Source organism: Massilia sp. Root133, from assembly GCF_001426525.1.
Taxonomy (GTDB): Bacteria; Pseudomonadota; Gammaproteobacteria; order Burkholderiales; family Burkholderiaceae_D; genus Telluria; species Telluria orientalis.
This window is the reverse complement of sequence record NZ_LMEW01000005.1, coordinates 230,687-288,357: the sequence shown is the minus strand read 5'-3', so window position 1 is coordinate 288,357 and position 57,671 is coordinate 230,687. Positions and strand designations below refer to the sequence as shown.

The following is a 57,671-nucleotide window of genomic DNA, read 5'->3' as shown; positions in this document are numbered from 1 at the left end:
CTTTCCTGTGGCGTTTCCACGCCGTGCATCATTCGGCGAAAACGATGGATTGGCTGGCCGGCTCGCGCCAACACATGGTGGAACTGATCATCACCCGGGTGGGCGTGCTGGGCGCCCTGTACGTGCTCGGCTTCGAAAAGAGCGTCATGGACGTGTACATCGTCGTGGTCGGATTCCAGGCCGTCTTCAACCACGCCAATGTGCATTTGCCGTGGGGTCCGCTGAAATACGTGATCGTCACGCCGGATTTCCACCACTGGCACCATTCGTCGGACGACGTGGCCATCGACAAGAACTACGCCGCGCATTTCGCTTTCATCGACCACATCCTGGGTACGGCCGTCAAAGGCCAGACGGGCTTTCCCGAAAAATACGGCGTGGTCGGCGATTATGTACCGGACGGTTTCACCAGGCAGCTGATGTTTCCGTTCCGGTCCCGCAAGGACGACTGAACCGTCAATTTACCGCGGTCGTCACGGGCGCACGCCCGCGTTTGCGCGCCTCCGCCCGTTTCCTCGCGAGCCTGTTCCTGCCCCACATCCAGCCGCCGGACAGCGACATCAGCGCGAGCGACAGGCCGAACAGGACGTTCAGCACGCGAGTCGCCGTCCCGCCGTACGCGCCGGTATGCAGCGGATAGAACCAGGCATTGATGCGCGTGGCCAGGTTCGATTCGAGGACGTTGTCCGTCCGCAGCAGCCTGCCGTCGTACCGGTCGAAGTGGACGAACGTGCGGCCGATCTGGTGGATTTCTCCGGGCAGCCGCATGCGTACCGTCACCGCGCCGTTCGGCGTGGCGGGCATCATCAGGCGCGTGATCCGTCCCCCCGGGAACGCCGCTTCGGCGCGCCGGACCATCGCGTCGAGCGACGCGGGCGGCCCCGTGCGGGATGACGAGGCCGGCGCGGCCTGTTTCGCCCCCGCGCCGGTGAGGGCGACCAGCAACGGCTCCGTCAACACGCCGGGCAGCGCCAGCGCGGCGCCGCTCCCGGCGATCACGACGAGGAACACGCCCGTCACGATGCCCGCGACTTTATGGACGTCCAGCCAGACACGCGCGGCACCCGCATCCCATTTGACGGTCAATGCCTGGCGCCAGCGGCCGCGCCGGGGCCACCACAACCATACGCCCAGGACGATGAGCAGCACGGCGGCCAGGCCGAACCAGCCGACGACCGCCCTGCCCGTCTCGCCCGACAGCAGGTTCGTGTGCAGGTCGACGAGGATGCCCATCAGCGAATCGTGCGTGTCGCGCAGGCCGAGCACGTGGCCGTCGTGCGGATCGAGGTACGCCCGCATGCTGCTGCCCCGGTACCAGACCTCCACGGCATCCCCTGGCGACGCCGGCAGGACGAGCATGCGCACCGGGTCGCGCGGCCAGGCGTCACGGGCGCCGGCCGCCAGGGTGTCGACGCCGGCGCCGCCCGGCCGCGGCTCGACACGGCGCAACTCCGGGTGCGCCGCCCGGTCGAGCTCGCCATCGAAGGTAATCACGGCGCCCGTGATGCCGCTCATGACGAGCACGACGACCGCCGCCAGCCCGACATACCGGTGCAACCATGAGATGAATCTGCGCATACCCCCTCGTTGTTTCAATGCGAATCATTCTCATTATAATTTACAGTCCAATGTATGTGGGGTAAGATCCAACTTTTCTTTCTATCAACACTTGATGATGTTTTATCGTAAGAAGACGGTCGTCCTCGCCATCGGACTGTGTTTCGCGCTGTCGGCACGCGCGCAAGACACGGCAGACATCACCGCAGCGCCGGCGATGACGGTGGGTCTGGTCACGGTGGTCGGCAAGGCAACGGGACCGCTGGCCACGCGCAATGTCCTGACGTCGGTCGACGTCCTGGACGAGAGCAAGATCGCGACGCAGGCGGTCAGCCACAACTGGCAATTGTTCGGCCAGCTCCCCGGCGTGATGCTCACGCAATACGGCCAGGGCACCACGTCCGGCAAGATTTCGATCCGCGGCTTCACGGGCGAAGGCGAGATCAACGCCGTCAAGCTGCTGATCGACGGGATACCCAGCAACAGCAACGATGGGATGATGCCCTACCTCGACCTGGCGCCGCTGCTGGACATCCGCGCCGTCGAGCTCGTGCGCGGCACGAACGATCCCCGCTACGGCCTCCACAACATCGCCGGCAACGCGAACGTCGTGACAAAGATCGGCGGCAACTACGGCGCGGCGCGCCTCGGCTACGGCAGCTTCGACACGCGCGATGCGCAGGCGGCACTAGGCGTCGACCGCAACGGTTTTTCCCAGAACTACGCCGCGAGCTGGCAAAAGACGGACGGCTACCGCGCCCACTCGGATGCGGACAAGTCCACCTTCTCGGGTAAATGGTTTTATTCGCCCGACAACGGCACGAGCCGGTACGGCCTGATCGTGCGCCACCATGAAGTGCGCGCCGACGAACCGGGGTTCCTGACGGCTGCGCAAGCCCGCGCGGACTGGGAACAGTCGCTGCCGCACAACGCCACCGACCGCGGCACGCGCCGGATGGACCAGGTGGCCCTGCAGGCCGAGACGGCGCTCGGCCGCCAGCTGTTCTGGACGGCGCAGGTCTATCACAATGCCTTGAACGACCACCGCTACGTGACCTTCTCCGCCGGGGTGCGCCAGCAGGAACGCACGATCGAGGAAAACCACACCGGCGCCTCGACGACGTTGACGTGGCGCCCGACCGGCCGGCTGCGTGTCGTCGGCGGGCTGGACACGGAGCGCCAGGACAACGCCAGCCAGCGCTGGTTCACGGCGAGCGAGGTGCGGCAATCCCAGACCCGCGACCAGCAGTTCGACCTGAACACGGCAGGCGGCTTCGTCCAGGCCATCTACAAGCCGGTCGCCGACCTGACCATCACCCCGGCGCTGCGCGTCGACAGGCTCACCGGCAGCTACACGAACCTGCTGGACGGCCGCGTCTACGGCATCAACGACTATGGACTGATCCGGCAACCGAAGCTGTCCGCCGTGTACCAGGTCAACGACGCCTGGTCCGTGTACGGGAACGTCGGCCGCACGTTCCAGATCGGCATCGGCACCGCCACCTACAAGGTCAACCAGACCAGCGACCTGTCGCCGTCGATCAACGACGGCTGGGAGACCGGCGTCAAGTTCCGGCCCCTGCAAGGCGTGGAAGGCCGCCTCGCCGTGTGGGAGCAGTATGCGTCGAACGAAGCGCGGCGCAAGATGAACGACCCGGCCAACGATGCCGAGAACATCGGCGAGACGCGGCGCCGGGGCGTGGACCTGCAGCTGAACGTGCAGCCGACGGCGCGCCTGGGCGTGTGGGTGGGCGCCGCCGTACAACGGGCGCGCATCGTCAAGGCGGACGCCGCGTCGATCGCCACGCAGGGCAACGAGATCGATCACACGCCGCACCTGCTGTACAACGCGGGGGCGGACTACAACGTCAGCGACGTGCTGCGCCTGTCCGGTTCGATCAATGGCCAGAGCGATTACTTCCTCGACCGGACCAACACCACCGGCAAGTTCGGCGCGTATGCCATCGTCAACCTGTCGGCCGCATACCGCCTCGGGAACAACCTGGACGTGGAGCTCCAGGTCCGCAACGTGGCGGACCGCTACTACGACTACGTGTGGCACGACGGCGCGCAGTCGCTGCACGCGCCGGGCAGTCCGCGCAGCGTCACCCTGATGCTGACCAGCCGCTTCTAGTTGAGTCACATCAAACGAGCTTCAGCATCGTAGCGCATGCTTGACGGGTGCGCGCCAGCCACCCCGTCCCCGGACGGGGACTTCGGCGACCTTATTCATCCCGGAAATCTTGGTCCAGCCATGAAGAACAAGCGCTCTCCGTCGGGTTTCTCGATCTTGTTCTTCCTGGCGTTTCTCGTCGCGCTCTTCCTGTTATTCACGCCTTTCGAAGAATCCGGCACCCGCGCCACGATGCTGCCGAAGTATCTCGCGGCGGGCGTGGCCATGGTGGCCATGTCGCCTCTGGTGTTCCTCGGGAAGATCCGGATGAAACTGCCTTCCCTGCTCGTGGCGACGCTGCTGTTCACACTGGTTTTTCACGTGGTCGTCGTCAAACCGGTGCCACCGCAATTCGTCCTGCTGATCGCCGCCAACCTGGCGTTGGCCATCGCGATCTTCGAAGCGCGATTTTCGTACAGGAGGGAATTCGAGGCGGCGCTGGCATGCCTGATCGGGATAAACGTACTGACGCTGACCATCCAGGTGATCCTGTACTATTTCGTCACACATTCGATCTACGACGTTCATCAACTCGTGTTCGGAACGGAAAGCCGGGTCACCGAGGAATACTTCAACATCGCCCGCTTTGCGGGCCTGCATGTGGAGCCCGGCACTTACACCAACTACGTATCGTGCATGCTGGCCATTTACGCGTTTTCGGCCGAGTTCAGCAAAAAGCGCATCGTCCTGGCGGTCGGAACCATCATTTCCGTGCTGATGACGCATGCCGCATCCTCGATCTTTTTCGTTTCCGTGCTGTTGCTGCTACTCGGCTGGCTGTGGCGCAAGCGCATCGGCTTACTCGAGATCGTCATCGCACTGTCCGTCGTCGTTTTCTACATTTACGCCTCCAATTTCATCGACCACCTGATGACCCGCTTCGGCGGCCACGATCCCAGCCTGTCGTTCAAGATGCAGGGCATAAACACCTACCTGGATGCCGGCGTGGAAGAGAAGTTCACGGGGTTCGGCTATGGAGCCGATCCGTGCATCGGATGCCATTACCAGGACATCGGCGTCATCCTGAACCTGGTCAGCCGCGGCGGCATCATCGTGACGTTGCCGTTGGCGTTGATCCTGCTGCGCATATTCGCTCTGCACGGCCTCATCCTGGCGACGTTCATCGTCCTGATCCCCGCGTATTGCATCATGTATTTCTACGAGGCACCGATCTGGATATTCCTCCTGTTTGCGATCTCGAGCAGACAGATGCTGGACAAGCGCGTGCAACCCGGCGCGCGAAGTACCGTACCGGGGGCCATCGCGCCCGCAGGCATGGTCGCGCACCACTGAATCCGCTGCTTCGAGCTTCACGCCATGACACGCGCCAGAGTCAACGAGATCGATCTTTTGCGATTCCTGGCGGCGCTCGCCGTCGTCTTCTTTCACTACGCCTACCGCGGGCCGGCCGGCGGGTTCTCGGCGATGCCGTACCCGCTGCTGGCGCCCGTCGCCGAATACGGCTTCCTCGGGGTCGAACTGTTTTTCATGATCAGCGGGTTCGTCGTCCTGATGACCGCGGCCGCCAGCGCGCGCCTGCGCGACTTTTGCATCTCCCGCGTCGTACGGCTTTACCCCGCGTTCTGGACGTGCTGCACGATCACCTTTCTCGCCAGCATCGCACTGGCCGCGCGACCCGACGTCACGTTCGTCCAGTACGCCGTCAACATGACGATGGTCGCCGACCTGTTCAGGGTGCCGCTGCTGGAAGGAGCTTACTGGTCGTTGCTGGTCGAGATCCGGTTCTATGCGCTGGTCGCTGCGCTCCTGGTCATCGGGCAAATTCACCAGGCGCAGCGCTACCTCGCCATGTGGCTGCTGGCATGTATCGCGCTCGCACTCCTCTCGCTGTTCCCTGACGCGTCGGCGCCGGCAGGCGCGCTGCATGTCGTCCGTACCCTGCTGATCTTCGATTACGCGGCGTATTTCATCGCCGGCGCCACCTGCTTCCTGATCTGGAAAAAAGGTGCGGCCGTGAGCAGGTTGACGGTGCTCGCGGGCGCCTGGGGCCTCGCCCTCTTCCAGTCCGGGGTTATCGTGCGCAAGGTGCGCGCCGAGAACGCGATGTCGACCCTAAACGCCGGTATCGTCATCGGCATCCTGACCCTGTTCTTCGTGGTGATGCTGCTGATCGCACTGGGCCGGACGGGCTCGCTCGCCCGCTATCGCTGGCCGTTGGCCGGGGCGATCAGCTATCCGCTGTATCTGCTGCACCAGAACATCGGCTATCTCGTGTTCAACCGCTTTTATCCAGCTGTAAACGCCCATCTGCTGTTCTGGGGCATGATCGCCGCCGTGCTCGGCGCCGCGTACGGCGTGCACGTCCTGGTCGAGCGGCGGTTCGCCGCGCGCATGAAGACTTACCTGACGGGGGCGCTGATGAGCGTCCCGGCTCCTGCAGCCAAGAAATAAAACCACGACATTCTCGTCGTGACCATTCGTGAGAATTTTTATATCGTTCTCTTGCTATCCTGCATGCCGTGGCCACGCCGGCCAGGCTTGCGATAGAAAGAGATCGATCCGTGTTCAACATACCTGCCACCGTATCCGCACGCCGTGCCATCCTCGTCGCGGCAACCGCCACATTGCTGACGTCGTGCGGCGGTGGAGGCGGCTCACCGGATACGACGGCGCCGAGCACGCCGCCCGTGAATAACCAGGCCATCGTCCTGTTGGCCAACAACCCGACCGGCAATTACCTCAGGGGCGCCATCGCGGTCGGCCCTGACGACACATTGTTCGTGGCGAACGACGCCAACGCCACGATTTTCAAATTGACGCAGGACGGCGTCGTGTCCGGCTTTGTCGGCAAGGATGGCGTGCCCCCGGGGACGGATGGTACCGGCAGTGCGGCCGGCTTTACGAAGCAGATCGCGAAGCTTCTTTTCGATAAGAACAGCCAGGTGCTCTACGCCCTGGACGGCTGGGGCTTACAAACTTATGACGGGTCGCCTGCCATCGCCCTGCGCCGCATCACGCTGGACGGGGTCACCAGCACGATGTCGCTGTCGAGGTTCCCGACGCATGCGCCGGCCAACCGTCTCCTGCCGCAGAACCTGGGGGACAATCCGTCCACGCTGGCGCTTGGCCCCGACGGCACGTTGTACGCGACGACCGCGATCATGGCTGGAGGAGGCTCCAGCACTCCCGCCACCGGGAGCCACGAAGCGCAACATCGCGGCTGGCGGACCGTGGACAGCAACGGCGGCGGCCGCCTCCTGTTCGTCCAGGAGTCCGGCTCGTTCGTGCCGGGCTATTCCGACCCAAGCCCTCCTGTGAGCTATCAGTTTCCGGCCGATTTGAGCGCCACCGCCGGGATGCTGGGCGTGGCCTTGACGGGCCTTGCAGTGGACCGCGCCGGCAACGGCTATATCTCGGATTTGAAACGCCACATCATCGTCAAGGTCACCCCGGGCGGCTCGGCCAGCATCTTCGCGGGCACCGCCGACAAACCCGGCGCGGCCGACGGTACCGGCACGGCGGCGCAATTCAACGGGCCGGGAGAGATGGTGATCGACAAAGCGGACAACCTGTACGTCGTCGACGGCGGCAACCAGACGATCCGCAAGATCACGCCGGGCGGCGTGGTCACGACCGTGGCCGGCCAGGTCGGCCTGTGGCAGACGCGCCCCGGCCCCCTCCCCGGCGGCCTCAACAATCCAGGAGGCCTGGCGATCGACGACAAAGGCCGTCTCTATGTGACCGTCTCCGACGGCGTGGTCCGCGTGCAACTGCCCTGACGGGTCATTCCTGCGGCGCAGTCCAGACCAGGTTCCACAGATGGCCGTCGAGGTCCTCGAAGCCCTGGTCGTACATGAAGCCATGATCCTCGGGCGGGTGCGGAATCCGCGCACCCGCCGCCTGCGCCCGGGCGATCAGGCTGTCGACCTCGTCGCGGCTTTCGCAGCTCAGGCAGATGATCACCTCGTTGGCGTCGCGCGCCCGCACGGCCGGCTTGTTGATGAGGGACTCGAAGAACGCTTCCGTCATCAGCATGACGTGCAGGGTGTCGTCGACGACGTTCATGAACAGCGCGTTCTCGTTGCTGTAGCGCGGATTGATGGTGAAGCCGAGCGCCGAAAAAAAGGCCTTCGAACGGTCCAGGTCCTGCACCGCCAGGTTGAAGATGATTTGCTTGTTCATGATGTCCTCTTGTCATAATGTTGGTTGGAAAACGGGTCCCGCACCCTGACGACGAACGGCACCCCACGACTTCGACATCGAACATGCAAATTCTCCTGACCGGCTCCTCCGGCTGGCTTGGCCGCTTCCTGTCCCCTTTGCTGCGGCAGGCGGGCCACGTCCCGCTCGGCCTCGACGTGGCGCCCGGCCCGCACACCGACGTGGTCGGCAGCGTCGCCGACGCGCCGCTGGTCCGGCGCCTGTTCGCCGATCACCGGTTCGACGGCGTGATCCACGCGGCCGCGCTCCACAAACCCGACATCGCGCGCTATCCGCGCCAGGCGTTCGTCGACGTGAACGTCACCGGGACGCTCAACCTGCTGGAAGCGGCCGTGGCCCACGGCGCGAGCCGGTTCGTGTTCACGTCGACCACCTCGCTGATGATCACGCAGGCCATCCGCGCCGAGACCGCGCCCGCCGCCGTCTGGCTGGACGAGACGAGCGGACCGCTGCAGCCCCGGAACATCTATGGCGTGACCAAGCGCACGGCCGAGGAGCTGGCGCGGCTGTTCCATGCGGACCACGGCCTGCCCGTGATCGTGCTGAGGACGGCACGATTCTTCCCGGAAGAGGATGACACGCACGACCATCTTGCCGGCGAAAACATGAAGGCGAACGAATTCCTGCACCGCCGCCTGACCGTCGAAGACTGCGCGCGCGCGCACCTCGCCGCGCTGGAGAAGGCGCCGGCCATCGGCTTCGGCCTGTACGTCGTGTCGGCGCCGACGCCCTTCGACCGCGCGGAGGCGGCCCGGCTGAAGACGGACGCGCCGGCGGTGATCGCCCGGCACTTCCCGGACGCGGCCAGGCTCTACGCAGCCCGGGGCTGGTCGCTGCCGGCCAGCATCGGCCGCGTGTACGACGCGGCCGCGATCGAACGCGACCTGGGATTCCGCTGCCGGACCGATTTCGCAGCGGTCCTCGCCACGCTGCGCGCAAACCGGCCGCTTCCCTTTGCCCACGATCCGGCTTACACGTCGCCGATGCTCAGATCTTGAAATCGTCCAGCGAGCGCCCGCTGGCCAGCGCCTCAGCGATCCAGCGGGGCTGGCGCCCGCGGCCCGTCCAGGTCTGGCCGCTGTCGGCCGGATTGCGGTAGCGCGGCGCCGCGGTCTCGACGAGCGCGTCGAGTGGGATGCCCGCGCCGGCCGCGAGCGCGTGGATGCGGTCGCGCGCCCGGTCGCGCTCGTCGCGCGCGCGGCGCTTGATTTCCTGCTCGATATCGAAAAGCAAACCTTTCAGTTCGGCGAGGTCATAGCCGTTGAGATCGATCGGCGCCATGGGGAAACATCCTTTGCCAGGAGGGGAACGCGGGCCTCCATTTTACTATGTCAGCGCCCGTGCAATATGTGAACTGCAACGTAGTCGTCGCGCCACATTCCACAAAAATGAAACTTTCCGTGAGGAATTTAGTGTTACCATTCCCCCGGACACTCGCCCCAACACCCGGCGAGCGCCTTCCTTGCGGCCCCTGCCCCGCCGCCGTTCACACCACCTGGAACGGCCATGCTGATGACCAAGACGATCTCGGAAACTTCTCGCCTCGCGGCACTGACCGCGCTCGACTTGCTGGATACCCGGCCGGAGCCCCGCTTCGACCGCTACACGCGCCTGGCCGCGTTGACCTTCGGCGTGCCCATCGCACTCATCACGCTGGTCGACGACAAGCGCCAGTGGTTCAAGTCGCGCTGCGGCCTCGACGTGGAACAGACGGCCCGCGAGGATGCCTTCTGCGCCCACACGGTCGCGCATTGCGAGACGTTCGTCGTCGAGGATGCGGCCGCCGATCCGCGCTTCGCCGGCAATCCACTCGTCAAGGGCGAGCCGCACGTCCGTTTCTATGCCGGGCAGCCCCTCTTTTGCGACGGCCACGCCGTGGGCACGCTGTGCATCGTCGACCGCAACCCGCGCCGCTTCGACGACGCGCAGCGCCAGTGCCTGCGCGACCTGGCCGACCTGGTCCAAGTGGAGCTGAACCAGGCCCGCGTCACGACGGCGCGCGTGATGGCCGAACAGGCCCTCAAGTCGCTCAACGCGGAACTGGAGCAGCGCGTGACCCAACGCACGGCGGAACTGGAAGCCCGCCTGGCGGACCTCACCACGGAAATCGCCCAGCGCAAGGCGGCCGAGACGCTGCTCCGCGATGCCGAAAGCTGGAACCGGACGATCGTCGCGACGTCGTACAGCGCGTTCGTCGGCGCCGATCCCGTTGGCCGCATCACCGAATGGAACCCGGCAGCCGAACGGATCTTCGGCTGGCGCCGGAGCGAGGCCGTGGGCCGTTCGCTGGCGGACCTGATCGTGCCGGAAGAACTGCGCGCGGCGCACGTTGCGGGCATGCGCCGCTTCACGCAGACGGGCTTCAGCACCGTCGTCGACCGGCAGGTCGAACTGCCGGCGCTGACGGCGAGCGGTCGCCGCATAACCATCGAGATGAAAGTCGGCGCCTACGAATGGCAGGGCCGGCGCTGCATCGGCGCGTTCATCGACGACGTCTCCGAACGCAACCGCACGCGCCAGCAGCTCGACGAAAAGCAGGAATTGCTGGACGCCGTGCTGGAATCGATCGACGTCGCCGTTGTCGCCTGCGACGCCGAGGGCAGCCTCACGTTGTTCAACAAGAAGGCCCGCATGCTGCACGGCCTGGACCGCGCCTGCGTCAAGACGGCCGACTGGCCGACGCATTACGCCCTGTACGAAGCGGACGGCCACACGCCGCTCGCGCCGGACGAAGTGCCGCTCGCCCGCGTCCTGCGTGGCGAGGTCGTGCGCGAACAGGCGATGGCCATCGCGCCTCCTGGCCGCCCGGCCGCCACCCTGCTGGCCAGCGGCCGTCCGCTGAAAAGCGCCAACGGGCGGATGCTGGGCGCCGTCGTGGCGATGACCGACATCACCGAACGCAACACGGCGCGCGAACAGCTGGAAGCCAGCGAACGCCGGCTGCGCGCCATCACGGAAAACCTGCCGGCGCTGATCGGCAAGGTGAACGCAGCGGGCAAGTTCGTGTTCCTGAACGGCCGCGCCATCCAGTTCTACGGCAAGGCGGCCGAAGCGCTGATCGGCCACGACGTGCGCGACGCCTATTCGGCACACGAATACGCCAAGCTCGAACCACACCTGCGCCGCGTCCACGCGGGCGAATGCAGCACGTTCGAGGACGTCATCGAGGTGAACGGCCGCCAGCTGCATTACCAGTGCATGTTCGTGCCGCAGCGCGCACTGGACGGTACGCCGGACGGCTATTACGCGATGGCGTTCGACATGACCGCCCGCAAGCTCTCCGAGCTGCGCCAGGCCGAGAGCGAGGAGCGCCTGCGCACGATCACCGACAACGTGCCGGTGCTGATCGCCCACCTGGATGCCGACCGCCGCTATGCGTTCGCCAACGCCGTGCACGCGTCGTGGCTGGGCGTGCCGCCGGAGCGGATCCTCGGCCTCACCGTCGAGGAAGCGTTCGGCCCCGGCTTCTACGCGCCGCAGGCCAGGGCGCTGGAGCAGGCCTGGCTCGGCAACGCATCGCAGTGCGAACACGAAATCGTGCGCAAGAACCACACGCGCATCGCCCACTCGACGTTCCTCCCGCAGATGCGCGACGGCCGCGTGCTCGGCGTGTACATCCTGACGACGGACGCCACCGCCTCGCGCATGCACGAGCGCAGCCTGCACGCGCTGGCGCACACGGACCCGCTCACGCAGCTGCCGAACCGGCGCCGCTTCGAGCAGGCGCTGGAAGGCGCCGCCAACCGCTCGCGCCAGGGCGACCGCGACTGCGCACTGCTGTACCTGGACGTGGACTTCTTCAAGCAGATCAACGACCGCTACGGCCACGCGACCGGCGACGACGTGCTCGTGGAGTTCGCGCGCCGGCTGCGCACCAGCGTGCGCTCGACCGACCTGGTCGCGCGCCTGGCCGGCGACGAATTCACGGTGCTGCTGCACGACGTGCGCAGCGACGCCGACGTCGAACGCGTCGCCCGCAAGATCCTGGACGCGATCGCGCAGCCGTTCGCGGTGGCCGGCCGCACCTTGAAAGTCGGGACGACGATCGGCATCGGCCTCGCGTCCGGCGGCAGCGTCGACCCGCGCGCGCTGATGGAAACGGCCGACCGCGCGCTGTACGCCGCCAAGGAAGCCGGCCGCCACACCTACGCGGTCCTGCACACGGGCGAGTACGCCTGACAGGCCGGCGTCAGTGGAATACGCCGACGGCGAGTTCTGCCCACGCGAGGAGCAGCCCGAGCGCAAGCAGGCCGCCGACCAGCAGGCGGCCCGCCCGGCCCGCGATACGCCGCTTCGCGAGTACGTAAGCCAGGCCGGTTCCGGCCAGCAGCGCTCCGCCAACGAGAAAATCGCCGGCGCCCCAGTCGACCTCGTGCGTGAAGCGCATCGCCACGGCCGGCACGAGCAGGATGGCCAGCGTGGCCAGCAGCACCCGGCGCACATCGCTGCGCACGGCGTCGACATTCGTCGTCATCATCGTCCACCTCCTCCGGCATCTACATCGGCAGACGCGCGTCGCGCCGCAACATCTCCTGCAGCCCGTCCTGGGCCAGGGCCGGACTGAAATAATAGCCCTGCATCTGGTCGCAGTCGTGATCGCGCAGGAACGTCAGCTGCTCGATCGTCTCGACGCCTTCCGCGATCACCTGCAGCTTGAGATTGTGGCCGAGCGCGATGATGGCGCGCGTGATGACTTCATGGCCGTCGTCCGGATCCGTGCCTCCGCCGAGGAACGACCGGTCGATCTTGATGCAGTCGACGGGGAATTTCTGCAGGTGGCTGAGGCTCGAGTAACCGGTCCCGAAATCGTCGATCGACAGGCGTACGCCCAGCAGCTTCAACTGGGCCAGCGCGTCGCGCGCTTCTTCCGGGTGGTCCATCAGCTGGCTCTCCGTCACTTCCAGCTCCAGGCGGTGCGCGGGGACGCCGTGCCGCGCCAGCGTGTCCGCCAGCCGGTTCACGAAGCGGCGCTGGCGCAGCTGGCGGGCGGACAGGTTCACCGCGATGACGAAGTCCTCGATGCCCACGGCGGCGAGCGCGTGCAGCGTGGCGCATGCCTCGTCGAGCACCCAGTCGCCCAGCGGGATGATCAGGCCCGTCTGCTCGGCGACGGGAATGAAGATGTCGGGCGCGATGATGCCGTCGACCGGATGCTGCCAGCGCACGAGCGCCTCGGCGCCCACCACCTTGCCCGTGCGCAGATCGACCTTCGGCTGGTAGCCGAGCACCAGTTCGCCGTTGCGGATCGCCCGGCTCAGGCTCGCTTCCAGCAACAGGTGCTGGTGCACCACCTGGTTCAGTTCCTCCGAATAGAACTGCACGTTGTTGCGGCCGAGGGTCTTGGCGTGGTACATGGCGGCGTCGGCCGCGCGCATGACGGCGTCGACCGTGCGCCCGTCCTGCGGGAACAGGCTGACGCCGATGCTCGTGCCGGGCAGGATCTCCTTGCCCTCGACGACGACGGGCGCCGACACGCTCTGGCGCACCCGCTCGACGAGGCAGGCCAGCTGGGTCACGTCGGTCTGCTCGGCGATCACGAGGACGAATTCGTCGCCGCCCAGGCGCGCCACCGTGTCTTCCTCGCGCATGCTGTCGCGCAGGCGGGCCGCGATCTCGCGCAGGACGGCGTCGCCGGCTTCGTGGCCGAAGGTGTCGTTGATGTGCTTGAAGTTGTCGAGGTCGAGGAACGCGAGCGCGCCCTGGCGGCGATGGGACGACGCCGCATCGATTGCCGCCTTCAGGCGTTCCAGCAGCAGCGTGCGGTTGGCGAGCCCGGTGAGCGCGTCGTGGTGCGCCAGGTGTTGCAGCCGGCGCTCGTAATGGCGGGCTTCGGTGATATCGTTGATCACGCCGACGAAGTGCGTCACCTCGCCCTCCATGCTGCCGACGGGATCGATGCGCAAGTCGTTCCAGAAGATCTCGCCGTTCTTGCGCCGGTTGCGCAGGACGGCGCGCACGCTCTGCCGGCGCGCGACGGCGTCGTGGATGCGGTGCTGCTCGCCCACGTCGCAATCCTCGACGCGCATGAAGCGCGGATTGCGGCCCTTCACCTCGGCCAGCGTGTAGCCGGTGATCTGCTCGAACGCGGGATTCACGTACTCGATCACGTTGTCGGCTCCGTCCGCGCAGCACGTGATCACGATCGCGTTCACGCTCGCGTACATGGCCCGCTCGCGCACGCGCAGGCCGCGCTCGGCTTCCTTGCGCGACGTGATGTCGAGGCCCGTGCCGAACACGACCGGCAGGCTGCCCAGGCTCGCACGCGAGCAATGGAACAGGAAGGTCGTGCGCTTGCCGTGCTTCCCGACGAGGTCAGCCTCGTGGTACGACCTGCCGCGCTCGAAGGCGTTCAGGATTTTTTCCACGATCATCGCCTGGTCACGCTCGTCGAAAAAATTCTGAACGTTAAATGTCGGCAACTCTTCGCTCGCCATCTCGAGCGCGTCTTCCAGCTGGTGGTTCCACAACAGCAGATGCCCGCTCTGGTCGATGACGTAGAACACGCACGGCAATTCCTCGATGATGTCGGCGATGGGCAGGTCCTGGATCAATGCGTAACGGGTCGGGGCCAGGCCGGCACGCGGCACGACGATGACGCTGTAGCCGCCGGGCTGGTCGGGATCGAGCGATTGCGGAGCCACCGTCACCCGCACCGGCACCCGGTGCCCGTCCGCGCAAATCAGTTCTCCCGTCGAATCTTCGTTGACGCGGTCGCCGATCCAGGTCACGGTGGCCGGGTCGTCGAAGGCGATGATCTGGTCGAGGCTGCAGTGACGGATGTCCGCCGCGCCATAGCCCGCCAGCTTTTCGCAGGCGCGGTTCCAGCTCGTGATCCTCCCTGCCGCGTCGACGACGAATACCGCGAGGGGTAAAGGCGAAAGGTTCACGACCTCCTCCAGGGAACCGGCCGGGCGCGCTTGCACGTTGCGTCCATTGGGAAAACATCATAGCGCAGTCACGTCCGAAGGGGCGCATATTTACATCGCATGCCGCCCGCGCCTCCCGGCGTGCTGGTGGCGGGGTTGTGGTGCGGGCGACGACATCCGTCGGTTAGTTGCATAATGGTCCGACAAGCCGGTCCGGCTTGCCGCGCCGCCCGTCAGCGCGAGGCCGGCGCCGCCAAAGGGTCGACGCCCGCGGCTGGCGCAGCAGCGGCTGCCGCAGCGGCGGCTGCCGGTTCTTCCGGCACCGCGTCCCGCCGCCGCAGCGCATAGCGGTTCAGCCCCGCCATGTGGATGCGGCACAGGTAGTCTTCCCAGTCGACGAGGCGCGCATCCACCGGATACAGCCGCCGCGCCTCCTCCCCGAAGCGCGCAGCCAGGGCCAGCAGGCTGGCGTTGTGGAACCGGTAGCGCGGATGCGCGTAGAACGCGAACGTCAGCGCCAGCAGGCGCGTCGTGCGCAGCTTGTCCAGCGCGTGCAGGGCACCCGGCGCGCCCGCGAGGCGGCGCAGGCCGTTCCACGCCGTCGCGCCGATGCCGAACGCGCCCATGAAAAAGCGGAACGTGCCCTCCCCGACCGTGCGGAAATCGTGCTTCGGCTCGGCGTGGAACAGGCGGTCGTACTTGCGCCAGTTGCGTTTGGATTCCGCCTGCAGCAGCCGGATCAGCTCACCCAGCGCGAGCGGATTCGTCGAACCGCTGCAGCATTGATAGATGCGCCGTCCCGGCCCGGCGGACAGCGCCTCCGCACCCGCCAGCACGATGGCGTTCGCCACGAGGTCGACGGGGATGACGTCGATGATGCCTTCGCGCCGCGCGGGGAAGAAGCTCGTCTTGCCGCGCGCGTAGGCGAGGATGACGGCGTCCGCCACCTTCACGCCTTCGATCCAGCCGGGCGCCGGCTCGCGCAGCGTGCTTTCGATGATGGACGGCCGCACGATCGTCAAGGCATGCCCGTGCATGGCGCGGAGGGCGACCTGCTCGCCGAGCCACTTGGTGAACGTGTAGGTGTCGTTCCAGCCGTGGCGCTGGGCCTGGGCGATGCCGAGGTCCGTCAGGCGCCGGCGCAGCCGTTCCGGATCCGCGCCGTCCGCCTTCGCCCGCACCCGCTCGATCTTGCGCTGCAGGGAAGCGATCAGCGCATCGACGTCGTACCAGCCGTCGCGATGGCGCGGGATGCCGTCGCGTGCGCTGCCTGCCGGCGCGACGACGTCCTCGCGCATCTCGCCGCGGTTGTGGCCGTTCACATAGCAGGTCGACACGTGCACGAGCGGCGCGCTCGCCACCCGCGCGAACGCCGTCACGTGGCGCAGGCTCAGCGTATTGATGGCGAGCGCTTCGTCGAGGGGTTCGCGGAAGTCGACGCTGGCGGCCGCGTTCACGACCACGTCCACGCCGCGCGCCAGCTCGGCGCAGCGCGCGGGCGCGAAGCCGAAGCCGGGCGCCGTGATCTCGCCCGTCACGCAGTCCACCCGCTCGGCGAGAAAGCGTTCCAGCCAGGCGGGACGCACGGCGCGCAGGTGGTCGAACACGGACGAAGCCGCGACCTCGCGCTCGAAGCGCGCGCGGGCATCGCCGTGGCTGCCTGCGCGGATCAGCAGCACGATGCGCCCGACGTCGGGCACGGTGCGGATCAGCTTTTCCAGCAGGACCTTGGCGACGAAACCCGTCGCGCCCGTGAGCAGGATGCGCTTGCCGGCAAAGGCGTCGCGCACGTCCGGCAGCCCGTCGGCTGCCTCGTTGATGGTGGTCGTCATGGGTCTCTCCGTGGCCTAGAGGATCCGCGTCAGGCGGAACATGGCCGTCATGGCGAGGGCCGGCAGCGCGTTCCGGTGGCAGCAATACGTCTTGTCGACCTGCCCCTGGAAGCGCGACTTGGCGAATTCCAGCCCCTTGAAGTTGTAGAGGAAGTCCATCCGCTCGCGGATCACGGACAACGTGGCGCGCAGCACGCGCGATTCCTGCGGCTCGACGTCGCCGGCCAGCATCAGCGGCGTCAGGCCCAGGTCCACGCACGGCACGCCTTCTTCCTGGAAGCGCGCGATCGCGTACGCCATCAGCGCATACCACAGGCCTTGCCGGAAGTTGGCGGACGAGCGCGAGATGTTCGGCACGTAGCCGGCCAGGCGGCCGTCGCGGTACAGCGGATCGAAGAACACGAAGCCGACGGCGTCGATGCCGCGGTAGGCGTAGAAGTAACGCGTGCCTTCGCGGTAGTCGACGATCATCGGCCGGATCAGGAAGCGGATCTCGTTGTTCTTGCAGCGGCGCGTACGGAGCCACGCGTCGGAGATGCGGCGCACGTCATGGTCGAAGCCGCCCTCGCGGATCTCGATGCCGTCCGCGCGGGCGGCGTTGATGGCCGTGCGGATGACCTGCTTGCGCGCGCCGCGCAGCGAGAACGTGGCGAGGTCCAGGCGCGACTCGCTGCCGAACTGCGTGCCGTAATAGCCGTGGCGGGCATGCAGGTGGTCGACGACGCCCTTGCCCACCTGGACGAAGACGGCGTCGGGATAGCGGCCGACGAAGGCGGTGAGCATCGCGTCGCGCAGGTGCGGCGGGCACACGGGCTCGCCCAGCGCGAAGCGCATGCCCCAGTATTTTGCGAAGGCGATGTAGCCGACGCCGGGCACGTCGAAATACGACATGCCCGGCTGCATGGTGCAGAACGACAGCGCGTGACCGCCGTATTGGCGCAGGACGGCGGCACGCCTGGCCGTATCGTGATGGGACAGGTCGGCGGCGATGTGCCGCTCCAGCGCGACAGCGTGTTGGCTCATGTGGGCTCCGGTTGGATTGCAGGCACCCGTCGTTCCCGCGCACGCGGGAACCCATACTGAGCGTCCTGTTCAGCTCAGCATGGATCCCCGCTTTCGCGGGGGACGACGGCGTTGGGTCTCAGGCCGGTTTCTGCCCGATGACCGACCAATAACAGTCGAGCAGCAGCAGCTTGTAGTGCTTCTGTTCGCCGACCTGCAGGCCGAACTTCTTCATCCACTCCGGATAGTTGTAGATGTTGTGGAAGGCGTTCCCGGCGAATAGCCAGAAGAAGCCGACGGCCCCGTACCAGTACAGGGTCTTGACGACGCGGCTGAACACGTTCCCGGTCGGGAACGAGAAATCGCCGACGACGATATGGGCGCCCGGGCGCCCCAGGCGGATCAGGTGCGCGAGCACGCGCAGCATCATGTCCTGCTCGAACACGTTCAGGAAGAAGTTCGCGACGACCATGTCGTACTGCTCGAATTCCTCGACCAGCATGATGTCGCTGTGCACCTGGCGGATGCGCACGTCGACGATGCCTTCGCGTTCGAGATTGGCCTGGAATTTCTTCAGCATGGTGGCCGACAAATCGACCACCGTGACGTCGGCGCCGAGCCGCGCGGCGTGGACCGCGTCGCGGCCGTGGCCGACGCCGGCGAACAGCACCCTGTCGCCCGGACGCAGTTTGTCGAGCATGGCGACCTTGCAGCGGTGGATCGATTTGCCGCTGTAGAACGCGCTGAGCCAGTCGTAGATCGGCCCTACGAGCTTGTACTTGTCTCTCATGTTTGCCCTTCCGGTCTTTCCGACCGATATAAGTGTCTCCCCTGCCCCGTTCACGTTGCATGAACGTCAAGCTCCATTAGAGTAATGGAAAGCCCGCGCATTCCACGGCCCGGCGCCTTGTCCTTGCGAGCCAAAACACTGGCTTTGCGGGTCATGCGCGTAAAGACCATCGCTCAACGCGCTGATTGAATGGCGCCCGTCACCGCCCGTAAGTTGACACCCGGGAGCCGCCGAATCGATACTCGACGGGCATATTCCCACTGGACCCTTACGCCGCCACGAACGATGAAACTCTCCCTGCCGCTGTTCGCCCTCACCGCCCTCGCCACCACTGCCCACGCGGCGGAGCGCCTCACCGTCACCGTCACCCACGATCTCGCCATCGCCCGGCCGGCGGAAACCATCGCCATCCCGTGGAAGAGCGTCAACGACGCGCTGCCGCATGCCGGCATCCAGCACATCGTCGTGAAGGACGCGGCCGGCCGGGTGCTGCCGCACCAGGTGACGAACGTGGCGCCGGAAGCGAAGGATCCGCAGAAGAACGGGGTCGCGTACGGCGAACTGCTGTTCCAGCACGACTTCGCGCCGGGCGAGAAGCGCGCCACGTTCACGGTCGAAAAGACGGACGCCGTGGTGCCCCCGTTCCCCACCAAGGTCTGGGCCCGCATCGTGCCGGAACGCCTCGACGACTTCGCGTGGGAGAACGACAAGGTGGCGCACCGCACCTACGGCCCCGCCCTCGCCGCCCCGGCGCCCGCCGGCGCCGACAAGGAAGTCCTGAAGACGAGCGGCCTCGATATCTGGTTCAAGCGGGTCCCGTACCCGATCGTCGACCGCTGGTACAACATCGGCCACGACCACTACCACCACGACGAGGGCGAAGGCATCGACATGTACAACGTCGGCACGACACTGGGCGCCGGCGGCACGGGCATCTGGGCCGGCGGCAAGCTGGTCTCGGGCATCAACTTCACGCACTGGAAAGTGCTGGCCAACGGCCCCGTGCGCGCGATCTTCGAACTGACCTACGACGGCTGGGACGCGGCCGGCACGAAGGTGGCCGAGGTCAAGCGCTTCACGGTGGACGCGGGCCATTACTTCGACCGCATCGACAGCACCTTCACGTTCGCGGGCACCGGTCCGCTGCAGGCGGCCGTGGGCCTGAACAAGGAACCGGCCGACAAGGGCGAGGACGCCAAGTCCACGTTCACGGAAGACGCTAAATCGAAAGCCCTCGTCCAGTGGGTCGCGCAGAAGAAGAGCGGCGATTTCGGCGTGGCCGTGATCCTGCCGTCCGCCGGCACCCCCGCCTTCGGCGCCGATGCGCGCAACGCGTTCATGCTGGCGCCGGTGACGTCCGGCCAGCCGCTGCGCTATTACGTGGGCGCCGCGTGGACGCGCGCCGGCGGAATCACCTCGCGCGAACAGTGGCAGCGCACCGTGACGGATGAAGCGGCGCGCGTGGCCGCGCCCGTGCGCGTGAGCCTGTCGGCGCGCTGATGGACCGCCGCGACTTCTTCCGCGCCACCGCACGCGTCACCTCGGTGGCCACGGCACTGCCGCTGGGCGGGACGGCGCGGGCGGCGGCCACGCCGGCGCAGCCACCCGACGGGGCGGCGCTGGGCTGGCTGGAAGGCGCACCCGCGTTCAGCGCCGGCACGACATTCGGCGTGCCGTGGCCGCGCGGCGCCGTCCGCAAGGACCAGCAATTCGTCGTCGACGGCGCGTCCGGCGACGTGCCCGCGCAAAGCTGGCCGCTGGCGGTCTGGCCGGACGGCTCGCTGAAATGGACGGCCCACGCGCTCGGCGCGAGCGTCCGCCCCGACACCGCCCTGCGCGTGCGTCCGGGCGCGCCGCGCGCCCGCGCGCAACAGGCCGTCACCGTGCGCCGCGCGGCCGGGGGCTTGGTCGCAAGCACGGGCGTCGTCGAATGCGCCGTGCCGTCACGCGGCCCCGTGCTCGTGACGGCCATCCGCCGCGCCGGCCGCGACATCGCGCGCGACGTCCGCCTCGTCGCGCTGCGCGACGACCAGCCGGAAGGCAGTACGCGCCGTACCGAATTCGTGAGCGAAGTCGAGCAAGTGACCTTGGAGCAGGAAGGCCCGGTGCGCAGCGTGATCAGGCTGGAAGGCAGGCACCGCGACAAGACCCGCGCCTGGCTCCCGTTCACCGTCCGTCTGTACCTGTACGCGGGCGCCGAGTCGATCCGCATCATGCACACGTTCGTGTTCGACGGCGACGAGCGGCAAGACTTCATCCGCGGCATCGGCCTCACGTTCGACGTGCCGCTGCGCGACGCGCTGCACGACCGCCACGTGCGCTTCGCCGGCGAGGACGGCGGCCTGTGGGCCGAGGGCGTGCGCAACCTGACCGGCCTGCGGCGCGACCCGGGCGCCGACGTGCGCCGCGCCCAACTCGCGGGCGAACGCTGCCCGCCCGTGGCCGACAAGGTCGCGCCGCTGCTGCACCTCGTGCCGGCGTGGGGCGACGTGTCGCTGGCGCAGCTGTCGGCCGACAGCTTCCGCATCCGCAAGCGCACGAAGGCCGGGTGCGGCTGGGTCGATTCGGCCTGGGGCCGGCGCGCGCCCGGTACCGGCTATGTGGGGGGCGTGTCCGGCGGCATGGCCTTCGGCCTGCGCGATTTCTGGCAGCGCCACCCGACGCAGCTGGACATCCGCGACGCCCACACGGACGCGGCGCGCGCCACGGTCTGGATGTGGTCCCCGGACGCGCCCGCGATGGACCTGCGTTTCTACCACGACGGCATGGGCATGGACACGCATGCCGAGGAGCTGCAGGGCCTGGAGATCACGTACGAGGATTACGAGAAAGGCTTCGGCACGCCGGTCGGCGTCGCGCGCAGCAGCGAGATCACGCTGTGGGCGTTCGAGGCGACGCCGCCGCGCGCCCGCCTGGTGGAGATCGCGCAGGCGGTGCAGACGCCGCCGCAGCTCGTGCCCGCACCCGCGCACATCCTCGCGACGCAGGTGTTCGGCACCCTGTGGTCGCTGCCGGACCGCAGCACGCCGGCGCGAGCTGCGATCGAAGACCAGCTGGACGCGCGCTTCGATTTCTACCGCAAGGAAGTCGAGCAGCGCCGCTGGTACGGCTTCTGGGACTACGGCGACATCCGCCACACCTACGACGCCGACCGCCACGACTGGCGCTACGACGTGGGCGGCTTCGCGTGGGACAATTCGGAACTGTCGCCCGACCTGTGGCTGTGGTATTCGTTCCTGCGCACGGGCCGCGCCGACATCTTCCGCATGGGCGAGGCGATGGTGCGGCACACGAGCGAAGTCGACACGTACCACCTGGGCCGTTTCGCGGGGCTCGGCTCGCGCCACAACGTGCAGCATTGGGGCTGCAGCGCCAAGCAGGTGCGCATCAGCACGGCCGTCTACCGGCGGTTTTATTACTACCTGACGGGCGACGAACGCACCGGCGACATCATGCGCGAGGTCCTCGATGCGGACCGCAGGCTGGACGACGTCGATCCGGTCCGCAAGCTCGCGAACCAGCCGCCCAAGGGGCCGTACCCGGCGCGGATCAGCTTCGGCACGGACTGGGCGTCGCTCGTGGCGAACTGGCTGACCGAGTGGGAGCGCACCGGCAGCGCGCGCTACCGCGACAAGATCGTCACCGGCATGCGCGACATCGCCGCCATGCCGCACGGCTTCTTCAACGGCGACCGCATGGGCTACGAGCCGGACACGGGCCGGCTGCACAACATGATCGGCAACGACGTGAAGGCCCTGCACCTGAACGCCGTGTTCGGCGCCGTCGAGATCTTCGACGAGCTGATACGCCTGACGGGCGACACGGCCTTCGAACGCGCATGGCTCGACTACTGCGAACTGTTCAACGCGCCGGTCGACGAGCAGCGCCGCCGCCTCGGCGCGCCGCACGGGGCCACGCACGCGCTGTATGTCGGCCACTCGCGCCTGACCGCGTACGCGGCCTGGAAGCGCAAGGACCCCCGGCTGGCGCGGCGCGCGTGGCAGGAGTTCGCGGGCGAAGGCAGGCAGCGGCCGTTCCGCACGGTCCGCGTGGCCGGGCCGGACGTGCTGAATCCCGTCGACGAAGTGCCGTGGGTGAGCACGAACGAGACGGCGCAATGGGGCCTCGCCGCCATCCAGAACCTGGCGCTGATCGGCGCCGCGCTGCCCCGCACTTAGGAGAGCCGCATGCATCGTTTCCTCGTGATTGCCGCGGCCTGCGTCGCCGGGCACGCATCCGCCGCGACCTGGTACGTGGCACCGACCGGCAGCGACACCGCGGCCGGCACCCTGGCCGCCCCATGGCAATCGTTCGCGCACGCGCAGGCCGTGGCGCAGCCGGGCGACACCGTGTATTTCCGCGGCGGCCGCTACGCCTACACGAAGGCCACGGCGGCATGCGCGTCGCGCCGCGCGACCGTGTCCGCCATCGTCCTCGACAAGAGCGGCACGGAACAGCAGCCGATCCGCTACTGGGCGTATCCGGGCGAGACGCCGGTGTTCGACTTCTCTGGCATGAAGGACGATTGCCGCGTCAAGGGCATCGAAGTCGTCGCCGACTGGATCCACCTGAAAGGCCTGGAGATCACGGGCGCGCCGCAGCAGCCGGACAACCGCCTGAACCACGAATCGTGGGGCGTGTGGATCGATGCGAACCACGACGTGTTCGAGCAGCTGAACCTGCACCACAACATGGGCCCGGGCCTGTTCATCAAGGACGGCGGCTGGAACCTCGTGCTGAACAGCGATTCGCACCACAACTACGATCCGTACACATCGAACGGCGCGGGCCAGAGCGCGGACGGCTTCGGCGCCCACGTGAGCGCAGGCCATCCGGGCAACGTGTTCCGCGGGTGCCGCGCGTGGGCGAACACGGACGACGGCTTCGACCTGATCAACGCGTACTCGCCGGTGACCATCGAATACTCGTGGGCGTGGCAGCACGGCTACCTGCCGGGCACGCACACGCCGCTCGCGGCGGGGAACGGCAACGGCATCAAGGCGGGCGGCTACGGCGGCAAATATGTGGCGAACGGCGCGAAGCACGTCGTGCGGTTTTCCGTCGCCTTCGACAACAAGGTGTCGGGATTTTATGCCAACCATCATCCCATCGCGCTGGACTTCTTCGGCAATACCGCTTTTGGAAATGTTATCGATTACAATATGCTCGGCGTGGCCCCTGACGGCGGTCCCGTCTACCTGGGCACCCTGCGCAACAACCTCGCCTACCCGGCGGGTGCGGCGCTGAAGGTGGAAGGCGCGGACAGCGCGGCCAACTCCTGGGATCTGCACCTTGCGTTGAAGCCGTCCGACTTCGACAGCGTGGCGCCCACCGGTTGGGACGCGCCGCGCAAGCCGGACGGCAGCCTGCCGGACTTACCCATGTTCCACCCGTCTGCCGCCAGCGCCGTCATCGACCGCGGCGTCGACGTGGGCCTGCCCTGGCGCGGCAAGGCGCCGGACCTGGGCGCGTTCGAGCGCTGAATAGAACCACAGGAAAACCATGAACCCATCGATCCGCGGGGCGATCAGCGCCCTGCTTCTCGCCGCCTGCGCGGCCAACGGCCATGCCGCAGAGTGGAAGTTCGCGTTCGGCCCCGGCAAGGCGCCGGCCGGCTACACGCCCGTCGACGCGGTCTACAGCACCGCGCGCGGCTACGGCCTCGAGCCGGGCGGCCGGCCCGACGGCGTCCATCCCTATTATTTTTCCGTCGACCTCCCGGAAGGGAATTACACGGTGACCGTCACGCTGGGCGACGACAAGGCCGCGACCACGACGACGGTGAAATCCGAACTGCGCCGCCTGATGCTGGAAAACGTGGCGACCCGGCCGGGCGAAACCGTCACGAAGACGTTCACCGTCAACGTGCGCACGCCGAAGATCCCGACCGGCGGCGAGGTGAAACTGAAAGCGCCGCGCGAAACCGTCGAGGAAGCGTGGAACTGGGACCCGCGCCTGACGCTGGAAATCAACGGCGCGCATCCGGCCGTCCGCACGATCGCCATCGCCCCGGCGCACGTGCCGACCCTGTACCTGCTGGGCGATTCGACCGTCTGCGACCAGCCGGCGGAACCGTACAACAGCTGGGGCCAGATGCTGCCGCGCTTCTTCAAGCCCGGCATCGCCGTCGCCAACCACGGCGAATCGGGCGAGACCTACCGCGACTCGCTCGCGCGCCGCCGGCTGGACAAGATCGTGAGCGGCATGCAGCCGGGCGACACGCTCCTCATGCAGTTCGGCCACAACGACCAGAAGCAGATCAAGGATGGCAAGGGCGGCCCGTTCACGACGTACAAGGCGGAGATCAAGGCGCACGTGGACGCCGTCCGCGCGCACGGCGGCCTGCCTGTGATCGTGTCGTCGATGGAGCGGCGCGGCTTCGATGCCGACGGCCATGTGATCCCGTCGCTGAAGGACTACGCCGAGGCCGCGCGCCAGGCCGCGCAGGAATTGAACGTGCCGTTCATCGACCTGAACGCGATGAGCAAAGTCTTTTACGAGGCGCTGGGTCCGGAAGGCTCGAAGGCCGCGTTCGCCGCGCCCGCGCCGGGCCGCCTGGACAACACGCACCACGACAGCTACGGCAGCTACGAGCTGGCGAAGGCCGTCGTGCTGGGCCTGCGCCAGGCGCGCGTACCGGCGGCCGGTTTCATCGTCGACGATTTCGCGTTCGATCCCGCCCATCCCGATCCGGTCGCGGCGTTTGCCGTACCGCCGAGTCCCCATCACACCGTAGAGCGCCCGCTGGGCGACGAGGAGCATAAATGAAACGCCGCACCGTACTGACGGCCCTCGGCGCGGCCGCACTGAGCGGCTGCGCGGGCATCAAACCGGCATCGCAACCAGACGCCTACGTATTCGCCTACTTCATCGACAACGGCCAGGACGGCCTGCACCTGGCCGGGAGCGACGACGGCTACCGCTGGGAAGCGCTGAACGGCGGCCGCAGCTACGTGGCGCCCACGGTCGGCAAGGCGAAGCTGATGCGCGACCCGTGCATCGTGCGCGGCCCGGACGGGATCTACCACATGGTGTGGACGAGCGGCTGGAACGAGACGGGCATCGGCTACGCGTCGTCGCCTGACCTCGTCCACTGGTCGCCGCAACGCGAGCTGCCCGTGATGGCGCACGAGCCGACCACCCTGAACGCGTGGGCGCCGGAGATCGCGTGGGACGAGAAGCGCGGCGAATACCTGATCTTCTGGTCCTCGACGATCCCGGGCCGGTTCGCGGCATCCGAAGCGGCCGGCGACGACGCCGGCGCCAACAAATACAACCACCGCATCTACGCGACGACGACGCGCGATTTCGCCGCGTTCACGCCCACCCGCCTGTTCTACGATCCGGGCTTTTCCGTCATCGACGCAACGTTCCTGCGCACGCACCACGGCGACTGGCTGCTCGTGAAGGACGAGACCCGCCACCCGCCCCGCAAATACCTGCAGCTGGCGCGCGCCGCCGGCCTGCAGGGGCCGTTCGAACCGCTGGGCGCGCCGATCTCGCCCGCCGGCCTGTGGACCGAGGGCCCGACGGCGCTGCAGGTGGGCGACGACGTCATCGTGTACTACGACGCCTACACGACGAAGCACTACGGCGCGCTGCGCTCGCGCGACCTCGTGCACTGGGAAGACGTGACCGCGCAGATGCACTTCCCCGACGAAGGCACGGCGCGGCGCATGCGCCACGGGACGGCGCTGCCGGTGCCGGCGGATGTGCTTGCCGCGCTGCGCCGGCCATGACGCCGCCCGGCGTCCCGTCCTACAGTCTCGATTGAGGGGAGGCAACGGTGCGCGGGAACCGTAGACAATAGAGTAATCTCGGTCGCTCCAGTGTCGTGATCCCGGAGGCGGACCGTGTCCCTTGACTCATCAAAACCCGATCAGGAAAAACAGGAGCTCGTGCGGGTTCCCGTGGTCCATGAGGAGGCATGGGTCGAGAAACGGATCGTCGACACGGGTCGCGGCGTACGTATCCACAAGACTGTCGCCGAAACCCCTTGCCGGATCGACGAACGCCTGCTGCGCGACGACGTCGAGGTCCACCATGTGCCGGTGGACCGCATCGTCCCGCTCGACCAGGCGCCCGCGACCCGCTACGAAGGGGATACGCTCGTGGTACCGATTCTCGAGGAAGTGCTGGTCGTCGAACGGCGGCTGCGCATCAAGGAAGAGCTCCACATCACGCGCACCCGCCGCGAAGAACACCACGTCGACACGGTCATGCTCAAGTCCGAGCAGGTCAGCGTCGAGCGCTTCGACGAGCACGGCGACACTTCACCCACGTGACAATCACCGGAGGACGCATCATGCAACATACTCTCGTAGCGGTGTTCGACAACCGCAGCGATGCCCAGAACGCGATGGACGAACTGCTGGCATCGGGCTTCACCCGCGACAACGTCTATGTCTCCAGCGCCGACCTGTCCGGCACCACGACGACGACCGGCGCGACGCTCGGCGCGACCCATGAGGAAGGCGTGGGCGCCTCGATCAAGCACTTCTTCGAAAACCTGTTCGGCTCGGACCACGACGAACATGCCACCCGCTATTCCACCGCAGTCGCGGGCGGCCAGCACGTGCTGACCCTGACCACGTCGTCGGAACCGGAAGTGGAGCGCGCCGCGGACGTGATCGAACGCTTCGGCCCCATCGACATCGACGAGCGCCACGACCTGGCGGGCAGCGCGGCCTCGCTGGGCACGAGCGCCTACCAGCCGCAGACGTCGCCGTCGCTGGCCGCCGGTTCGATGCAGTCGGGCACGCAGGGCGGCAACCTGTCCGGCAGCCTGTCCGACTCGACCTCGCGTTCCGACTCGCTGCAGCGCGAGACGGCCGTCGACCGGACCACCGGCAAGGCCGCGATCCCGGTCGTGCAGGAAGAAGTCCGGGTCGGCAAGCGCCAGGTCGAACGGGGCGGCGTGCGCGTGTTCTCGCGCCTGGTCGAGACGCCCGTGAACGAGACGGTGTCGCTGCGCGAGGAACACGTCAGCGTGGAACGCCGTCCGGTCGACCAGCCGATCGACCCGGCCGACGTCGCCGCGCTCAAGGACCAGACGATCGAACTGCGCGAAACGGCCGAGGAAGCCATCGTGCAGAAATCCGCGCGCGTGGTCGAGGAAGTCGTCGTCGGCAAGGAAGTCAGCCAGCGCCAGCAAAACATCAAGGACACGGTGCGCCACACGGAAGTCGAGGTGCAGCCGCTGCAGGGCAGCGCGCCCGACGACGACACTTATTACCGCAATGACTGGCAGACGAATTACGCCAGCCTGGGCGGCACCTACGACGACTATGCGCCGGCCTACCGCTACGGCAACGAGATGCGGCGCGACGCCCGCTACCAAGGCCGCAACTGGGACGACGTGGAATCCGACCTGCGCAGCGACTGGGATACCCGCTACGGCGGCAGCGGCTCGTCCACGTGGGAACGCATGAAGGCGGCCGTGCGCTCGGGCTGGAACCGCATGACGTCGTAAGCGTCAAGGGCACGGCGCGGCATGCCGCGCGTCACGCCAGGACGGCCAGCTCGGGAATCAGGGAACGGTGCGCGGCGATGCCCGCCAGCGCGCCGTCCGCCACCGCGAGCGCCACGTTGCCGGCGGGCCGGGCCAGGTCGCCGCAGCAGAACACGCCCGGCACGCTGCTCGCCTTCTGCGCATCGGTCGCGACGTAAGGCCCCATCGGTCCGGTTTCCAGCGCGCAGCCCAGCTGCCCGGCCAGCGGGCTGGCGATGTGCGTGCGGGTCGCGACGAACAGTCCCGCCAGCGGCAGCCGGCGTCCGTCCTGCAGCACCACGTCGGCCCGGCCTTCGATGCGCGCGACCGGCGTGCGCTCCACGGCCACGCCGCGCCGGGCCAATGCCGCCAATTGATCCTGCCGCGGTTCGAACGCGCCGTTCAGCAGCAGGGTGACCTGGCCCCAGTCGGGCAGCATCAGCGCCTGGTGCAGCGACGCTTCGCCCGCCGCGAGTACGCCGATGGCGCCTTCATCCAGTTCGTAGCCATGGCAGTACGGACAGTGGAACACGCTCGTGCCCCAGCGTTCCTCCAGGCCGTCCACGGCCGGCAACGTGTCGGCGACGCCGGTGACGAGGATCAGCCGGCGCCCCCGCACGGTGCCCCCATCCGGCAGCGCGACGTCGAAACCGTCGCCGTCGATGCGCGCCGCCACCGCCGTCTCGTTCGCCCACGCGACGTTCGGGTAGGCGCGCAACTGGGCGCGGCCCTGCGCCGCGATGGCCGCCGCTTCCGCGCCATCCTGCGTGAGGAAGCCGTGCGAGCGGTCCGCGTGGCGGTTGCGGCGCCGGCCGGCGTCGATGACGAGCACGCGCCGGCGCGCCCGCGCAAGCTGCATGGCCGCCGACAGGCCGGCGTAGCTGCCGCCCACGACGATCACGTCGAATGCGGACTCATTCTGATGGGTGTGCATGATGTACTCCTCCTTCGGGATACAGCGCGTTGAAGCGCTCGGACAGTTCCGCCAGCGTGACCTGCGCGAAGCGCGCGAGCAGCAGCGCCTCGGCTTCGGCGAGCGCGTCGCCGAGAGACTGGTTGACGACCTTTTCCACGAGACAGCCGGGCTGCTCGACACGGTTGCCGATCGCGAACACGGTCGGCGACCCCACCGCTTCGTACACGTCGCGCAAGGTCACGCGCCGCAGGTCGGCGGTGACGGCCCAGCCGCCGCCATGTCCCTTCTCCGACGCGACGTAGCCGCGCTCGCGCAGCCCCGCCAGCGTGCGGCGCACGAGCACGGGATTCGTGTGCAGGAAGCCCGCCAGCTCTTCCGACGTCAGCGGACGGTCGCTGTGGGCCATGTGCAGCAGCAGGTGCAGGATCGAGGAAAGTTTGCTGTCGGTTCTCATGTAACTTATGATAGTACAAAACGGGTCGGCGTGCACTACGGCGTGCACGCTACAATGCCGCATGTCTTCGAACTCCCCTTCTTTCGACGCCATCGTGGCCGGGACCGGCCCGGGCGGCGCCAGCGTCGCGCGCGAGCTCGCGCGGGCCGGCGCCCGCGTGCTGATGGTGGAAGCCGGCGGCGCCGCGCCGCTCGCGGGCACGCTGGCGCAGATGGCCGGCATGGCCGCCGTGCCCGGCAAGGGGGCGTTCCTGCACCGCGACCTGTCGCTGCTCGTGCGCGCGCTGACGACCGGCGGCACGTCGACCATCAATTTCGCCACCGCCGCGCCGCCGCCCGCCGCCATGTTCGCCAGGCACGGCATCGACCTCGCCCCGGCGCTGGCCGCCTGGCGCGCGGAACTGCCGATGGCGCCGCTGCCGGACGATCTCGTGGGGCCGATGGCCGCGCGCATCGCCGCGGGCGCCCGCGCGCAAGGACTCGCGTGGCGCAAGCTGGACAAGATGATCCGCCCGGCCGCGTGCCGCACCGGATGCTGGCGTTGCGTCTACGGGTGCCCGTTCGGGGCGAAGTGGTCGGCCCGCGAGCTGGTCGACGACGCCTGCAGGCACGTCGCGCGACTGGTCACCGATGCGCACGTCACGCGCGTGCTGGTGGAAGATGGCCGCGCCGTGGGCGTCGAAGCGAAAGTCGGCGGGCGGATGGAGACGTTCCGCGCCGGCCTCGTGGTGCTGGCCGCGGGCGGCATCGGCAGCCCGCGCATCCTGCGTACCTCAGGCCTGCTGGCAGGGCCCGTGCCGTTCTTCAGCGACCCCGTCGTGGCCGTGATGGGCACGGTGGACGGCATCGAAGGCGGCGGCGCCGAGGTGCCGATGGCGGCCGGGCATTACGATCCGGAGGCCGGCATCAGCCTGGCCGACCTCACGCTGCCCCGCCCCATGTACCAGGCGTTCGCGGCGCAGGCGGGCCGCGTCGACCGGTTGTTGGCACACGACCGCACGCTGACGATCATGGTCAAGATCCGCGACGAGATCAAGGGCAACGTCGGCCCGCGCTGGGTCGACAAGACGCTGGCGCCGGGCGACCGGCGCCGCTTCGATGCCGGGATCGCGCAGGCGCGCGGCATCCTGGAAGCCGCCGGCGCGCGGCACATCTTCGCTAGCCACCATTTCGCGGCGCATCCGGGCGGCACGGTGCGCATCGGACAGGCGCTGGACGCGGACCTCGCGACGGCGACGCCCGGCCTGTACGTGTGCGATGCGTCCGTCATCCCCGAACCGTGGGGCCTGCCGCCCACCCTCACCCTGCTGTGCCTGGGCTGGCGGCTGGGCCGTCACCTGGCGCGGGTCAGCGCTTCACGGGCAGCGTCGCCGTCAGCTTGATGTCGGCCGACGACTCGCCCACCATCAGCTTCACGGGCACCGGCTCGACCTCGAACCGGCCCGCCTGCGTGTTCCAGTACGCGAGGCGCTGCGCCGCGAGCGGGATGCGCACCGTGCGCGTCTCGCCCGGCTTCACGTTCACGCGCCGGAAGCCGACCAGCGCCTGGCGCGGCCGCTCGACCTGAGACTTCGGCCACGCGGCGTACAGCTCGACGACGCTGTCGCCCGCCACCTTGCCCGTGTTGGTCACGTCCACGTCGACGTCGACCGTGCCGTCGGCCGCCAGCGCGGGCGCGCTCGTGCGCAGCTTCCCATACTTGAAGGTCGTATAGGACAGCCCGTGCCCGAACGGGAACAGCGGCTGGCCCTTGAAGTACATATAGGTGCGGCCGTGGCGGATGTCGTAGTCCATCATCGGCGGCAGCTGCGATTCCGCCGCCGGCCACGTCGCCACGAGCTTGCCGCCGGGGTTGTAGTCGCCGAACAGCACCTGCGCGAGCGCCGTGCCCTGGTCCTGCGACGCATGCGCCATCTGCACGATCGCGGGCACGTGCTCCTTCGCCCAGCCGATCGTGTACGGGAAGCTCGACACGAGCACCATCACCGTGCGCGGATTCGCCGCCAGCACCTGTTTTACCAGGCCTTCTTGTGCGAGCGCCAGGGTCTCGCGGTCGCGCCCCTCGCGGCCGTCGCCCGGGTCGGCGCAGGGCTTCGTGCCGGCGTCGGTCCACTCGTGCGCCATGTTCGGGCCGCAGGTCGGGTCGTTGCCGACGACGACGATGGCCACGTCCGCGTCGCGCGCCGCCTTCACGGCCGCGTCGTTCGCATTGTCCGCCGCGTAATCGACCTTCACGCCCGGCCCGACGGCCGCCTTGATGCCGGCCAGCGCCGTCACCGTGTACGGCGCGGTACCGCCATACCAGTCCCAGTGCACGCTGTCCGCATGCGGCCCGATCACGGCGATGCGCTTGACGCGCGACTGCGCGAGCGGCAGCGCGCGGCCGTCGTTCTTCATCAGGACGATGGATTCCAGCGCCATCTTCAACGACACCGCCTTGTGCGCCGCGCTGTCCCACGGCGCCGGCCCGTCCTTGATCGCGGCATACGGATTGCCGGCCGGCGGGTCGATCAGGCCCAGTTTGATCGTCGTGCGGAACTTGCGCGCGAGCGCCTCGTCGAGATCGGCCACCGTGATGGTGCCCTCCTTCAGCGCGGCGCGCAGCTCGTCCTGGTATTTGTCGAGGTACTGGTTGATGCCGGCCTTCAGGCCCGCGACGGCCGCCGCCTTCTGGTCCGGATACCGTTTATACAGTTTCACCAGGTTGCCGATGGCGCCGCCGTCGCTCGAGATCACGTCCGCGTTCCACTTCCCGATCACGAGGCTGCGCAGCACCGGGTGCACGCCCATCGGCGTCCCGTTCCACGCGTTGTACGACGCCATCAGGGCGCGCGCGCCGCCGTCCTCGAACGCCATGCGGAACGGCGCTGCATAGTATTCGTGGAACTGGCGGTCGTCGAAATCGGACGTCGAGTTGCCGCGGCCGTTCTCGTTGCTGTTGGCGAGGAAGTGCTTGAGGAGCGCCGCGCCGCGCCAGTATGTCGGGTCGTCCCCCTGGATGCCGCGCGTGAACGCCGTCGCCATCGTCCCGACGAGGAATGCGTCCTCGCCATAGACTTCCTCGCTGCGGCCCCAGCGCGGGTCGCGCGCGAGATCGGCCTGCGGGCCCCATTGCATCAGCATCGGGTGCCTGTACTTGCTGCTTTGCGTGATGTAGCGGGCTTCCGTCGACTGCACGGCGCCGGCCTGGCGCACGAGCTCCGGGTCCCAGCTCGCGCCCATGCCGGGCGGCTGCGGGAACTGCGTCGTCGGGATGGGCTCGCGCTGGCGCTTCGATTCGCCGCGCTGCACAAGGCCGTGGATGCCTTCCGTGCTGCCGAAGCTGGGAATGCCGAGGCGCGCGACGCCGGAATCGGTCGACAGTGCGGCGATCTTTTCGTCGGGCGTCATCAGCGCCAGGATGTTGGCGATGCGTTGTTGCGGGGCCAGGTTCGGGTCCTGGAACGGGTAGGTCGCCGCGTGGGCGGTCCCGGCGCACAGTGCGGCGGCGAGGGCCGCGGCGCGGAGGATGTTCGTCTGCATGCTGTCTCCTTGTGTAAACGTTTTTTGTTAGCGCGAACATCCAAATCATACCCCGGATTGAAACCGTTTTCACAACACTGGGCCGCAAGTTCGTGTCCGGCGCTAAAAGTTTCTTGCGCGCCGTAAAGACATCAGTACAATCAATGTGCATACAAACAGGAGACAGCATGACTTATGAACGCATCGTGGTCCTCGGCGGCGGCACGGCCGGCTGGATGGCCGCGACGGCCCTCGCGACGGGCCTGCAGGGCACGACGGTGGAACTGGTGGAATCGGAGGACATCGGCACGGTCGGCGTCGGCGAGGCGACGTTCCCTTCGATCCGCAACTACCACCAGATCCTCGGCATCCCCGAAGCGGACTTCCTGCGCGCGACGAACGGCACGTACAAGCTGGGCATCCGGTTCCGCGACTGGCGCGTGAAGGGCGAGGACTATTACCACACGTTCGGCGACTTCGGCATGCTGAACGGCCCCGAGTCGCTGTGGGGCCAGTACCGCCGGCACCCGCGCGCCAACCTGCCCACGTTCGGCGAGCAATGCCTGCCGACCGTGATGGCGATGAACGACCGCTTCTGCGCGCCCGGCAAGGACGCCGCGAATTTCAACTACGCCTACCACTTCGACGCGAACCTGTACGCCCGCTTCCTGCGCGACATCGCGCTGAAGCGCGGCGTGCGCCGCACCGAGGGCAAGGTCGTCGACGTGGCGCGCCGGCCGGACGGCGGCATCGCGTCGCTGAAGCTGGACGACGACCGCGTCGTCAAGGGCGACCTGTTCATCGACTGTTCCGGGTTCGCGTCGCTGCTGCTGGGCCGCACGCTGGGCGAACCGTTCGTCGACTTTTCGCACTGGCTGCCCGTGGACCGGGCATGGGCCGTGCCGTCCGCCCCCGTGGGCGACAACCTGACGCCGTACACGCGCGCGACGGCACTGGACGCCGGCTGGGCATGGCGCATTCCCCTGCAGGACCGCACGGGCAACGGCCACGTGTTTTCGACCCGCTTCATCGACGAAGAGAAGGCCCGCGACCAGCTGCTGCAGCAGCTCGACGGCGAAGCGCTGGCGGAGCCGCGCCTGCTGCGCTTCACGACGGGGCACCGCGCGAAATTCTGGTCGCACAACGTCGTCGGCATCGGCCTCGCGACGGGCTTCCTGGAACCGCTCGAATCGACCAGCATCTACCTGGTGCAAGTGGGCGTCGGCCGTTTGATGACCCTCCTGCAGCGGGGCGGCCCCGTCGCGCCCGAGCTCGTCGACTCGTACAACACGGGCCTCACGCGCCAGTTCGAACGCATCCGCGACTTCATCCTGATGCACTACTGCCTGACCGCGCGCCGCGACACTCCGTTCTGGCAAGCCATGGCGGCCGCGGAGCTGCCCGAGACGCTGGCCTACAAGCTGCACGCATGGCGCGAAACGGGCGTGCTGCACCAGTACGACGAGGAAGGCTTCGACGGCCACAGCTGGCTCGCGATCCACGCGGGCATGCAGAACTGGCCGGCGCGCAGCGATCCGACCCTCAAGCTGATTCCCGAGGAACAGTCGCTCGACTGGGTGCGCGAGCGCGCGACCCAGCTTGCGACCGCCGTCGCGACGGTGCCGACGCATCGGGAGTATCTGGCAAAAATCCTGGGTCGCTGACGTGTAAATGTCGTTCCCGCCATGCTGAACCACGGAATCCGGTACATTCGACGGACCGACTTCGCGAACTCGGTATGGGTTCCCGCGTTCGCGGGAACGACGGTCAGGCTGCAGCCAGCTTCTCCATCCACGCACACAACATATCCGCCAGCCCATCCGCGTACGCCACGATCTCCTGCTCCGTGCGCGGCCGCTCCGAAAACTGCTTGCCGACCGCCGACAGCGTATCGGTGAGCAGGTCCGCCGCCAGCGCCCGCGTGGCGTCCGGCGCCCCCGGCAGCGCCTCCGCCAGGTACGTCCGCACGGCCTCTTCCCCCGACTGCCGCACGGCGCGCGCCTCGGGCGCATCGCGGTACAGCGGCGCCGCGTCGTTCAGCGCCACGCGCATCGCCGCCTCCTCGCATTCCGACCGCACGAACGCGTGCACCAGTGACCGCAAGCGGTCCAGCGGCGGCCGCGCCGTGTCCGCGAGGATGGCGGACAGCATGGCCGTCGTGCGGCGCCATTCGTCGCTCTGCAGACGGAACAGGATCGCGGCCTTGTTCGGGAAGTACTGGTACAGCGACCCGACGCTGACGCCCGCCTTTTCCGCCACGCGCGACGTCGTGAAGCGCTGCGCCCCCTCCGCCGCCAGAACCTGAACAGCCGCCTCCAGCACGGCGGCCACGAGCTCATTGGAGCGGGCCTGTTTCGGTGCCTTGCGAGAGGCGATCTGGGGGCGGCGTCGTTCGGTCATCGGGGGCGTTGGGAATGCGAATGGAAAACCTGAAGGATTCTTCGCATAATAACCGGACCCATTCACCACCACAAGGAACCACGATGACCACCCTCGCCACCGATCCCGTCGCCCCGCTGCTCGCGCGCCTGTTTGCCGAGGCCGATGCCGAATCGCCGCTGGCCGCCTGCCGCGACCTGGCGGAAGCGGAACTGCAGCGCCTCATGCGCAGCAAGACGGATTACCGCGACCTGTATGGCCGCCTGAAGGACGTCGCCCTGCCCGTCTCGCGCGGCACCGGCGTCCTGCTCTATATGCTGGCCCGCTCGAGCCGGGCCCGGACCATCGTCGAATTCGGCACGTCGTTCGGCATCTCGACCATCCACCTGGCCGCCGCGCTGCGCGACAATGGCGGCGGGCGCCTGGTCACCAGCGAATTCGAGCCGGCGAAAGTCGAGCGGGCGCGCGCCAACCTGGCTGCCGCGGGCCTGCTCGACCTCGTCGAGATCCGCACGGGCGACGCCCTGCAGACGCTGGCCGGCGACCTGCCGGATGCCATCGATCTCGTGCTGCTGGACGGCGCCAAGGCGCTATATCCCGACGTGCTCGCGCTGCTGGAACCGCATCTGCGCCCGGGCGCGGCGATCGTCGCGGACAATGCGGACCACAGCCCGGACTACCTCGCACGCATGCGCGCGCCGGCGTCCGGTTACCTGTCGATGCCGTTCGCGGACGACGTCGAATTGTCCGTGCGGACCGCCCGCTGACGCGGTCGCGGCAAACGCAATACGCCGACGCGTATAGTGCCTATGCATAGGATGCATGGTTCGCCGCGCGCCTTCGGCCCTAAGCTTCTCTACTCATAACGATGAGACAACCCGGTGCCGCGTCCAAGCAATGCGCGCCGGGGCCGATAACATAGAGGAGCAGCAGCCATGTCACAGCCTCAACTCCAGCGCGTCGAGCGCGCGGAGACTTTCACGTCCCCACCTGCCGCCAGCGGCAAAATCGACCGGTACTTCCAGATCTCGGCGCGCGGCAGCACGCAGCGGACGGAGGTGGTGGCCGGCGTCACCACCTTCCTCGCGATGGTGTACTCCGTGTTCGTCGTGCCGGGCATGCTGGGCCAGGCCGGCTTCGACGTCAGCGCGGTGTACGTGGCCGTGTGCCTGACCGCGGCCTTCGGTTCGTTGTTGATGGGATTCTGGGCGCGGCTGCCGATCGCCGTCGGCTGCGCGATCTCGCTGACCGCCTTCACCGCGTTCGGCCTCGTGCTGGGCAAGGGCCTGACGCCGGCGATCGCGCTGGGCGCCGTGTTCCTGATGGGCGTGATCTTCACGGCGATCTCCATCACCGGCGTACGCTCGTGGATCCTGCAGAACCTGCCGTCCGGCGTCGCGCACGGCACGGGCGTCGGCATCGGCCTGTTCCTGCTGATGATCGCGTCCAGCGAAGTCGGACTCGTCGTCAAGAACGCGGGCGCCGGTCTGCCCGTCGCGCTGGGCCAGATCACGTCGTTCCCGGTCCTGATGAGCATCCTGGGCCTGGCCGCGATCTTCGGCCTGGAACAGCGCAAGGTCCCGGGCGGGATCCTGCTCGTCGTGATCGCGATTTCCGCCCTCGGCCTGGCCTTCGATCCGAAAGTGCACTTCACCGGCATCTTCTCGTGGCCGCAACTGAGCAGCCCGGGCCACGCTTCGCTGATCGGCGCGATGGACGTCAAGGGCGCGCTCAGCATGGCCGTGCTGCCCAGCGTGCTGGCCCTCGTGATGACCGCCGTGTTCGACGCCACCGGCACCATCCGCGCCGTCGCCGGCCAGGCCGGCCAGGTCGATGCGCGCGGCTACATCCACAACGGCGGCAAGGCCCTGACGGCCGATTCGGTCAGCTCCCTGTTCTCGAGCCTCGTGGGCGGCGCACCGGCGGCGGCCTACATCGAATCGGGCGTCGGCACCGCGGCCGGCGCGCGCACCGGCCTCACCGCCGTCGTCGTCGGCCTGCTGTTCCTCGGCCTGATCTTCTTCTCGCCGCTGGCCGGCCTGGTGCCCTCGTATGCCACCGCACCGGCGCTGATGTACGTCGGCCTGCTGATGCTGAGCAGCGTGGCGCACATGAACATGGACGACAAGCTCGATGCGCTGGCCGGCCTCGTATGCGCCGTGTTCATCCTCCTCTCCTGCAACATCGTCACCGGCATCATGCTGGGCTTCTGCACCCTCGTGATCGGCCGCGTGCTGGCCGGCGAATGGCGCAAGCTGAACTTCGGCACCGTCAGCATCGCCCTCGCGCTGGCCGTGTTCTACGCGGGCGGCTGGGCCATCTGACTCTCTCTCTCCCGGCGACCGTTCGTCCCCATCCGCGGGATCCGGACGGTCGCCGCGCGGTCAACCGCGGCAGGCCTTCCACCGTTCTCTCCCTGTGATCCTCGAGGCGCCCGAATCCGGCCCAGCCGTATCGTACGCCGCAACTTTACGAGATTGTGTAACCTAAGTGACAACTTCTTACTAGGAGAACATCATGAAAACCACCACCATTTCGAGCATCATGCTTGCTGTCGCCGTGCTGGTCACGGGTTGCCACAAGGCCGAGGACAAGAACGGCATGGGCCCGGCCCAGGAAGCCGGCAAGGCCATCGACGACGCGGGCGCCAAGGCCGCTGCCGAGTCGAAGGAAGCCGCCGCTAACGCCAACGCCGCCGCCCAACAGGCCGGCGAGAATGCGAAGGAAGCCGCCCACGAGGCCAACCAGAACGTGAAGGAAGCGGCCGACCGCGCCGGCGACAAGATGCAGCAGGCGGGCGCCGAAGTGCGCCAGGAATCGCACGAAGCCGCGCAGAACGTGAAGGAAGGCGCGAAGGACGCGACGGCCGCCACGGGCCGCGGCCTGGAACGCGCCGGCGAGAAGCTGCAGCAGGCCGGCAAGTAACGCATTGAACCGGGGTCCGCTCGCGAAGACAGGTATACTTGCTGGATGCGTATCCAGCTCTTCTCCGACCTTCACCTAGAACGCGACCCCGGGTTCCAGCCGACCATCTACGCCGACACGGACGTCGTCGTCCTCGCCGGCGACATCGGCTCGTACCAGGCCCGCTCGCGCCTGGACACCGACGACTTCGGCCTCGGCCGTTTCGCCCCGGCCACGACGGGCGCCGCGGCGCGCGTCCTGTACGTCCCCGGCAACCACGAATTCGACGGCCTCGATTTCGCCGCTACGCACGCGCGCCTGCGCGCGACCTGCGCCGCGCTGGACATCACGTGGCTCGACCGCGAGATCGTCACCCTCGGCGACGTCCGCTTCATCGGCACGACCCTGTGGGCCGACTTCGACGCCCTGGCAGGCTCCGAAACCGACATCGGGCGCCAGCTCAAGCAGCGCGACAAGGCGTTCCGCGCCGCGAACTACTACCTGTCCGGGAACACGACGCTCGTGGATGGCGTGCCGCTGCTGGCGGAAGGCCAGCGGGAACTGTCATTCGCCTGCCAGGCCTGGCTGCGCGACGCACTGGCGACACCGTTCGACGGCACCACGATCGCGGTTACCCACTATGCCCCGACCCTGCGCAGCGCCGACCCGCGCTACGGCATCGCGCCCGGCACGGCGGGGTTCTGCAATGCGCTGGACGACCTGCTGCCGTTCGCGGACGTGTGGATGCACGGCCACCTGCATTGCGCGAACGACTATGTGGTCGAAGGCACGGGCTGGCGCTGCCGCGTGGTCGCGAATCCGCTCGGGTATGCGAACAAGGGCGAGCAGGCGGCGTTCCGCGAAGATCTCGTGATCGAGGTCTGATCAGCGCACACCCTGGTACATCAACCCGCTGTCGTTCAACCCGAACCTGAACTTGCGGTTCATGGCGATGATCTCGGCGCCCGCCAGCAACGTGGGCCCGTACCCGTGCGCCGCCTTCACGCTCGTCGGCCGGTACGCATAGAACGCGGGATCGAACGCCATGCCCGTGCCCACGCAGATGCCTTCGATCTGCCCGTTCGGCTGCACCTTGCTCGCGACCGCGTCCCACGCGAGGTTCGCCATCGGCCCATAGGCCTGCGCGTCGACATAGCCCCGGTTCACGGCGCGCGCGATGGCGTACGCGTAGATCGCGGTGGCGGACGTTTCCTGGTACGTGTCGTTGCGGTCGATGAGCTGGTGCCAGAAGCCGTCCTTCGTCTGGTAGCTGGCGAGTCCCTTGACGTGCGCGCGCAGCTGGTCCAATACCGCCTTGTAGTCCTTGTGCGTCTTCGGCAGCACTTCCAGCACCTCGACCATCGCCATCACGGCCCAGCCGTTCGCGCGCGCCCAGTGCATCTCCGGGTGGTCGCGCAAGCCTTCGACATAGCCGTGCATGTAGATGCCGAGGTTCTTGTTGAACATGCGCTTCGAGAACTGCAGCACCTGGCGCGCCGCGTCGTCGTAGTAACGCGCATCGCCCGTCGCCTTGCCGAGGTACGCGATGGTGGGCACGCCCATGAACATGTCGTCCAGCCACAGCGTATCGGGCAGCGGGCGCATTTTCACGCCGCCGCGGCCGTCCGGACCGCCGCGCGCCAGGGTGCCGTCCTTCAGCCGGTATTCCTTCTTCGTGACGAAGTCGCCGCAGATCGGGATCATCTGCGAATAGTCCACCGGCGACCCCTCGAGCTTCGCCTTCAGGAAGCTCTGGCACAACGCACCGGCGTCGTCCAGCGCGTGCGGATTCAGGAAGCTCTTGATGGGCGCGGCGGCATGCTCGCGGTCGGCCTGCACGAGCGGCAGAAACGTCTTCGTCAGCCGGGACAGCAGTTCGTGGCGCTTGAGCGCGTAGTCGGTGTAGCGGCGGTCGCCCGTCGCGGCACCGGCGGCCAGCATGCCCGTGTAGGTGACGCCCCATTCATAGCTCGTCAGGCGGAAGTCGCCCGGCTTCAGCACGGCGTTCGCGTTCGGCCTGGACAGGTCCGTGATGGGCGCGCCGGTGCGCTGGTCGATCACCTCGGCCGGCGTGACCTTGTCCAGGTAGTCGAACACGCGGTCCAGCACGGCCTTGACCTCGACCGCATCCATCGCGCGGTAAGGCGTCGGGTAATGCACGTCCAGCGCGTGCAGCATGGCGTCGGCCGCGGCCGGCCCCTTTTCCTGCGGGGCCGGCGCCTGTTGGGCCGACGCGTGCAGCGCGCAGGCGGCGAGCACCCCTGCCACGCAGGGCTTCAAACGGTTCTTCAAGCATGTCTCCTGTCAGTCGAGTCGTTGTATTTTCAGGTCGTCCACCGCCTGGCGCGACCACGTCGTGCGCAGCCCGAACCAGCCGGACGTCAATGGATGCGGGTCGCGATACGTGAACCACGTATTCCCGTCCACGCGCACGCGCGTGCAGCCCTCGTACACCGCGATCTCGATGCGGTAGTCGTGGTCCGGTTCCAGCAGATGCGCGCCGTCGGTGTACTCGGCAACCAGTTCGCGGTGGCCCCCGCCATAGCGGCGCAGGCGCGTCGTCGTGTTGCGGTTGCCGCCGATGCCCACGTAGTACAGCGACAGGTCGTCGTAGTCCTCGAACTTGCCGCTGCGCCTAAAGGGGTCGGCGCGCCGCGGATCGCGCGCCATCCAGAACACGTTCAGGTCGGACAGGCGGTCGTTCTTCCCGCCGTCGACGAGCACGCGGCGCGTAAAGCTGATCAGGACATTGCCGTACAGCGGACGATCCAGCCACACGGTGGCGCCGCCGTCGACGTCCATCACGAGCCGCCCGTCCCGGTTCTCGACGACGTTGCCCGGCGTGCGCGCATACTCGGCCACCCAGCCCGCCAGCGGCTTGCTGAAATCGTCCTGGAACAGCACCGCGCCGGGCCGGCCCCATGCGGTGCAGTCGTCGGCATGCGCGGCGCCGCACAGCGCCATCCACAAGATCAGTGCGGACCTCATTGGGCGGCCAGCGCGCGGTCGGCGAAATATGCGCCCAGCGGATTGCCCGGCAGCGCCTTCAGGCCGGCCACGACGCGCTCCGCGTTGAACTCGGCGCCCGCCGCATTCGTGTGCGTGCGCGCGTCGGCGAACAGCGTGTCCACCTTGGCCGCGCCGATCCGCCTGTAGCCGTCGGCCACGAGCAGCGTGAGGTCCATGAACAGCGCGCCGTCGGCCTCGGCGACCTCGCGGTCCCAGTCGGCGAACGTCGCGAAGTCGCGGCCTTCCTGCCACCGGTCGCGGTGGGGCACGGGGGACACGAGGACCACGGTGGCGCCCTTCGCCTTCGCATCCGCCACGTAGCGCGCCATGTACCAGCCAAAGCTGTGCACCTGCTCCTTCGTGCCGTCCGGACGCGTGTCCTCGACGGTCTCCGCACCGGTGCCCGGCGCCGACGCGCGGTTCTTCATCGCCGGGTCGCCGATGCGGCCGCCGTCGTTGTGGCCGAACTGGATCAGCACGACGTCGCCGCGCTTCAACTCGTCGCGCACCTTGTCCCAGCGTCCTTCCGTGAAGTAGGTGCGGCTGCTGCGGCCGCCGATCGCCGCGTTCACCACGTTGATCCTGCGGGCATCGAAGTACGGGGCGATGCGCTCGCCCCAGCCGATGGCGCCGTTCACGCCGCCGCTCTTCACCGTCGAATCGCCGACGAGGTACAACGTGGGCAGGCTGGCATCGCGCGGTGCCTCGGCGCGCACCGAGCGCGCGTCGACGACGGGACGGTCGTCCTCGCGCACGGGCGGCTGCGGATTCACGGGCGCCCGGGGCTTCAGCCACGCGGCGATGCGCGGATCGCCCAGCGCCTTCATGCCTTCCACCACGACTTGCGCATTCAGGACGGCGCCGGCCCAGTTGGTGTGCGTGTGCTCGTCCGGCGTCGTCTGCGGGAACAGCTGGACGACGGCGTCATGGCCCAGCGCGTCGTAGCGGCGCGCGATGCCCTCGTTCAGGTCGATGAAGCCGACATGCTCCGCCTGCGCCACCGCCGCGGCCCAGCCGCCGTACGTGTCGCGGTCGCGCTTCGCGTGGCCGGCCGCATCCCACTGCTTGTGCGGGATCGGCGAGCAGATGACGGGCGTTGCGCCCTTCGCGCGGATGTCGGCGACAAATTTGCGCAGGTACCAGCCGTAGGTGTGCACGGTCTCGTGCCTGTGCGTGAGGAGGTTGTCGATCTCCTCCGACTCGTCGCCGATGCCGCGGATCGTGCCGCGTGCACGGCTCGTGTCGTTGACGGCGCCGGCGTCGTTGTGACCGAACTGCATGACGACGATGTCGCCCCGCCTGACGAAGGCCAGCGTGCGCTCCCAGTGGCCGCTCGTGATGTAGGTGCGGCTCGAGAGTCCGCCGACGGCGCGGTTGACGACGTTCACCTTGGCCGGATCGAACCAGGCGGCGACCGGATTGCCCCATCCCCACTGGCCCGCTGCGCCCTTGCCCTGGCCGTCATCGCGGCCGTTGCGGACCGTCGAATCGCCGATCAGGATCAGCGACGGCAGCGCTGGATTCGCGGGCTCCGGCAGCGTGACCTGGGCGCGGGCCGGGTCGGTATTGACGGCGGCGGGCAGCGGCTGGGCGCGGACGCTCGCGATGGCGAGGAGGATGAGCACGGCGTGGAGCAGTCGGCGCAGGGCAGGATGCAGCGGCATGGCGGGATTCCGTTCGTTGTTCTGTTCTGCGTTGCATTCTATGCTCGCGCCGTCCGCCGTCAAAACGGGGGCGACTAAAGAATCAGGAAAATGATCGGTTGTGCGCAGCCGCCGCTGCAACAATGATCGGATTCCAACAACAAGGAGACCGCCCATGCGCCCATACGCCATATTGACATTGTGCTGCGCCCTGCTTGCATCCGTCGATGCTTGCGCGGCCATCGGCCAGCGCTTCCCGTCCGAACGGAAGGAAGTCGTCGATCCCGTCACCGGCACCCGCCTGACCTTTCTCACGAGCCGCCCGCATGGCGATTCGAAGATCTACCAGACGCACCCGCAGTGGACGGCGGACGGCCAGTGGCTGATCTTCCGTTCTCACCTGGCCGGCAACGAGGCGATGGCGGTCAATGAAAAGACCGGCGACATCGTGCAGGTCACGGAAGGCGGCTACGAGGGCATGCTGAACGCGGCCCGCAAATCGATGAAGCTGTATTTCCTGCGCCGCGCGGGCGACGACCGGCAAGTCGTCGAGGTCGACCTCGCGCGCGTGCTCGCGGACAGCGCGGCCGGCCGCATGGGCGACGCGGCCAGCTACCAGCGCGTGGCCGCGACCCTGCCGGCATCGATGGAAGCCTATGGCGACACGGCGCTGGACGCCGACGAGGAATGGCTGTACGTCCGCGTCGGCCCGCACGAGGCGGCGCGCCACCTGGCGCCGGGCACGAAGCTGGAGCCCGCGTTCGGCCCGCGCAAGATGGGCGCCGGCCCCGCCGGCATCGCGCGCGTGAACGTGCGTACGGGCGAGGTGCGCCACGTCGTGTCGGTGCCGTTCCAGGTGGGCCACATCCAGGCGAATCTGTGGAATCCCGGCGAGATCGTGTTCTGCTGGGAGACGGGCGGCAAGTCGCCGCAGCGCACGTGGACCGTGAAGGCGGATGGCAGCGGCCTGCGCCCGCTGTACCCGGAAGCGCCGTACGAATGGGTGACGCACGAAGCGGTGATCGGCAAGGACGAAGTGGCCCTCGCCATCATGGGCCACCGCGCGATCCCCGGCGCGGTGGCCGCGGTGGACGCGCCGGCCACCGACGTCGGCGGCGCGAATCCCGGCCAGGACGACGGCTGGGGCCGGACGGGCACGCGTGAAAAGCCGAGCGGCCTCGCCATCGTCAACCTGCGCACGCGCCAGATGCAGATCGTCGGCCAGACGCCGTCCGGCAGCGGCTTCTGGCACGTGCACGGGTCCAGCGACGGCCGCTTCGCCGTCGGCGACGATTTCAGCCGCAGCCTGTACCTGATCGACCGCGCCTCGCACGAGATGAAATTGCTGACGACGGGCCACAAGACGACGGCCGCCGACCACCCTCACCCGACGTTCAGCCCGGACGGCACACGCATCGAGATCCAGTCCGCGATGCTGTCGGCGGATGGCCGCACGCTGAACATCTGCATCGTGCCGGTGCCGGAAGCATGGCTGAAACGCTGACCGTCCTACAGCCGTTCGACGCGCAGGTTACGCAGCTCGTACTGCGTGCCTTCGAGCTGGAAGCCGATGCGCCCGGTCGCCGGCTGCGCGATCGTGACGGCGTTCTGCGCGACGCCGTTGATCGTCACGTCGATGCAGCCGCCGCGCACCAGCACGTCCATGTTGTTCCACTCGCCGGGCGCACGCTCGCTGTCCGCGGCGACGTGCGCCTTGATCGGCGGGTAGGCGCCCGGCGCCGTCGTCAGCGGTTCGTTGAACGTCGCACCCGCCATCGGCAGCAGGTCGCCGACCGCACCGTGCTTGGTCTGCACCTGGATGCTGTAGGGCCAGACGCCGTCCTTCGGCCCGGACGCGACGTGCAGCAGCACGCCGCCGTTGCCCGGCTTGCCGGTCCAGCGCCACTCCACGTGCAGGCGATAATCCGTGTACGTGTCGCGCGTGGCGATGAAGCCGGACGGCTTGCCCGCCACCGCGATGACACCGTCGGCGCGCGGCTGCCAGACGGTGTCCAGCGCGGCGGCCGGCGTCGTCACGATATCCAATGCGCCGAGCGGACCATCGACGTGCGCCGGCGTCGACGCACACCCCAGCAAACCCGCGCACAACAGTGCGCTGCCCAACCATCCAAGCTTTACCATGTCAGGACCTCAAATGAATCGTTCGAATGAAACCAGGAGACGCACCATGAAACTCGTCGCCGGCACCCTGCTCGCCGGAGCCGTCGACGCCGCCTTCGCCGCGCCGCAAACTCCCGCCACGGCCACGATCCCGCTGTGGCCCGAGGGCGTGCCGGATGCGAAGCCCGGCTTCGGTCCGGAACACGTCGACGACGGCCGCGTGTCCAACGTGAGCGAGCCGACGTTGACCGTGTACGGCCCCGCCGTCGACCGCCCGAACGGCACCGCCGTGATCATCTGCCCCGGCGGCGGCTACGTGCGGCTGTCCACGGCGCGCGAAGGCGAGCAATACGCGGCTTGGCTCGGCACCCTCGGCATCACGAGCTTCGTACTCAAGTATCGCATGCAGGAGTTCGGCCACCCGGCGCCGCTGCGCGACGTGCTGCGCGCCGTCCGCCTCGTGCGGGCCCAGGCGGCACGGTACCACATCCGCCCGGACCGCATCGGCGTGATGGGCAGCTCCGCGGGGGGCCACCTCGCGGCCAGCGCGGGCACGCTGTACGACCACCCGCTGGGCCGCACGGGCGCGGACCTCGACAAGATCAGCGCCCGGCCCGACTTCCTCGTGCTGATGTACCCGGTGATCACGATGGACGGCCCGGCGGTGCACGCCGGTTCGCGCAAGGCCTTGCTGGGTGCCAACCCGTCCGCGGCCGATGTGCGGCTGATGTCGGTCGAGCAGCAAGTCACGGCCGCCACGCCTCCGACACTCCTGATCCACACGCAGGAAGACCAGACGGTGCCGGTCGAGAACAGCATCCTGTTCTACCAGGCGCTGACGCGGGCGAAGGTGCCGGCAGAGATGTATCTGTTCGAGCATGGGTCGCATGGGATGGGAATGCGGGCGGGGCTCGGGACGGCGTCGGCGTGGCCGAAACGGGCGGAGGAATGGCTCAGGGCGAGGGGGTTGCTCGACCCGGCCCGATAACAAACGGTCCGTAACAACGTCATTCCCGCGAACGCGCACTAAGAAATAGCATCGTCATTCCCGCGCAAGTGGGAATCCATACCGAGTATCCTAACTACGTTCTTCATTTCCACCTCGTTGGCTACAAAGAGTCGACTTCGAGTAGTCAGCATGGGTTCCCGCTTTCGCGGGAAGTCGTTTCCGGCAATGCCGGGAACGACCGTTTTTCCCTATGGCGGACCTATTTATTGGGCCCCCGCCTTCGCGGGGGCGACGTTGGTGGCGCCGACGGTCACTCCAGATGAAACACCTGCCTCAAAGTCCACTCCTTCGGCCGGTTCCCCGGCTCCACCTCCATCAGCGGCGCCATGGCATCCCACCAGCGCCGCATGACGGGATGCTCGGGCAGCGCGGCGACCGTATGGCCGTCACGCAGCTTCAGCACCGCGAACAGCTGCAACGACGCCTCGTCGAGGAAGATCGAATAATCGTAGATGCCGGACGCGCGCAGCAGGTCCGCCAGTTCCGGCCAGATGTCGTCGTGGCGGCGCTTGTACTCGTCCACGTTCCCCGGCTTGAGGCGCATGATGAAGGCCCTGGTCTCGGTCATCGCGCGCCTCCCTGCGCCATGCGCTTCAGTTCCGCCGCCGCCAGCATGAAGCCGCCGACGCCGTAGTCGTAGCTGGACGAAGGACGGTAGAACGCCGGTTCGGCGCCCGTCTGCTGGATATTGCCGACGCGGCCGTCCGCATACACGTTCTTCAGGATCCCGGTCCAGGCCTTCGCGATCACGGGCCGGTACTTCGCGCCGTCGAGCAGGCCGTGGTTCACGCCATACGCCATGCCGTACACGAACAGGGCGGAGCCCGAGATTTCCGGCAGAGGATATGTCTTCGGATCGAGCAGGCCCGCATGCCACAGGCCATCCGCGCCCTGCAGCGACGCGAGCTTTTCCGACATTTCGCGCAGCTGCTGCACATAGAAGCCGCGCTGCGGATCGTCCGCCGGCACGTAGTCCAGCACGCGCGCCAGGCCGCCCATCACCCAGCCTTCGCCGCGCGACCAGAAGATCTTCCTGCCGTTCGCCTCGCGCTTGTCCTTGTAGCTGGCGTCGCGCGCGTACAAATGCTCGTCCTTGTCGTACAGGAGATCGTACGTGCGCTTCCAGTTCAGGTGCATGTAGTCGAGATATCTACGCTCGCCCGTCGCCTTGAACATCTTGGCCCACACGGGCGGCGCCATGAACAGCGCGTCGCACCACCACCACGGGATGCGCGGATCGTTGGGCTTGAGCGTCGCCAGCGGCAGCAGGTCGTCCATCTCGGCCTTCGTGAGGCGCAGCATGCCCGGGTTCTTCTCCTGGAAGTACAGGTCGAGATAGGTCTGCGCGATCGACAGGTCGTCCGCGTTCGGCAGGCGGTCGCGCTCCTGGAAGTCGAAATGGCGCGCCATCGCAAGCATCGCGTCGCGGTATTTCGGGTCGCCGGTCGCCTCCGAGGCGGCCATGAAGCCCGTGTACATCACGCTCTCCGTCCAGATGCGCGAGAAGTAAGGCTGCGAGCGCGCGAGCTGCCAGTCGGCCACCTTGCGCAATGCCTTGTCGATCGCGGCGGGCGTCAGCTCGGGCGACAGGTCCGTCGCGAGCGGACCCGCGTCGGCCGGCGCGTCGCCGAAGTGGCGGCTGATGTCCTTGTCGATGATGGCCTGCATGGCGGGCGTGGGTTGCGGGTAGCCGGTCGTCTGCGCGAGCGCCGGCAGCGCCAGCGCGAGGCTTGCGGCCAACAGGGTGAGTCGTCGGGTCTTGATCATGTCGTTCTCCATTTTTTATTGGCCCGCACCCAGCAGCTTGACGGGGCCCAGCAGGCCGGCCGGCTGCGGTGCGATCAACGCCGTATCCTGCGGGACGAAGCGCTGGCCAAAGCGGGCCGACAGCAGCCGGTAATCCGGTAGCGCGTGGCCCGCCAGCGCATTCAGCGCAAGATTGGCGACGCGCACCTCGATGCGGTTGCGGCCCGGCTGCAGGAAGCCCGTGACGTCGACGGCATACGGCGGATGCCACACGGCGCCCGCAAGGCGGCCATTGACAACCACCTGCGCCGCTTCGCGCACGGGACTGTCGAACATCGCGCGCATGCCGGCCGGGACTTTCGGCGCCGATTCCAGCGGCGTGCCGGGACCGAAATCCAGCACGAGCCGTGACGAGCGCAGTTGCGCGGCCGTGAGCTCGACGTCTTTTTCGTAGGTGGCGACGCCCGAGAAATAGCGCGTCGCCTCGTCATCCGTCCACGAGCGCAGCGCGGCGAGACGTTGCGCCTGCGCCTTTCCGGGGAAGCGCAGGCTCCAGTCGCGGCCCAGGTCGGCGATCTCCGTCGTGGCGGCCACCGGCGCCGGCGCCGACGGCAGCGCATCCGCCAGCACGAGCACGCGCGATTCGTACGGAGCCAGGTCGAGCGACGCCGGCAAGGTGGCCGCCGTCATGCGGCCGCTGTCCGGGTCGATCCACGCGGCCGTCTTGCGCACCGCCGCGAACGAGGCCTGCGCATGCACGGGCCGGTTGCTCGTATTCGCGATGAAATAGATGTCCGCGTCGCGCAGCTTGCGGCGCACGAAACCGACGTCGGAGGCCTGCGCCGACAGCTTCATGTCCGGCGCCAGCACGGCCTGCAGCGCGGCGCCGACGGCATCGTCGTGCGCGACGGTGCGCACGTTCGGGCTCGCGAACAGCGCCTTGGCCTTCGCCGCCACGGCCGCGGACACGCGCGCCGCATCGCGATAGCCGGGCGCCAGCGACGGCGCGCCGCCCACCGCGACGATGTGCCCACCGCCGCGCACGTACGCCGCCAGCTTGTCGATCACCTCGGGCGCGAGCCGCGTCACGTGCGGCAGTACGAGCACCGGGTGGCGCACACCCAGCGCCAGGACCGCGTCGGCATCGGTGTAGTCGAGGTTCTGGCCCGCGTCGAGGATCTGCGCCGTCAGCGCCGGCGTCACGTGCGTGTGCATCTCGGCCGACAGCGACACCTTGCCCGGCACGAGGGCCGCGTACACGTCGTCGTTCGGCAGCAGCACGGCAACCTGGTTCGCGGGCTCGCCCTGGCGCATCAGCCAGCTCATGCGGGTCAGATAGCCCGTCACCTGCGGCATCACGTTCCACCACGGGTTGTGGTCGTTGAACACGGCGGCCGCGTAGAACGCATACCCGGGTTCGATCGTGCCGGGCGGCGTGTAGGGCCAGCCGTGGCCGATGAACTGGTTCACGCCTTGCAGCAGCATGCGGTCCGCCTCCACTTTCATGTCTAGCGGCGTCGCGGCGAACGCGGGCGAATGGAGCCACGTCCACGTCTCCGCCGAGATCACGGGCCGGCCGTACAGGTGACCCGCCGACGTGGCGAGGCGCGTGAACGAGAATTCGCGGAACTGCGGCCCTTCGCCTTCGGGCAGCGCGACGAGGCGGTTGCTGGACAGCGACACGGCCGGTTCGCCATACGTCTGCGAACGGAATTGCGTGCCGTGCTGCTTCGCCCAGTCGTCGATGGGCGTCAGGTAGCGCTCATTGACGAGTTCCGTCTGCGTCAGCGCCCAGTCGCGGCGCAGCGCGGGAGCGTCCGGCCCCTGCCCCGTGAACACGGCCGGCAGGTGCGGCACGATGTCGTAGCCGCGCCGGCGCTTGAACTCCGCCGCGAAATCGTCGGTCCAGTCGGTGTTGTAGACCTCCAGGCTGTCCGAGAACACGGCATACGGCGGCGCGTCGCCGAACGCTTTCATCAGGGGCTCGGCGACCGCGGCGAGGTGATGGTCGACGGCCTTGCGGCTCAGGTGGTCCAGCACGAAGCCTTCCGCACCCAGCGCCGCGCGCTTGACCTGCTGGCCGGTGCGGCTGGCGATGTACACGACGACCTTGCGGGGCGCGTCGGCCGGCGCGATCGCCGCGCGGCCGTCGGCACCCGCCTGTACCTGCAGCAGTTTCAGCGACGCGGGATCGACGCCCGAGCCGACGAAGGCCGCGATCGGCTGTTCGCCGCTCATGACGGCCGGCAGTGCGAAGCTCGCCGCACCGACCGGCACGTCGACGACGGCCTGGCGCAGCCGCGCCGCGGCCTCGCCGACCGTGACATGCGGGCCGCCGTACGGCCAGCCACTGGCCAGGGTCATGTCGACGCGCATGCCGTTGGCGCGGCCCGTGCGGTTGGCGAAACTCACCGCATCGAGGAATTCGGGAGACAGATACGGGACGTTGCGGATGCCGCGCGCGGCATCGTCGAGCTCCATCGGATACACGGGCTGGATCTCGAAACCGCCGATGCCGCCGGCCTTCATCGCGAGGATCTCGCGTTCCAGCTCGGACTTGACGACCGCGGGACCGAACCACCACCAGCGCATCATGGGACGCGCGTCGGGCGGCGGGGCCTGCAGGTGTCGGGCGACGTCGGCGAACGTCGTGGACGGGCCGGCCGCGTGCGCGGCGAAGGCGCACGACAGGGCGAGCGCCAGTAAGGGCTTGCTCATGGGGGGGACTCCTGGAGCGACTGATCAATAACCAACGTCGTTCCCGCGCAGGCGGGAACCCAAGTGTCGCGTGAACACGCGCAAAATTGGGCCCCCGCCTTCGCGGGGGCGACGGTCATTCACACGATCCCGCTGCTGCTCGCCCCCGCCTTCGCCGGCCGCGCGCTCGCGACCTTGTCCCGATACCCGCTGGCCCGGTAGCACGCCACCGGATCGGCCGCGCCGCCCGAGCGCACGCGCGCCATCGCGAGGATGGGCGACACGTCCGTGCGGAACGCCTGCTTCAGCGCCTGCGCCGACAGCAGCACGTCGTTCGATTCCTGCAGCTCCGCCAGTTGCGCGCGGTCGACCAGCGCGGCCTGTACGTACGCGCGCTGGACTTCCACCGCGCTGTTCATCAGGCTCTCCACCGGGTCGGTCACGTTGTGCGACTGGTCCAGCATGTAGGCCGGCTTGAACGCCGGGCCTTCGCGCAGCGCCGCATCGGCCAGCTCGTTGAAGACCAGGAACAGCTGGAACGGGTTGATCGAGCCGGAGTCCAGGTCGTCGTCGCCGTATTTACTGTCGTTGAAGTGGAAGCCGCCCAGCTTGCCGAACTGCGCCAGACGCGCGACGATCATTTCGATGTTCGTGTTCGGCGCGTGGTGGCCCAGGTCGACGAGGCATTTCGCCTTCGGACCCAGCGCCGTCGCGCACGCGAAGCTCGTGCCCCAATCGGCGATGGTCGTCGCGTAGAACGCCGGCTCGAACAGTTTATGTTCGATGAAGACGTTCCAGTCGTCCGGCAGCGCCGCGTAGATCTCGCGCATGCTGTCCAGGTAGCGCTCCAGCGCGCCGCGCAGGTTGTGCTGGCCGGGGAAGTTGGCGCCGTCGCCGACCCATACCGTCAACGCCTTCGACCCGAGTTCGCGTCCGAGTTCGATGCATTCGATGTTGTGCTTCACGGCCTGCGCGCGCGTGGCGCTGCTGTTCGCCGTCAGGCTGCCGTATTTATACGTGTGTTCCTGGTTCTGCTGGTCCTGGAAGGTATTCGAGTTGACGGCGTCGAAGGCGAGGCCCAGGTCGTCCGCTTTCTGGCGCAGCTCCTTCGCATCCGTCGGGCGGTCCCATGGGAAGTGCGGAGAGACCGCCGGCGTGGCGCGGGTCAGTTCGTTGATGACGGCGCAGTCGTCCAGCTTTTCGAACACGTTGCGCGGCTCGCCGCGGCCCGCGAAGCGCGCGAAGCGGGTGCCGCCCGTGCCCACGCCCCAGCTGGGGACCGCGACCGCGAAGCGCTGCGCGAGGGCCGTCAATGCCTCGATATCCTGGCCGCGGCGGGCCAGCATGCCGCCGAGCGCCTCGTAGTCGGCTTCCAGCCGGGTCGCCAGCTGCGCGTTATGGTCGGCCACCAGACCGGCATCGATGAGGGTCGTCATGTTGTCTCCTGTCGTCGCGGCACCGCGCCCGGCGGTGCCGCTGTTCTTCTGAATTGATATTATCGCGTGAATGCCGCGGCGTTGCCGGCATCCACGTTCAGCACGTTGCCGGTGCTCTTGCCCGACTTCTCGCTGATGAAGAAGTACACGGCTTCCGCGATATCTTCCGGGAACACGCTCTTCTTGAGCATGCTGCGCTTGCGGTAGAACTCTTCCACGTCGTCCGTGTCGATCTTGTTCGACGCGGCGCGCTCTTCCTTCCACTTGCCGTCCCAGATGCGCGAGCCGCGGATGACGGCGTCCGGATTGACGACGTTGACGCGGATGCCGTGTTCCGCGCCTTCCAGCGCGATGCAGCGGGCCAGGTGGATCTCGGCCGCCTTCGCCGTGCAGTACGCCGACGCGCCGGCCGACGCGACGAGGCCGTTCTTGCTGCCCACGAAGACGATGCTGCCGCCCAGCTTCTGCTGCTTCATGATCTGGAATGCGTTGCGCGACACGAGGAAGTAGCCGGTGACGAGGATGTCCTGGTTGCGCTTCCAGACCTCCAGCGACGTCTCGTCCAGCGGCGCCGCGGAGGCGATGCCCGCGTTCGACACGAGCAGGTCGACGCCGCCGAAGCGCAGCGCGGCGGCGGACAGGATGCCGCCCACCTCCTCCTCGCTCGTGATGTTGGCCTGCACGGTCGCGACGTTGTCCTTGCCGGCGACCTTGACGAGGCTGTCCCGTGCGCCTGCCAGCGCATCGGCATCGATATCCGTCAGCATGACGCAGGCGCCTTCCTGCAGCAGCTGGCGCGCCACGGCCTGGCCGATGCCGCCCGCGCCGCCGGTCACCAGGGCGATGCGGCCCGCGAGGCTCTTCGGCTTCGGCATGCGCTGCAGCTTCGCTTCTTCCAGCAGCCAGTATTCGATGTCGAACGCTTCCTGTTCCGGCAGGCCGACGTACTCGTCGACACCGTTCGCGCCGCGCATCACGTTGATCGCATTGACGTAGAATTCGCCGGCGATGCGCGCCGTCGCCTTGTCCTTCGCGAACGACAGCATGCCCACGCCCGGGATCAGGTAGATGATCGGATTGGCGTCGCGGATCTTCGGCGACGTGTCGCGCTTGCAGCGCTCGTAATACGCGGTGTAATCGGCGCGGTAATCGCTCAAGGCCTGATCGAGACCGGACACCAGACGATCAAAATCGGGCGCGGCCGGGTCGAAGTCCAGCACCAGCGGGCGGATCTTGGTGCGCAGGAAGTGGTCCGGGCAGGACGTGCCCAGCGCGGCCAGCGGCGCGAGGTCGGCGCTGCAGACGAATTCCAGCACGGCGTCGGAATCGTCGAAGTGGCCCAGCTTGAATTCCTGCTGGCTGATCTTCCCGCGCAGCAGCGGCATCAGGCGGGCGACGAGCGCCGCACGCTGATCGGCCGGCAGCGCTTGAGCGACCGGGCCGCCGAACACGGGCTGCTTGACGTTCGCGGCCAGCCACTCCTCGGCGCGCTTGATCATCGCGAGCGTCGTCTCGTAGCACGACTTGGCGGTATCGCCCCACGTGAACAGGCCGTGGCCTTCGAGGATGATGCCCTTCAGCTGCGGCTGCTCCTGCGACAGTTTCTCGAGCTTGAGTCCGAGATCGTAGCCGGGACGCTGCCACGGCAGCCATCCCAGTTCGCCTTCGAAGATCTTCTCGGTCAGCGCGCGGCTGTTCCTGCACGCGGCGATCGCGATCACCGCGTCCGGGTGCATGTGGTCGACGTGGCGGCGGTCGATGTAGGCGTGCAGCGGCGTGTCGATCGACGCGGCGCGCGGGTTCAGGTCGAACGTGCAGTGCGGCAGGTAGCCGACCATCTCGTCCTCGTGTTCCAGGCCGCGGTAGCGCTGTTTCAAGGCTTGCAGCTTGTCCATGTACAGGGTCGAGAAGCCGTCCAGCTTGATCGAACCCAGGTCGCCGCCGGAGCCCTTCACCCACAGCACGTCGACCTGCCCGCCCGTGAGCGGATCCGTCATGACGATCTTGGCCGACGTATTGCCGCCGCCGAAGTTCGTGATGCGCAGGTCGGAACCGAGCAGATTGGAACGGTACAGCAGCAGCTCGGGCTCGTTCAGCGTGGCGGCGTGCTGGTCGTCCCAGCGCGACGTGATCGGTTCCTTGTGGGAGGTAGCGCTCATTGCACCCATAAATACGTCTCCATGTGTTTGCGTTGTGTGTCGTCTGGCCCGCGCCGTGAACCACGGTCGCGGCATCCGGCACAGTAGAATTCAGCGGCCCAATCAGTGTCAACGCGGAATCGATCAACATCGTGACCAAGAGCGATTTAATCATTTAGTTGATCGAAACGCGCATTTGAGCGCGCCGCGGCGGCCAAATAATCAATCGTTTGATCATTTAACGATTGACGGGCTTTCAACTCCTCATTACTCTTTTTCCCAGACGGCGCGACCCACGGTACGACGCTGTTCCCGCCGCACAACTACATAAACGGCATAGGAGGAGACACATGGTGAATCACAAACGCCGCAAGCGTTTGCTGAAACTGCTCGCCGAGCACCAGACGGCGACGGTCCAGCAGCTCGTCGAATGGCTCAACGCGTCACCGGCGACGGTCCGGCGCGACATCAGCTGGCTCGCAGCCCGCAACCTGCTCACCCGCACCCGCGGCGGCGCCGAGAACCTGCTTCCCAAGAAGCGCCAGTTCCCGCTGTCGAGCGAAACGTTCCAGAACAACATCCAGTGCTACGCCGCCCGCAAACGGGCCATCGCCCGCCACGCGGCCGGCATGTGCACCGACGGCGAAACGATCATCATCAACGGCGGCACGACGACGTTCATGATGGCCGAGTTCCTGGCCGACAAACACCTCAAGATCCTGACCAATTCGTTCCTGATGGCCGAGCGCCTGCTCGTCTCGAGCGAGAACGAGATCATCGTCCCCGGCGGGAAGGTCTACCGCGAGCAGAACGTGATCCTCTCGCCGTTCGACAACGACATCACCCAGCACCACTACGCCGGCAAGATGTTCATGAGCGTCTACGGCCTGTCGCTGCTCGGCCTGATGGAAGCGGACCCGCTGCTGATCCAGGCGGAGAAGCGTTTGATCAGCCAGGCGGAGGAACTGATCGTGCTGGCCGACAGCTCCAAGTTCGCGCGCAAGGCGGGCCTGATCCTGTGCGGCCTCGATCGCGTATCGACCGTCATCACGGACACCGGCGCCTCCGACAAGGCCGTACAGACGCTCGAGCAGTACGGCGTCAAGGTCGTCACCGTCGAACCGGACGAAGTGGCGCCGAACGTCGGGGCGCCTTTTTTTAATCCGCAGTTCGACCTGCAATCCGCCGCGCTGTTCCACTTGGACGCGCCGCTCGACCCGCGGCTGGACGCGCAACTGGAGGCAGCACATTGAAGCTTAAAACCACCCTGCTCGCGCTGGCGGCCGTCGGCGTCCTGGCCGGTGTCGCCGGCTGCGCCGAGAAGAAGCCGGAGAAGACGCGCATCGCGATGGTCGTGAAGAACCTCGGCAACGGCTTCTTCGACGCGGCCCACACGGGCGCCGACGAAGCGGCGAAACAGCTCGGCGACGTCGAAGTGATCTATACAGGTCCGACGACGCCCAGCGCCGAAGGCCAGATCGAGATCATCAACTCGCTGATCAGCCAGAAGGTCGACGCGATCGTGATCTCGGCGAACGACCCGAACGCGCTGGTGCCGATCGCGAAGAAGGCGATGCAACGCGGGATCAAGGTCGTCTCGTTCGACAGCGGCCTCGCGCCCGAAGGCCGGCAGATGCAACTGAATCCGTCGAACGCGCAACTGATCGGCGAGAAGCAGATCCAGATGGCGGCCGACGAGATCGGGGGGGCGGGCGAGATCGCGATCCTCTCGGCTTCCGCGCAGGCGACGAACCAGAACATCTGGATCGGCGTGATGAAGAAGGTGCTGGAAAAACCCGAGTACTCGAAGATCAAGCTGGTGGCCACCGTGTACGGCGACGACCAGTCGGACAAGAGCTACCGCGAGGCGATCGGCCTGCTGCGCAGCCATCCCGACCTGAAGGCGATCATCGCGCCGACCACCGTCGGCATCGTCGCGGCCAGCAAGGCCGTGGCGGACGAACACCTCGTCGGCAAGGTCTACGTGACGGGCCTCGGCCTGCCGTCCGAAATGGCGGGCCATGTGAAGAGCGGCGCCGTGAAGGAATTCGCGATCTGGAATCCGATCGACCTGGGCTACGCCGCCACCTACGCGGCCGACCAGTTCGTGAAGGGCAAGGTCGAGGCGAAGCCGGGTGCCAGCGTGTCCGTCGGACGGCTGGGCAGCGTGACCTTGGATGCCAATCGCGAGGCTGCGTTGGGGCCGCCGTTCACCTATAACGCGGATAACGTCGACAAGTTCGCGAAGCTGTTCTGACCACCAGCCCGTCGTTCCCGCGCAGGCGGGAACCCATACTGAGCGACCGAATTCGGCTCAGCATGGATTCGCGCGTCCGCGGGAATGACGGCACACATGCCGACTATTAATCATGCCAGCCACCCAAACACCCCCGGTCCTCCAACTGACCGGCATCAGCAAGCGCTTCAACGGCATCCATGCCCTGAACGGCGTGAACATCACGATCCGCGCCGGCGAATGCATGGCCCTGATCGGCGAGAACGGCGCCGGCAAGTCCACGCTCGTGAAGACGCTCACGGGCATCTATCGTCCGGACGCCGGCACCCTGTCGCTCGACGGCAAGCCCGTTTGCTTCGCAAGCCCGCAGGAAGCGATGGCCGCCGGGATCACCGCCGTGCACCAGGAGACCGTCATGTTCGACGAACTCTCCGTCGCCGAGAACATCTACGTCGGCCGCCAGCCCGTACGGGCGGGGCGTATCGACTGGGCGCAGATCGAGCGCGAGGCGGAAGCCTTGTTCGCCCGCCTGGAAGTCGCTCTGCCCGTGAAGGCGCGCGTAAAAGACCTGTCGGTCGCGCAGCGCCACTTCGTCGAGATCGCGCGTGCCCTCGCCCAGGATGCCCGCGTCGTCATCATGGACGAACCGACGGCCGCGCTGTCGCAGCGCGAGATCCGGGAGCTGTACCGCATCATCGACCAACTGAAAGCGGCCGGCACCGCCGTCATCTTCATCTCGCACAAGTTCGACGAGATCTTCGAAGTGGCCGACTGCTACACCGTGCTGCGCGACGGCCAGTTCGTCGCCGAGGGGCGCCTGGCCGACATCACGGAACAGGAACTCGTCGCGCTGATGGTCGGCCGCGCCGTGCACCAGGCGTATCCGAAGGCGGAGGCCGAGATCGGCGAACCGCTGCTCGTCGTGCAGAACCTGTCCCATCCCACCGAATTCGACGACGTCAGTTTTACCTTGCGCCGCGGCGAGATCCTCGGCTTCTACGGCCTCGTGGGCGCCGGCCGCTCCGAGGTGATGCAGGCGCTGTTCGGCCTGACGCCCGGCGTCTCCGGGTGCGTCACGCTGGACGGCCGGCCCGTGATGGCGCGTTCGCCCAGCGAAGCGATCGCGCTGGGCATCGCCTACGTGCCGGAAGACCGCCAGCACCATGGCGCGCACCTGACGATGCCGATCCAGCACAACATCACCCTGCCGATCCTGTCGCGCATCGGCTTCTTCCTGCGCGGCCGCGGCAAGCAGGAAGCGACCATCGCGCGCCACTTCGCGGAACAGCTGGAACTCAAGGCGAGCCACCTGACGCAGCACGTGGCCGAGCTCTCGGGCGGCAACCAGCAAAAGGTCGTCCTCGGCAAATGGCTCGCGACGGATCCGAAAGTGATCATCCTCGACGAGCCGACCAAGGGCATCGACATCGGCTCGAAAGCGGCCGTGCACCGCTTCATCAGCCAGCTCGTGGCGCGCGGGCTGTCCGTGATCCTCGTGTCGTCCGAACTGCCGGAAGTGCTGGGCATGGCGGACCGCATCGTCGTCATGCATCACGGCCGCGTGCAGCGCGAATTCCTGCGCCTTGATGCG

At 67.7% G+C, this 57,671-nt stretch carries 46 protein-coding genes (2 of these 46 running past the window's edge); 25 read left to right on the top strand and 21 right to left on the bottom strand.

The annotated features are described in order from the left end of the window. A protein-coding gene (locus ASD28_RS06720) for a sterol desaturase family protein (RefSeq protein ID WP_056125603.1) crosses the window boundary here: on the top strand, nucleotides 1-452 show its end. It extends 730 nt beyond the left edge of the window; the window shows 452 of its 1,182 coding nt (coding positions 731-1,182); its start codon lies beyond the left edge, outside the window; it ends in the stop codon at nucleotides 450-452. Nucleotides 453-456: 4 nt separating this feature from the next. On the opposite strand, the gene ASD28_RS06715 is transcribed toward ASD28_RS06720, so the two are convergent. Continuing rightward, complete coding sequence (locus tag ASD28_RS06715) at nucleotides 457-1,578, bottom strand: PepSY domain-containing protein (RefSeq protein ID WP_056125601.1); 1,122 nt, start codon at nucleotides 1,576-1,578, stop codon at nucleotides 457-459. A 94-nt stretch (nucleotides 1,579-1,672) separates the two neighbouring features. On the opposite strand from ASD28_RS06715, the gene ASD28_RS06710 reads away from it, so the two are divergent. The 4 genes from ASD28_RS06710 to ASD28_RS06695 all read left to right on the top strand — a co-directional run bounded on the left by ASD28_RS06710 (nucleotide 1,673) and on the right by ASD28_RS06695 (nucleotide 7,470). Beyond that, entirely contained in the window at nucleotides 1,673-3,691 is a 2,019-nt protein-coding gene (locus tag ASD28_RS06710) for a TonB-dependent receptor (RefSeq protein WP_056125598.1), read from the top strand. 120 nt (nucleotides 3,692-3,811) lie between these two features. Then, on the top strand, nucleotides 3,812-5,023 hold the full coding sequence (locus ASD28_RS06705) for a hypothetical protein (RefSeq protein ID WP_056125596.1): 1,212 nt from the start codon (nucleotides 3,812-3,814) through the stop codon (nucleotides 5,021-5,023). 24 nt (nucleotides 5,024-5,047) lie between these two features. Further along, complete coding sequence (locus tag ASD28_RS06700) at nucleotides 5,048-6,142, top strand: acyltransferase (protein WP_082579117.1); 1,095 nt, start codon at nucleotides 5,048-5,050, stop codon at nucleotides 6,140-6,142. Between the two features lie 110 nt (nucleotides 6,143-6,252). Beyond that, entirely contained in the window at nucleotides 6,253-7,470 is a 1,218-nt protein-coding gene (locus tag ASD28_RS06695) for a hypothetical protein (RefSeq protein ID WP_156650885.1), read from the top strand. A 4-nt stretch (nucleotides 7,471-7,474) separates the two neighbouring features. On the opposite strand, the gene ASD28_RS06690 is transcribed toward ASD28_RS06695, so the two are convergent. Beyond that, a complete protein-coding gene (locus ASD28_RS06690) occupies nucleotides 7,475-7,873 on the bottom strand; it encodes a VOC family protein (RefSeq protein WP_056125590.1) in 399 nt (132 codons plus the stop codon). An 83-nt stretch (nucleotides 7,874-7,956) separates the two neighbouring features. Here ASD28_RS06690 and ASD28_RS06685 point away from each other — a divergent pair, with 83 nt between their 5' ends. Continuing rightward, a complete protein-coding gene (locus ASD28_RS06685) occupies nucleotides 7,957-8,910 on the top strand; it encodes an NAD(P)-dependent oxidoreductase (protein WP_056125588.1) in 954 nt (317 codons plus the stop codon). On the opposite strand, the gene ASD28_RS06680 is transcribed toward ASD28_RS06685, so the two are convergent. Then, nucleotides 8,900-9,193 (bottom strand): H-NS family nucleoid-associated regulatory protein, encoded by a 294-nt coding sequence (locus tag ASD28_RS06680; RefSeq protein WP_056125586.1) that lies wholly within the window; start codon nucleotides 9,191-9,193, stop codon nucleotides 8,900-8,902. The two genes, ASD28_RS06685 and ASD28_RS06680, sit on opposite strands and share 11 nt — an antisense overlap. 225 nt (nucleotides 9,194-9,418) lie before the next feature. On the opposite strand from ASD28_RS06680, the gene ASD28_RS06675 reads away from it, so the two are divergent. Beyond that, entirely contained in the window at nucleotides 9,419-12,091 is a 2,673-nt protein-coding gene (locus ASD28_RS06675; RefSeq protein ID WP_056125585.1) for a PAS domain S-box protein, read from the top strand. Nucleotides 12,092-12,101: 10 nt separating this feature from the next. Here ASD28_RS06675 and ASD28_RS06670 read toward each other — a convergent pair whose 3' ends face one another. The 5 genes from ASD28_RS06670 to ASD28_RS06650 all read right to left on the bottom strand — a co-directional run bounded on the left by ASD28_RS06670 (nucleotide 12,102) and on the right by ASD28_RS06650 (nucleotide 18,402). Then, nucleotides 12,102-12,389, bottom strand: coding sequence for a hypothetical protein (locus ASD28_RS06670; RefSeq protein WP_200948949.1), 288 nt, complete (start codon nucleotides 12,387-12,389; stop codon nucleotides 12,102-12,104). A 19-nt stretch (nucleotides 12,390-12,408) separates the two neighbouring features. Then, entirely contained in the window at nucleotides 12,409-14,799 is a 2,391-nt protein-coding gene (locus ASD28_RS06665) for an EAL domain-containing protein (protein ID WP_160408176.1), read from the bottom strand. A gap of 212 nt (nucleotides 14,800-15,011) precedes the next feature. Beyond that, entirely contained in the window at nucleotides 15,012-16,610 is a 1,599-nt protein-coding gene (locus ASD28_RS06660) for a fatty acyl-CoA reductase (RefSeq protein WP_056125583.1), read from the bottom strand. 15 nt (nucleotides 16,611-16,625) lie between these two features. After that, nucleotides 16,626-17,633: a DUF2156 domain-containing protein gene (locus ASD28_RS06655; RefSeq protein ID WP_056125582.1), complete on the bottom strand. Its 1,008-nt coding sequence runs from the start codon at nucleotides 17,631-17,633 to the stop codon at nucleotides 16,626-16,628. A 118-nt stretch (nucleotides 17,634-17,751) separates the two neighbouring features. Next, a complete protein-coding gene (locus ASD28_RS06650) occupies nucleotides 17,752-18,402 on the bottom strand; it encodes a class I SAM-dependent methyltransferase (protein WP_056125579.1) in 651 nt (216 codons plus the stop codon). Nucleotides 18,403-18,687: 285 nt separating this feature from the next. On the opposite strand from ASD28_RS06650, the gene ASD28_RS06645 reads away from it, so the two are divergent. The 7 genes from ASD28_RS06645 (at nucleotide 18,688) to ASD28_RS06615 (ending at nucleotide 27,874) form a co-directional block, all read left to right on the top strand. After that, nucleotides 18,688-19,902: a DUF4861 family protein gene (locus ASD28_RS06645; RefSeq protein ID WP_056125576.1), complete on the top strand. Its 1,215-nt coding sequence runs from the start codon at nucleotides 18,688-18,690 to the stop codon at nucleotides 19,900-19,902. Then, nucleotides 19,902-22,580: a hypothetical protein gene (locus ASD28_RS06640; protein ID WP_056125574.1), complete on the top strand. Its 2,679-nt coding sequence runs from the start codon at nucleotides 19,902-19,904 to the stop codon at nucleotides 22,578-22,580. The genes ASD28_RS06645 and ASD28_RS06640 overlap by 1 nt, the downstream gene beginning before the upstream one ends. Before the next feature lie 9 nt (nucleotides 22,581-22,589). Then, complete coding sequence (locus tag ASD28_RS06635) at nucleotides 22,590-23,885, top strand: right-handed parallel beta-helix repeat-containing protein (RefSeq protein WP_056125572.1); 1,296 nt, start codon at nucleotides 22,590-22,592, stop codon at nucleotides 23,883-23,885. 19 nt (nucleotides 23,886-23,904) lie between these two features. Beyond that, nucleotides 23,905-25,170, top strand: a complete 1,266-nt coding sequence (locus ASD28_RS06630) for a rhamnogalacturonan acetylesterase (protein ID WP_056125570.1) — start codon at nucleotides 23,905-23,907, stop codon at nucleotides 25,168-25,170. Continuing rightward, on the top strand, nucleotides 25,167-26,141 hold the full coding sequence (locus ASD28_RS06625; protein ID WP_056125568.1) for a glycoside hydrolase family 43 protein: 975 nt from the start codon (nucleotides 25,167-25,169) through the stop codon (nucleotides 26,139-26,141). Before ASD28_RS06630 ends, ASD28_RS06625 begins: the two co-directional genes overlap by 4 nt. A gap of 171 nt (nucleotides 26,142-26,312) precedes the next feature. Continuing rightward, on the top strand, nucleotides 26,313-26,687 hold the full coding sequence (locus tag ASD28_RS06620) for a DUF2382 domain-containing protein (RefSeq protein ID WP_056125566.1): 375 nt from the start codon (nucleotides 26,313-26,315) through the stop codon (nucleotides 26,685-26,687). 20 nt (nucleotides 26,688-26,707) lie between these two features. Then, nucleotides 26,708-27,874, top strand: a complete 1,167-nt coding sequence (locus ASD28_RS06615) for a DUF2382 domain-containing protein (RefSeq protein WP_056125564.1) — start codon at nucleotides 26,708-26,710, stop codon at nucleotides 27,872-27,874. A gap of 31 nt (nucleotides 27,875-27,905) precedes the next feature. Here ASD28_RS06615 and ASD28_RS06610 read toward each other — a convergent pair whose 3' ends face one another. Both ASD28_RS06610 and ASD28_RS06605 read right to left on the bottom strand, forming a co-directional pair. After that, on the bottom strand, nucleotides 27,906-28,826 hold the full coding sequence (locus ASD28_RS06610) for an NAD(P)/FAD-dependent oxidoreductase (RefSeq protein ID WP_056125562.1): 921 nt from the start codon (nucleotides 28,824-28,826) through the stop codon (nucleotides 27,906-27,908). After that, entirely contained in the window at nucleotides 28,807-29,262 is a 456-nt protein-coding gene (locus ASD28_RS06605) for an Rrf2 family transcriptional regulator (RefSeq protein WP_056125560.1), read from the bottom strand. Before ASD28_RS06605 ends, ASD28_RS06610 begins: the two co-directional genes overlap by 20 nt. A 61-nt stretch (nucleotides 29,263-29,323) precedes the next feature. Here ASD28_RS06605 and ASD28_RS06600 point away from each other — a divergent pair, with 61 nt between their 5' ends. Further along, entirely contained in the window at nucleotides 29,324-30,643 is a 1,320-nt protein-coding gene (locus ASD28_RS06600; RefSeq protein WP_056125558.1) for a GMC family oxidoreductase N-terminal domain-containing protein, read from the top strand. Here ASD28_RS06600 and ASD28_RS06595 read toward each other — a convergent pair. After that, nucleotides 30,609-32,783: a glycoside hydrolase family 3 C-terminal domain-containing protein gene (locus tag ASD28_RS06595; RefSeq protein ID WP_056125556.1), complete on the bottom strand. Its 2,175-nt coding sequence runs from the start codon at nucleotides 32,781-32,783 to the stop codon at nucleotides 30,609-30,611. The genes ASD28_RS06600 and ASD28_RS06595 overlap by 35 nt on opposite strands. A gap of 167 nt (nucleotides 32,784-32,950) precedes the next feature. Here ASD28_RS06595 and ASD28_RS06590 point away from each other — a divergent pair, with 167 nt between their 5' ends. Beyond that, entirely contained in the window at nucleotides 32,951-34,426 is a 1,476-nt protein-coding gene (locus ASD28_RS06590) for a tryptophan halogenase family protein (RefSeq protein WP_056125554.1), read from the top strand. Nucleotides 34,427-34,529: 103 nt separating this feature from the next. Here the strand turns inward: ASD28_RS06590 and ASD28_RS06585 are convergent, their stop codons facing one another. Beyond that, the gene (locus tag ASD28_RS06585) at nucleotides 34,530-35,162 is read right to left on the bottom strand and encodes a TetR family transcriptional regulator (RefSeq protein ID WP_056125552.1); all 633 of its coding nucleotides are present in this window, start codon (nucleotides 35,160-35,162) and stop codon (nucleotides 34,530-34,532) included. Nucleotides 35,163-35,245: 83 nt separating this feature from the next. Between ASD28_RS06585 and ASD28_RS06580 the strand changes: the two genes are divergently transcribed. The 4 genes from ASD28_RS06580 (at nucleotide 35,246) to ASD28_RS06565 (ending at nucleotide 38,930) form a co-directional block, all read left to right on the top strand. Then, a complete protein-coding gene (locus ASD28_RS06580) occupies nucleotides 35,246-35,908 on the top strand; it encodes an O-methyltransferase (protein ID WP_056125551.1) in 663 nt (220 codons plus the stop codon). A 168-nt stretch (nucleotides 35,909-36,076) separates the two neighbouring features. Beyond that, nucleotides 36,077-37,465 carry an NCS2 family permease gene (locus tag ASD28_RS06575; RefSeq protein WP_056125549.1) on the top strand — a complete coding sequence of 463 codons (1,389 nt, stop codon included), beginning with the start codon at nucleotides 36,077-36,079 and terminating at the stop codon, nucleotides 37,463-37,465. 193 nt (nucleotides 37,466-37,658) lie between these two features. Then, on the top strand, nucleotides 37,659-38,066 hold the full coding sequence (locus ASD28_RS06570) for a hypothetical protein (protein WP_229412227.1): 408 nt from the start codon (nucleotides 37,659-37,661) through the stop codon (nucleotides 38,064-38,066). Nucleotides 38,067-38,111: 45 nt separating this feature from the next. Continuing rightward, on the top strand, nucleotides 38,112-38,930 hold the full coding sequence (locus tag ASD28_RS06565) for a metallophosphoesterase (RefSeq protein ID WP_056125547.1): 819 nt from the start codon (nucleotides 38,112-38,114) through the stop codon (nucleotides 38,928-38,930). Here ASD28_RS06565 and ASD28_RS06560 read toward each other — a convergent pair whose 3' ends face one another. The 3 genes from ASD28_RS06560 to ASD28_RS06550 are packed head-to-tail and all read right to left on the bottom strand — an operon-like array spanning nucleotide 38,931 to nucleotide 42,718. Next, nucleotides 38,931-40,337 carry a glycoside hydrolase family 105 protein gene (locus ASD28_RS06560; protein ID WP_056125545.1) on the bottom strand — a complete coding sequence of 469 codons (1,407 nt, stop codon included), beginning with the start codon at nucleotides 40,335-40,337 and terminating at the stop codon, nucleotides 38,931-38,933. 12 nt (nucleotides 40,338-40,349) lie between these two features. After that, the gene (locus ASD28_RS06555) at nucleotides 40,350-41,033 is read right to left on the bottom strand and encodes a DUF6250 domain-containing protein (RefSeq protein WP_082579116.1); all 684 of its coding nucleotides are present in this window, start codon (nucleotides 41,031-41,033) and stop codon (nucleotides 40,350-40,352) included. After that, on the bottom strand, nucleotides 41,030-42,718 hold the full coding sequence (locus tag ASD28_RS06550) for a rhamnogalacturonan acetylesterase (RefSeq protein ID WP_056125541.1): 1,689 nt from the start codon (nucleotides 42,716-42,718) through the stop codon (nucleotides 41,030-41,032). Before ASD28_RS06550 ends, ASD28_RS06555 begins: the two co-directional genes overlap by 4 nt. Before the next feature lie 154 nt (nucleotides 42,719-42,872). Between ASD28_RS06550 and ASD28_RS06545 the strand changes: the two genes are divergently transcribed. Further along, nucleotides 42,873-44,201 (top strand): hypothetical protein, encoded by a 1,329-nt coding sequence (locus ASD28_RS06545; RefSeq protein ID WP_056125539.1) that lies wholly within the window; start codon nucleotides 42,873-42,875, stop codon nucleotides 44,199-44,201. Nucleotides 44,202-44,206: 5 nt separating this feature from the next. Here the strand turns inward: ASD28_RS06545 and ASD28_RS06540 are convergent, their stop codons facing one another. Beyond that, a complete protein-coding gene (locus ASD28_RS06540; RefSeq protein ID WP_082579115.1) occupies nucleotides 44,207-44,839 on the bottom strand; it encodes a DUF1080 domain-containing protein in 633 nt (210 codons plus the stop codon). A 46-nt stretch (nucleotides 44,840-44,885) separates the two neighbouring features. Here ASD28_RS06540 and ASD28_RS06535 point away from each other — a divergent pair, with 46 nt between their 5' ends. Then, nucleotides 44,886-45,806, top strand: a complete 921-nt coding sequence (locus ASD28_RS06535) for an alpha/beta hydrolase (RefSeq protein ID WP_056125534.1) — start codon at nucleotides 44,886-44,888, stop codon at nucleotides 45,804-45,806. A 271-nt stretch (nucleotides 45,807-46,077) separates the two neighbouring features. On the opposite strand, the gene ASD28_RS06530 is transcribed toward ASD28_RS06535, so the two are convergent. From ASD28_RS06530 to ASD28_RS06510, 5 genes are all read right to left on the bottom strand, one after another. After that, the gene (locus ASD28_RS06530; RefSeq protein WP_056125532.1) at nucleotides 46,078-46,395 is read right to left on the bottom strand and encodes an L-rhamnose mutarotase; all 318 of its coding nucleotides are present in this window, start codon (nucleotides 46,393-46,395) and stop codon (nucleotides 46,078-46,080) included. Next, on the bottom strand, nucleotides 46,392-47,594 hold the full coding sequence (locus ASD28_RS06525) for a glycoside hydrolase family 105 protein (RefSeq protein ID WP_056125531.1): 1,203 nt from the start codon (nucleotides 47,592-47,594) through the stop codon (nucleotides 46,392-46,394). The genes ASD28_RS06530 and ASD28_RS06525 overlap by 4 nt, the downstream gene beginning before the upstream one ends. Nucleotides 47,595-47,609: 15 nt before the next feature. Next, nucleotides 47,610-50,291 carry a glycosyl hydrolase gene (locus ASD28_RS06520; protein ID WP_056125529.1) on the bottom strand — a complete coding sequence of 894 codons (2,682 nt, stop codon included), beginning with the start codon at nucleotides 50,289-50,291 and terminating at the stop codon, nucleotides 47,610-47,612. A gap of 119 nt (nucleotides 50,292-50,410) precedes the next feature. Next, nucleotides 50,411-51,706: an L-rhamnose catabolism isomerase gene (gene rhaI, locus ASD28_RS06515; RefSeq protein ID WP_056125527.1), complete on the bottom strand. Its 1,296-nt coding sequence runs from the start codon at nucleotides 51,704-51,706 to the stop codon at nucleotides 50,411-50,413. 59 nt (nucleotides 51,707-51,765) lie between these two features. Beyond that, entirely contained in the window at nucleotides 51,766-53,874 is a 2,109-nt protein-coding gene (locus ASD28_RS06510; RefSeq protein ID WP_056125525.1) for a bifunctional rhamnulose-1-phosphate aldolase/short-chain dehydrogenase, read from the bottom strand. 320 nt (nucleotides 53,875-54,194) lie between these two features. Here ASD28_RS06510 and ASD28_RS06505 point away from each other — a divergent pair, with 320 nt between their 5' ends. The 3 genes from ASD28_RS06505 to ASD28_RS06495 form a co-directional block, all read left to right on the top strand. After that, nucleotides 54,195-55,097 (top strand): DeoR/GlpR family DNA-binding transcription regulator, encoded by a 903-nt coding sequence (locus ASD28_RS06505; RefSeq protein ID WP_056125522.1) that lies wholly within the window; start codon nucleotides 54,195-54,197, stop codon nucleotides 55,095-55,097. Then, nucleotides 55,094-56,101, top strand: a complete 1,008-nt coding sequence (gene rhaS / locus ASD28_RS06500; protein ID WP_056125520.1) for a rhamnose ABC transporter substrate-binding protein — start codon at nucleotides 55,094-55,096, stop codon at nucleotides 56,099-56,101. The genes ASD28_RS06505 and rhaS overlap by 4 nt, the downstream gene beginning before the upstream one ends. Nucleotides 56,102-56,213: 112 nt before the next feature. Further along, nucleotides 56,214-57,671, top strand: partial view of a sugar ABC transporter ATP-binding protein gene (locus ASD28_RS06495; RefSeq protein ID WP_056125518.1) — the 5' portion only. 54 nt of this gene lie beyond the right edge of the window; only the first 1,458 of its 1,512 coding nucleotides appear in the window; the start codon lies at nucleotides 56,214-56,216; its stop codon lies off the right edge, out of view.

Coding starts and splice junctions, on each gene's coding strand:
- ASD28_RS06715 (WP_056125601.1), bottom strand. CDS start 1,578: ATGCGCAGATTCATCTCATGGTTGCACCGGTATGTCGGGCTGGCGGCG.
- ASD28_RS06710 (WP_056125598.1), top strand. CDS start 1,673: ATGATGTTTTATCGTAAGAAGACGGTCGTCCTCGCCATCGGACTGTGT.
- ASD28_RS06705 (WP_056125596.1), top strand. CDS start 3,812: ATGAAGAACAAGCGCTCTCCGTCGGGTTTCTCGATCTTGTTCTTCCTG.
- ASD28_RS06700 (WP_082579117.1), top strand. CDS start 5,048: ATGACACGCGCCAGAGTCAACGAGATCGATCTTTTGCGATTCCTGGCG.
- ASD28_RS06690 (WP_056125590.1), bottom strand. CDS start 7,873: ATGAACAAGCAAATCATCTTCAACCTGGCGGTGCAGGACCTGGACCGT.
- ASD28_RS06685 (WP_056125588.1), top strand. CDS start 7,957: ATGCAAATTCTCCTGACCGGCTCCTCCGGCTGGCTTGGCCGCTTCCTG.
- ASD28_RS06680 (WP_056125586.1), bottom strand. CDS start 9,193: ATGGCGCCGATCGATCTCAACGGCTATGACCTCGCCGAACTGAAAGGT.
- ASD28_RS06675 (WP_056125585.1), top strand. CDS start 9,419: ATGCTGATGACCAAGACGATCTCGGAAACTTCTCGCCTCGCGGCACTG.
- ASD28_RS06670 (WP_200948949.1), bottom strand. CDS start 12,389: ATGATGACGACGAATGTCGACGCCGTGCGCAGCGATGTGCGCCGGGTG.
- ASD28_RS06660 (WP_056125583.1), bottom strand. CDS start 16,610: ATGACGACCACCATCAACGAGGCAGCCGACGGGCTGCCGGACGTGCGC.
- ASD28_RS06655 (WP_056125582.1), bottom strand. CDS start 17,633: ATGAGCCAACACGCTGTCGCGCTGGAGCGGCACATCGCCGCCGACCTG.
- ASD28_RS06650 (WP_056125579.1), bottom strand. CDS start 18,402: ATGAGAGACAAGTACAAGCTCGTAGGGCCGATCTACGACTGGCTCAGC.
- ASD28_RS06645 (WP_056125576.1), top strand. CDS start 18,688: ATGAAACTCTCCCTGCCGCTGTTCGCCCTCACCGCCCTCGCCACCACT.
- ASD28_RS06640 (WP_056125574.1), top strand. CDS start 19,902: ATGGACCGCCGCGACTTCTTCCGCGCCACCGCACGCGTCACCTCGGTG.
- ASD28_RS06635 (WP_056125572.1), top strand. CDS start 22,590: ATGCATCGTTTCCTCGTGATTGCCGCGGCCTGCGTCGCCGGGCACGCA.
- ASD28_RS06630 (WP_056125570.1), top strand. CDS start 23,905: ATGAACCCATCGATCCGCGGGGCGATCAGCGCCCTGCTTCTCGCCGCC.
- ASD28_RS06625 (WP_056125568.1), top strand. CDS start 25,167: ATGAAACGCCGCACCGTACTGACGGCCCTCGGCGCGGCCGCACTGAGC.
- ASD28_RS06615 (WP_056125564.1), top strand. CDS start 26,708: ATGCAACATACTCTCGTAGCGGTGTTCGACAACCGCAGCGATGCCCAG.
- ASD28_RS06610 (WP_056125562.1), bottom strand. CDS start 28,826: ATGCACACCCATCAGAATGAGTCCGCATTCGACGTGATCGTCGTGGGC.
- ASD28_RS06605 (WP_056125560.1), bottom strand. CDS start 29,262: ATGAGAACCGACAGCAAACTTTCCTCGATCCTGCACCTGCTGCTGCAC.
- ASD28_RS06600 (WP_056125558.1), top strand. CDS start 29,324: ATGTCTTCGAACTCCCCTTCTTTCGACGCCATCGTGGCCGGGACCGGC.
- ASD28_RS06595 (WP_056125556.1), bottom strand. CDS start 32,783: ATGCAGACGAACATCCTCCGCGCCGCGGCCCTCGCCGCCGCACTGTGC.
- ASD28_RS06590 (WP_056125554.1), top strand. CDS start 32,951: ATGACTTATGAACGCATCGTGGTCCTCGGCGGCGGCACGGCCGGCTGG.
- ASD28_RS06585 (WP_056125552.1), bottom strand. CDS start 35,162: ATGACCGAACGACGCCGCCCCCAGATCGCCTCTCGCAAGGCACCGAAA.
- ASD28_RS06580 (WP_056125551.1), top strand. CDS start 35,246: ATGACCACCCTCGCCACCGATCCCGTCGCCCCGCTGCTCGCGCGCCTG.
- ASD28_RS06575 (WP_056125549.1), top strand. CDS start 36,077: ATGTCACAGCCTCAACTCCAGCGCGTCGAGCGCGCGGAGACTTTCACG.
- ASD28_RS06570 (WP_229412227.1), top strand. CDS start 37,659: ATGAAAACCACCACCATTTCGAGCATCATGCTTGCTGTCGCCGTGCTG.
- ASD28_RS06565 (WP_056125547.1), top strand. CDS start 38,112: ATGCGTATCCAGCTCTTCTCCGACCTTCACCTAGAACGCGACCCCGGG.
- ASD28_RS06555 (WP_082579116.1), bottom strand. CDS start 41,033: ATGAGGTCCGCACTGATCTTGTGGATGGCGCTGTGCGGCGCCGCGCAT.
- ASD28_RS06550 (WP_056125541.1), bottom strand. CDS start 42,718: ATGCCGCTGCATCCTGCCCTGCGCCGACTGCTCCACGCCGTGCTCATC.
- ASD28_RS06545 (WP_056125539.1), top strand. CDS start 42,873: ATGCGCCCATACGCCATATTGACATTGTGCTGCGCCCTGCTTGCATCC.
- ASD28_RS06540 (WP_082579115.1), bottom strand. CDS start 44,839: ATGGTAAAGCTTGGATGGTTGGGCAGCGCACTGTTGTGCGCGGGTTTG.
- ASD28_RS06535 (WP_056125534.1), top strand. CDS start 44,886: ATGAAACTCGTCGCCGGCACCCTGCTCGCCGGAGCCGTCGACGCCGCC.
- ASD28_RS06530 (WP_056125532.1), bottom strand. CDS start 46,395: ATGACCGAGACCAGGGCCTTCATCATGCGCCTCAAGCCGGGGAACGTG.
- ASD28_RS06525 (WP_056125531.1), bottom strand. CDS start 47,594: ATGATCAAGACCCGACGACTCACCCTGTTGGCCGCAAGCCTCGCGCTG.
- ASD28_RS06520 (WP_056125529.1), bottom strand. CDS start 50,291: ATGAGCAAGCCCTTACTGGCGCTCGCCCTGTCGTGCGCCTTCGCCGCG.
- rhaI (WP_056125527.1), bottom strand. CDS start 51,706: ATGACGACCCTCATCGATGCCGGTCTGGTGGCCGACCATAACGCGCAG.
- ASD28_RS06510 (WP_056125525.1), bottom strand. CDS start 53,874: ATGGGTGCAATGAGCGCTACCTCCCACAAGGAACCGATCACGTCGCGC.
- ASD28_RS06505 (WP_056125522.1), top strand. CDS start 54,195: ATGGTGAATCACAAACGCCGCAAGCGTTTGCTGAAACTGCTCGCCGAG.